This window comes from Acidovorax sp. SRI_002 (assembly GCF_057586455.1).
In genome coordinates, this window is record NZ_JBYCZW010000006.1 from 280760 (window position 1) to 336869 (window position 56110).

Annotated in this window: 53 protein-coding genes (2 of these 53 cut by a window edge); 36 read left to right on the forward strand and 17 right to left on the reverse strand. The window is 63.5% G+C overall.

Annotation, left to right across the window (positions count from 1 at the left end):
* From rbsK to AC2YJX_RS18220, 7 genes are all read right to left on the reverse strand, one after another.
* Window positions 1-733, reverse strand: the 5' portion of a protein-coding gene (gene rbsK, locus AC2YJX_RS18190; protein WP_487256874.1) for a ribokinase. The gene continues 212 nt to the left of window position 1, outside the view; only the first 733 of its 945 coding nucleotides appear in the window; it begins with the start codon at window positions 731-733; its stop codon lies off the left edge, out of view.
* The gene (locus AC2YJX_RS18195; RefSeq protein ID WP_121507632.1) at window positions 730-1752 is read right to left on the reverse strand and encodes a LacI family DNA-binding transcriptional regulator; all 1023 of its coding nucleotides are present in this window, start codon (window positions 1750-1752) and stop codon (window positions 730-732) included. Before AC2YJX_RS18195 ends, rbsK begins: the two co-directional genes overlap by 4 nt.
* A gap of 56 nt (window positions 1753-1808) precedes the next feature.
* Complete coding sequence (locus AC2YJX_RS18200) at window positions 1809-2801, reverse strand: ABC transporter permease (RefSeq protein ID WP_121507631.1); 993 nt, start codon at window positions 2799-2801, stop codon at window positions 1809-1811.
* Window positions 2798-4462 (reverse strand): sugar ABC transporter ATP-binding protein, encoded by a 1665-nt coding sequence (locus AC2YJX_RS18205; RefSeq protein ID WP_487256875.1) that lies wholly within the window; start codon window positions 4460-4462, stop codon window positions 2798-2800. The genes AC2YJX_RS18200 and AC2YJX_RS18205 overlap by 4 nt, the downstream gene beginning before the upstream one ends.
* A gap of 87 nt (window positions 4463-4549) precedes the next feature.
* Complete coding sequence (locus AC2YJX_RS18210) at window positions 4550-5503, reverse strand: substrate-binding domain-containing protein (protein ID WP_487256876.1); 954 nt, start codon at window positions 5501-5503, stop codon at window positions 4550-4552.
* 467 nt (window positions 5504-5970) lie between these two features.
* Window positions 5971-7653 carry an AMP-binding protein gene (locus tag AC2YJX_RS18215; protein WP_487256877.1) on the reverse strand — a complete coding sequence of 561 codons (1683 nt, stop codon included), beginning with the start codon at window positions 7651-7653 and terminating at the stop codon, window positions 5971-5973.
* Between the two features lie 72 nt (window positions 7654-7725).
* Complete coding sequence (locus AC2YJX_RS18220) at window positions 7726-8469, reverse strand: FFLEELY motif protein (RefSeq protein ID WP_487256878.1); 744 nt, start codon at window positions 8467-8469, stop codon at window positions 7726-7728.
* 104 nt (window positions 8470-8573) lie between these two features.
* On the opposite strand from AC2YJX_RS18220, the gene AC2YJX_RS18225 reads away from it, so the two are divergent.
* Window positions 8574-9467 (forward strand): esterase/lipase family protein, encoded by an 894-nt coding sequence (locus AC2YJX_RS18225; protein ID WP_487256985.1) that lies wholly within the window; start codon window positions 8574-8576, stop codon window positions 9465-9467.
* A 979-nt stretch (window positions 9468-10446) separates the two neighbouring features.
* Here the strand turns inward: AC2YJX_RS18225 and phhA are convergent.
* From phhA to AC2YJX_RS18250, 5 genes are all read right to left on the reverse strand, one after another.
* On the reverse strand, window positions 10447-11286 hold the full coding sequence (gene phhA, locus AC2YJX_RS18230) for a phenylalanine 4-monooxygenase (protein WP_121507627.1): 840 nt from the start codon (window positions 11284-11286) through the stop codon (window positions 10447-10449).
* Between the two features lie 64 nt (window positions 11287-11350).
* Window positions 11351-12319, reverse strand: coding sequence for a Bug family tripartite tricarboxylate transporter substrate binding protein (locus tag AC2YJX_RS18235; RefSeq protein ID WP_218298896.1), 969 nt, complete (start codon window positions 12317-12319; stop codon window positions 11351-11353).
* Window positions 12320-12392: 73 nt separating this feature from the next.
* On the reverse strand, window positions 12393-13505 hold the full coding sequence (gene hppD, locus AC2YJX_RS18240) for a 4-hydroxyphenylpyruvate dioxygenase (RefSeq protein WP_056059508.1): 1113 nt from the start codon (window positions 13503-13505) through the stop codon (window positions 12393-12395).
* 186 nt (window positions 13506-13691) lie between these two features.
* Window positions 13692-14681, reverse strand: a complete 990-nt coding sequence (locus AC2YJX_RS18245; RefSeq protein ID WP_487256879.1) for a lipase secretion chaperone — start codon at window positions 14679-14681, stop codon at window positions 13692-13694.
* A gap of 3 nt (window positions 14682-14684) precedes the next feature.
* Window positions 14685-15626, reverse strand: a complete 942-nt coding sequence (locus AC2YJX_RS18250) for an esterase/lipase family protein (RefSeq protein WP_487256880.1) — start codon at window positions 15624-15626, stop codon at window positions 14685-14687.
* Between the two features lie 163 nt (window positions 15627-15789).
* Between AC2YJX_RS18250 and AC2YJX_RS18255 the strand changes: the two genes are divergently transcribed.
* The 6 genes from AC2YJX_RS18255 to fabB all read left to right on the forward strand — a co-directional run bounded on the left by AC2YJX_RS18255 (window position 15790) and on the right by fabB (window position 21738).
* The gene (locus AC2YJX_RS18255) at window positions 15790-16272 is read left to right on the forward strand and encodes an Lrp/AsnC family transcriptional regulator (protein ID WP_055396873.1); all 483 of its coding nucleotides are present in this window, start codon (window positions 15790-15792) and stop codon (window positions 16270-16272) included.
* 221 nt (window positions 16273-16493) lie between these two features.
* On the forward strand, window positions 16494-17231 hold the full coding sequence (locus AC2YJX_RS18260; protein ID WP_055396871.1) for a GNAT family N-acetyltransferase: 738 nt from the start codon (window positions 16494-16496) through the stop codon (window positions 17229-17231).
* A 114-nt stretch (window positions 17232-17345) separates the two neighbouring features.
* A complete protein-coding gene (locus AC2YJX_RS18265; protein ID WP_055396869.1) occupies window positions 17346-18230 on the forward strand; it encodes a CorC family transporter in 885 nt (294 codons plus the stop codon).
* Window positions 18230-19837, forward strand: a complete 1608-nt coding sequence (gene lnt, locus AC2YJX_RS18270; protein ID WP_487256881.1) for an apolipoprotein N-acyltransferase — start codon at window positions 18230-18232, stop codon at window positions 19835-19837. The genes AC2YJX_RS18265 and lnt overlap by 1 nt, the downstream gene beginning before the upstream one ends.
* Window positions 19838-19996: 159 nt before the next feature.
* The gene (gene fabA / locus AC2YJX_RS18275) at window positions 19997-20518 is read left to right on the forward strand and encodes a 3-hydroxyacyl-[acyl-carrier-protein] dehydratase FabA (RefSeq protein ID WP_008907199.1); all 522 of its coding nucleotides are present in this window, start codon (window positions 19997-19999) and stop codon (window positions 20516-20518) included.
* Window positions 20515-21738, forward strand: a complete 1224-nt coding sequence (gene fabB / locus AC2YJX_RS18280; protein ID WP_487256882.1) for a beta-ketoacyl-ACP synthase I — start codon at window positions 20515-20517, stop codon at window positions 21736-21738. Before fabA ends, fabB begins: the two co-directional genes overlap by 4 nt.
* A 226-nt stretch (window positions 21739-21964) precedes the next feature.
* Here fabB and AC2YJX_RS18285 read toward each other — a convergent pair whose 3' ends face one another.
* Window positions 21965-22882 carry a LysR family transcriptional regulator gene (locus tag AC2YJX_RS18285; protein WP_487256883.1) on the reverse strand — a complete coding sequence of 306 codons (918 nt, stop codon included), beginning with the start codon at window positions 22880-22882 and terminating at the stop codon, window positions 21965-21967.
* A 214-nt stretch (window positions 22883-23096) separates the two neighbouring features.
* Here AC2YJX_RS18285 and AC2YJX_RS18290 point away from each other — a divergent pair, with 214 nt between their 5' ends.
* The 7 genes from AC2YJX_RS18290 (at window position 23097) to AC2YJX_RS18320 (ending at window position 30736) form a co-directional block, all read left to right on the forward strand.
* Window positions 23097-24173 carry an asparaginase gene (locus tag AC2YJX_RS18290; RefSeq protein WP_487256884.1) on the forward strand — a complete coding sequence of 359 codons (1077 nt, stop codon included), beginning with the start codon at window positions 23097-23099 and terminating at the stop codon, window positions 24171-24173.
* Between the two features lie 458 nt (window positions 24174-24631).
* The gene (gene glyQ, locus AC2YJX_RS18295; protein WP_008907201.1) at window positions 24632-25537 is read left to right on the forward strand and encodes a glycine--tRNA ligase subunit alpha; all 906 of its coding nucleotides are present in this window, start codon (window positions 24632-24634) and stop codon (window positions 25535-25537) included.
* Window positions 25538-25557: 20 nt separating this feature from the next.
* Entirely contained in the window at window positions 25558-27699 is a 2142-nt protein-coding gene (glyS, locus tag AC2YJX_RS18300) for a glycine--tRNA ligase subunit beta (RefSeq protein ID WP_487256885.1), read from the forward strand.
* A 52-nt stretch (window positions 27700-27751) separates the two neighbouring features.
* Window positions 27752-28363 carry a D-glycero-beta-D-manno-heptose 1,7-bisphosphate 7-phosphatase gene (gene gmhB, locus AC2YJX_RS18305; RefSeq protein WP_431151795.1) on the forward strand — a complete coding sequence of 204 codons (612 nt, stop codon included), beginning with the start codon at window positions 27752-27754 and terminating at the stop codon, window positions 28361-28363.
* Between the two features lie 65 nt (window positions 28364-28428).
* A complete protein-coding gene (locus AC2YJX_RS18310) occupies window positions 28429-29205 on the forward strand; it encodes a lysophospholipid acyltransferase family protein (RefSeq protein WP_228897696.1) in 777 nt (258 codons plus the stop codon).
* Window positions 29206-29216: 11 nt separating this feature from the next.
* Window positions 29217-30176 (forward strand): M48 family metallopeptidase, encoded by a 960-nt coding sequence (locus AC2YJX_RS18315; RefSeq protein WP_487256986.1) that lies wholly within the window; start codon window positions 29217-29219, stop codon window positions 30174-30176.
* Window positions 30177-30313: 137 nt separating this feature from the next.
* Complete coding sequence (locus tag AC2YJX_RS18320) at window positions 30314-30736, forward strand: rhodanese-like domain-containing protein (RefSeq protein ID WP_487256886.1); 423 nt, start codon at window positions 30314-30316, stop codon at window positions 30734-30736.
* Window positions 30737-30933: 197 nt separating this feature from the next.
* On the opposite strand, the gene lysM is transcribed toward AC2YJX_RS18320, so the two are convergent.
* On the reverse strand, window positions 30934-31419 hold the full coding sequence (lysM, locus tag AC2YJX_RS18325; RefSeq protein ID WP_055396847.1) for a peptidoglycan-binding protein LysM: 486 nt from the start codon (window positions 31417-31419) through the stop codon (window positions 30934-30936).
* Window positions 31420-31599: 180 nt separating this feature from the next.
* Between lysM and AC2YJX_RS18330 the strand changes: the two genes are divergently transcribed.
* The gene (locus AC2YJX_RS18330; protein WP_055396845.1) at window positions 31600-32367 is read left to right on the forward strand and encodes a type III pantothenate kinase; all 768 of its coding nucleotides are present in this window, start codon (window positions 31600-31602) and stop codon (window positions 32365-32367) included.
* 192 nt (window positions 32368-32559) lie between these two features.
* On the opposite strand, the gene AC2YJX_RS18335 is transcribed toward AC2YJX_RS18330, so the two are convergent.
* The 3 genes from AC2YJX_RS18335 to AC2YJX_RS18345 all read right to left on the reverse strand — a co-directional run bounded on the left by AC2YJX_RS18335 (window position 32560) and on the right by AC2YJX_RS18345 (window position 34890).
* Entirely contained in the window at window positions 32560-33336 is a 777-nt protein-coding gene (locus AC2YJX_RS18335) for a tetratricopeptide repeat protein (RefSeq protein WP_218298890.1), read from the reverse strand.
* Between the two features lie 56 nt (window positions 33337-33392).
* Entirely contained in the window at window positions 33393-34055 is a 663-nt protein-coding gene (locus tag AC2YJX_RS18340) for a TetR/AcrR family transcriptional regulator (RefSeq protein ID WP_121422226.1), read from the reverse strand.
* Window positions 34056-34284: 229 nt separating this feature from the next.
* The gene (locus tag AC2YJX_RS18345) at window positions 34285-34890 is read right to left on the reverse strand and encodes a phasin family protein (RefSeq protein ID WP_121507617.1); all 606 of its coding nucleotides are present in this window, start codon (window positions 34888-34890) and stop codon (window positions 34285-34287) included.
* A 227-nt stretch (window positions 34891-35117) separates the two neighbouring features.
* Between AC2YJX_RS18345 and AC2YJX_RS18350 the strand changes: the two genes are divergently transcribed.
* From AC2YJX_RS18350 to AC2YJX_RS18450, 21 genes are all read left to right on the forward strand, one after another.
* The gene (locus tag AC2YJX_RS18350; protein ID WP_487256887.1) at window positions 35118-37103 is read left to right on the forward strand and encodes an SDR family oxidoreductase; all 1986 of its coding nucleotides are present in this window, start codon (window positions 35118-35120) and stop codon (window positions 37101-37103) included.
* 111 nt (window positions 37104-37214) lie between these two features.
* Entirely contained in the window at window positions 37215-38309 is a 1095-nt protein-coding gene (rfbB, locus tag AC2YJX_RS18355) for a dTDP-glucose 4,6-dehydratase (RefSeq protein WP_487256888.1), read from the forward strand.
* A complete protein-coding gene (rfbD, locus tag AC2YJX_RS18360; RefSeq protein WP_487256889.1) occupies window positions 38306-39196 on the forward strand; it encodes a dTDP-4-dehydrorhamnose reductase in 891 nt (296 codons plus the stop codon). Before rfbB ends, rfbD begins: the two co-directional genes overlap by 4 nt.
* Window positions 39197-39210: 14 nt before the next feature.
* Window positions 39211-40095 carry a glucose-1-phosphate thymidylyltransferase RfbA gene (gene rfbA / locus AC2YJX_RS18365; protein WP_055396830.1) on the forward strand — a complete coding sequence of 295 codons (885 nt, stop codon included), beginning with the start codon at window positions 39211-39213 and terminating at the stop codon, window positions 40093-40095.
* A gap of 6 nt (window positions 40096-40101) precedes the next feature.
* On the forward strand, window positions 40102-40647 hold the full coding sequence (gene rfbC / locus AC2YJX_RS18370) for a dTDP-4-dehydrorhamnose 3,5-epimerase (RefSeq protein ID WP_431151801.1): 546 nt from the start codon (window positions 40102-40104) through the stop codon (window positions 40645-40647).
* Window positions 40644-41837, forward strand: coding sequence for a DUF1972 domain-containing protein (locus AC2YJX_RS18375; RefSeq protein WP_487256890.1), 1194 nt, complete (start codon window positions 40644-40646; stop codon window positions 41835-41837). Before rfbC ends, AC2YJX_RS18375 begins: the two co-directional genes overlap by 4 nt.
* Window positions 41838-41905: 68 nt before the next feature.
* Entirely contained in the window at window positions 41906-42844 is a 939-nt protein-coding gene (locus AC2YJX_RS18380) for a glycosyltransferase family 2 protein (RefSeq protein WP_487256891.1), read from the forward strand.
* A gap of 72 nt (window positions 42845-42916) precedes the next feature.
* The gene (locus AC2YJX_RS18385; protein ID WP_487256892.1) at window positions 42917-44635 is read left to right on the forward strand and encodes a GspE/PulE family protein; all 1719 of its coding nucleotides are present in this window, start codon (window positions 42917-42919) and stop codon (window positions 44633-44635) included.
* Window positions 44628-45836, forward strand: a complete 1209-nt coding sequence (locus tag AC2YJX_RS18390) for a type II secretion system F family protein (protein ID WP_121422233.1) — start codon at window positions 44628-44630, stop codon at window positions 45834-45836. The genes AC2YJX_RS18385 and AC2YJX_RS18390 overlap by 8 nt, the downstream gene beginning before the upstream one ends.
* Before the next feature lie 26 nt (window positions 45837-45862).
* Window positions 45863-46306, forward strand: a complete 444-nt coding sequence (gene gspG, locus AC2YJX_RS18395; RefSeq protein ID WP_055396821.1) for a type II secretion system major pseudopilin GspG — start codon at window positions 45863-45865, stop codon at window positions 46304-46306.
* Between the two features lie 50 nt (window positions 46307-46356).
* The gene (locus tag AC2YJX_RS18400; protein WP_121422234.1) at window positions 46357-46851 is read left to right on the forward strand and encodes a GspH/FimT family pseudopilin; all 495 of its coding nucleotides are present in this window, start codon (window positions 46357-46359) and stop codon (window positions 46849-46851) included.
* Entirely contained in the window at window positions 46848-47300 is a 453-nt protein-coding gene (locus tag AC2YJX_RS18405; protein WP_055396819.1) for a type IV pilus modification PilV family protein, read from the forward strand. The genes AC2YJX_RS18400 and AC2YJX_RS18405 overlap by 4 nt, the downstream gene beginning before the upstream one ends.
* The gene (locus AC2YJX_RS18410; RefSeq protein ID WP_487256893.1) at window positions 47264-47908 is read left to right on the forward strand and encodes a prepilin-type N-terminal cleavage/methylation domain-containing protein; all 645 of its coding nucleotides are present in this window, start codon (window positions 47264-47266) and stop codon (window positions 47906-47908) included. The genes AC2YJX_RS18405 and AC2YJX_RS18410 overlap by 37 nt, the downstream gene beginning before the upstream one ends.
* Window positions 47908-48822: a type II secretion system minor pseudopilin gene (locus tag AC2YJX_RS18415; RefSeq protein WP_121422236.1), complete on the forward strand. Its 915-nt coding sequence runs from the start codon at window positions 47908-47910 to the stop codon at window positions 48820-48822. The genes AC2YJX_RS18410 and AC2YJX_RS18415 overlap by 1 nt, the downstream gene beginning before the upstream one ends.
* A complete protein-coding gene (locus tag AC2YJX_RS18420; protein ID WP_121422237.1) occupies window positions 48819-49820 on the forward strand; it encodes a PilN domain-containing protein in 1002 nt (333 codons plus the stop codon). The genes AC2YJX_RS18415 and AC2YJX_RS18420 overlap by 4 nt, the downstream gene beginning before the upstream one ends.
* Window positions 49817-50371, forward strand: a complete 555-nt coding sequence (gene gspM, locus AC2YJX_RS18425) for a type II secretion system protein GspM (protein ID WP_199727039.1) — start codon at window positions 49817-49819, stop codon at window positions 50369-50371. The genes AC2YJX_RS18420 and gspM overlap by 4 nt, the downstream gene beginning before the upstream one ends.
* Window positions 50368-50871, forward strand: coding sequence for a hypothetical protein (locus AC2YJX_RS18430; RefSeq protein WP_228897412.1), 504 nt, complete (start codon window positions 50368-50370; stop codon window positions 50869-50871). Before gspM ends, AC2YJX_RS18430 begins: the two co-directional genes overlap by 4 nt.
* Before the next feature lie 36 nt (window positions 50872-50907).
* A complete protein-coding gene (gene gspD / locus AC2YJX_RS18435) occupies window positions 50908-53304 on the forward strand; it encodes a type II secretion system secretin GspD (protein WP_487256894.1) in 2397 nt (798 codons plus the stop codon).
* A gap of 74 nt (window positions 53305-53378) precedes the next feature.
* Window positions 53379-53831 carry a hypothetical protein gene (locus tag AC2YJX_RS18440; RefSeq protein ID WP_487256895.1) on the forward strand — a complete coding sequence of 151 codons (453 nt, stop codon included), beginning with the start codon at window positions 53379-53381 and terminating at the stop codon, window positions 53829-53831.
* A 172-nt stretch (window positions 53832-54003) separates the two neighbouring features.
* Window positions 54004-54951: a hypothetical protein gene (locus AC2YJX_RS18445; RefSeq protein WP_487256896.1), complete on the forward strand. Its 948-nt coding sequence runs from the start codon at window positions 54004-54006 to the stop codon at window positions 54949-54951.
* Window positions 54952-55081: 130 nt separating this feature from the next.
* A protein-coding gene (locus tag AC2YJX_RS18450) for an FG-GAP repeat domain-containing protein (RefSeq protein ID WP_487256897.1) crosses the window boundary here: on the forward strand, window positions 55082-56110 show its 5' portion. The gene runs 84 nt beyond the window's last position; only the first 1029 of its 1113 coding nucleotides appear in the window; it begins with the start codon at window positions 55082-55084; its stop codon lies beyond the right edge, outside the window.

Here is a 56110-nt window from a genome sequence, read left to right on the forward strand (position 1 = left end):
CGAGGCCGGGGTGGTAGCGGCAGCCTGCGGCATCGGCCGCCACGGCACCGGCAGCGCCCAGGGTCACCACCACCTGCGCAGGGCCCTTGGCACGCAGGGCTTGTGCGGCCTGCGCGGCGTCTGCGGGGGTGGCGACACGCTGGCCTGCCAGCGCGGCGGCTTCCACCTCGTTGACCACCAAGACATCGACCAGCGGCCACAGCGCGTCGGGCAGGGGCTGGATGGGCGAGGGGTTGAGCAGCACGGGGCAGCCTGCGGCATGGGCCGCGTGGGCTGCGGCCAGCACCTGAGGCATCGGGATTTCGAACTGCAACACCAAGCCGCCTGCGCCTTGCACGACTGCGCTCAGGGCGCCGGCATCCAGCACAAACCGGCCATTGGCGCCGGGCACCACCACGATGCGGTTCTGCCCTGTGGCTTCGACCGTGATGGCGGCGACGCCGGTGGTGGTTTGCACATCGCTCTGCACGCCGCTGTGGTCAATGCCGTCGGCATCGAGCCCGGCGCGCAGCGTGTGGCCGTAGCCGTCATCGCCCACGCGGCCAAACAACGCCACCTGCGCACCCTGGCGCGCGCAGGCCACGGCCTGGTTGCCACCCTTGCCGCCGGGCACCAGGTGCAGGGCGTCGGCCAGCACGGTCTCGCCAGGGCCCGGCGCGTGTTGCACCTGCAGCACCAGATCCATGTTCAGGCTGCCAACCACGGCGATGCGCGGCGTGTGGGCGCTGCTCATGCCGCACCTCCGGACGCATGGGCCGTGGAGGCGCGCACGCGCAGCTCGGGCTGCAGCATCACCTTGCGCGCGTCCTGGCGCTTGCCGTCGATGCGTTCCAGCAGCATGTCCACCGCCAGCGCGCCGATGCGCTGCTTGGGCTGGGCCACGGTGGTGAGCGGTGGGCTGGTGAAGGCGGTGAGTTCGATGTCGTCAAAGCCGACGATGGACAGTGCCTCTGGCACGCGCAGGTCGCGTTCGTGCGCGGCACACAGTGCGCCCATGGCCATGAGGTCGTTACACACGAAGACGGCAGTGGGCGGCTCGGGAGCGCGCAGCACGGCGTGCATGGCTTCGTAGCCGCCCTGGCTGGTGAAGTTGCCGTGCCACAGCAGGCCTTCGCCGGTGCCGCAGCCCGCGTCGGCCAGGGCCGTGCGCCAGCCGGCAATGCGCTGCTCGCTGGGGGCAATGCCTTCGGGGCCGCCAATGCAGGCAATGCGGCGGTGGCCCAGCGACAACAGGTGGCGCGTGGCCAGCAGGCCGCCCTGCATGTGCGCGGTTTCCACCAGGTCGCAGGGCTGCTGCCCGGCGATGTCGATTTCGCGGTCCACCAGCACGGTGGGGATGGACAGGCCCGCCAGCTGCGTGGCCAGCGTGGCGTCATGCCCGGTGGAGACCACGATGAGCCCGTCGATGCGCCGCTCGGCCAGCACCTGCAGGTAGGTGCCCTGGCGGTGCGCCTCGTCGTTGGTGTTGCACAGGATGACGTTGTAGCCCGCGCCAAAGCAGCGGTCTTCCACGCTGTGCACGATCTCGGCAAAGTAGGGGTTGGAGCTGTTGGGGATCAGCATGCCCAGCGTGCGCGTGTTGTTGCTCTTGAGGCTGCGCGCAATGGCGCTGGGCACATAGCCCAGGGCGCGGATGGCGGCCTCGACCCGCTCGCGCCCCTCGGGGCTCACGCGGCGCGTGCCGTTGACCACGTGCGATACCGTGGTGACCGACACCTCGGCGTGGCGCGCAACGTCCTTGATAGTAGCCATGCAAAAAGAAGAATGAGGTCGTGGGTAGTGGGGCGGCTGGATGCGGGGTCAGTCTCTCAGACCTTGGCGCGGCGCTGGCGCAGCGTGTCCACGATCACAGCCGCCACGATCACAAAACCCGTGATGATGCGCTTGCTGGGCTCGCTGGCGCCCACCTGGGCCAGACCCGCCTCCAGCACCGCGATGATGAGCACGCCAAACGCGGTGTTGATCACCGAGCCGCGCCCGCCCATGAGGCTGGTGCCGCCAATCACCACGGCCGCAATCACCTGCAGCTCCATGCCGGTTCCAGCGTTGGGGTCGGCGGCTTCCAGCCGGGCCGACTGCATCAGGCCCGCCAGACCCGCCAGCAGGCCCGTCATGGCAAACACGATGACACGGATGGGGCGCGGGTCCACACCGGCCAGGCGCATGGCTTCTTCATTGGTGCCAATGCCCACCACGCAGCGGCCGAACACGGTGCGCGATAGCACCAGCTGCGCCACCACCACCAGCACCACGGCCAGCAAGAAGGCGAACGAGATGCCGCCAAAGAAGGGTGCCGACAGCCACGAGATCGCATCGCCCACGTACTGCGTGCGTGAATCGGTGACCACATAGGCGCTGCCGCGCACGGCTTCGAGCATGCCCAGCGACACGATGAACGAGGGCAGCCGCCATGCGACGGAAATCATGCCGGTGATGGTGCCGCACACCAGGCCCGTGGCCAGTGCCAGCGCGGCGGCGGCGGGCACCGTCCAGCCCCATTGCAGGATGGCGGCGGCCGAGGTGGCGGCGGCCAGCGCCATCACCGAGCCCACCGACAAATCGATGCCCGCGATGATGAGTACAAAGGTCATGCCCACGGCCATCACGGCCAGGGCCGGGATTTCGTTGGCGATGGTGATGAAGGTCTCGGCGCTCCAGAAGTATTCGGACAGCGACGAGAACAGTGCCACCATGCCCGCCAAAACGGCCAGCAGGCCCAGGTAGGTGCCCAGCTGGCTGCGCCAGACCGAGGCGGAGGAGGGCGCCGCAGCGGGCGCGGCAGATGTGGTGGGGGCGTTCATGCGGTCACAGGAGAAGAGGTTGAAGGGGTGGTGCTGGTGCGCCCGCCGGGCTCGGAGAACGCGGCCGCCAGCAGCGATTGCTCGGACCACTCGCCGCGCTCGAACACGGCCACCAGGCGGCCTGCGCTCATCACGCCGATGCGGTCGGCCATGGCCATGAGTTCGCGCAGGTCGGACGACACCATGAGCAGCGCGCGGCCTTCTGCGGCCATGCGGTCCAGCTCGCCATACAGCTCGGCGCGCGCGCCCACGTCCACGCCGCGCGTGGGTTCGTCGAGCAGCAGCACGCGGCCTTCGCGGTGCAGCCAGCGGGCAAACACCACCTTTTGCTGGTTGCCGCCGGACAGTTGCCCCACGGGCTGTTCGGCGCTGCGGCAGCGGATGCCCAGCGTGCGCACAAAGCCCTGCACCAGGCGGCTTTCGAGCCCGCGCTGCAACCAGCCGCCGCGCGACACGGCCGACAGGTCGGACAGTGTGGCGTTGATCCGGATGGGTTGCGACAGCAGCAGGCCCTGGGATTTGCGGTCTTCGGTGACCAGGCCCACACCGGCGGCGATGGCCTGAAGAGGCGAGGCGAAACCACGGGGAATCGTGCGGGGTGCGACCTGGAAAACCGCAGGTTTCTGGTTTGCTATGTTTTGTATAGCTGGTTGCGCTTGCGCATCAAGCGCTAGAGGCTGTTTTTGTTCATACTCTGGGTGCAGCGTCACGCTGCCGCGGTCTGCCCGGTCCGCGCCGAACAGCAGGCGGACCAGCTCGGTGCGGCCCGATCCAACCAGCCCGGCAATGCCGAAGATCTCGCCCGCACGCAACTCCAGGCTCACGTCCTGCACGGCGGTGCCCCGGCCCAGGTTGTCAGCGCTCATCACCACCGGGCCCACAGGGCGGCGCGGGCGGTGGTCCAGGTCGCTCACCACGCGGCCCACCATGCGCTGCACCAGGTCGTCCTCGCTCATGCCAGTCATGGGGCGCACGTCCACCAGGCGGCCATCGCGCAGCACCGCCACGCGGTCGGCAATGCGGCGCAGTTCTTCGAGCCGGTGCGACACGTAGATGATGGCCACGCCGCGTGCGGTGAGGTGCGCGATCTGCTCGAACAGGTAATTGGTCTCGCGCGGCGTGAGCATGGCCGTGGGCTCATCGAGCACCAGAATGCGCGTGTCGTCCTGCAGGTTGCGCGCAATCTCCACCATCTGCTGCTGGCCGATGCCCAGCTGCGAGACCGGGGTGGCGGGGTCGATGTTGTCGAGCCCGATCTTGGCCAGCTGCGCACGGGCGGCGGCGTGCAGCACATCGCGCTGCAGCCAGCCCAGCCGGTTCGGCAGGCGGCCCATCAACAAGTTCTCGGCCACGGTGAGCGTGGGCACCAGGCCCAGCTCCTGCATCACCATGCGCACGCCGTGGCGCTCGGCATCGCGGCGCGAGGTGGGGGCGTAGGCCTGCCCCGCCAGCTGCATGCCGCCGCGCGTGGGCTGCTCCAGCCCGCAGAGGATCTTGGACAGCGTGCTCTTGCCCGCGCCGTTCTCCCCGGTCAACGCCAGCACCTCGCCCGCAAACAGCTCCACGTTCACGCCGTCGAGCACGGTGGCGGTGTAGTCCTTGCCCACGGCCTGGATGGCGAGCAAGGGCGGGGACTGAGGAGCGGGCGAGCGACTGGGCATGGGGGCTTGAAGTGGGCGGCTGCAGGGCGGGGTTTATCGGTTGAGCGGCGAACAACGCCAGAAGGGCCTTGTTCGCCGCTCTCGGATTTACTTGCTGTCTTTCGTCACCAGCACCACATCCGTCTTCACCGCGGCGGGCAGCTGGTTCTGCGGCGTCTTGGCGGCCAGGGCCTTCTGCGCCAGTTCGATACCGAACACGGCCTGCTTGGCGGCGTACTGGTCGGCGGTGGCCAGCACGCGGCCGTCGGCCAACATGGGCTTGATGGCGCCGATGTTGTCGTAGCCCACCACCTGCACCTTGCCGGTCTTGCCAGCGGCCTTCACGGCGGCCACGGCGCCCAGGGCCATGCTGTCGTTGCCAGCCAGCAGGGCCACGAGGTCAGGGTGCTCGCGCATCATGCCGGCGGCCACGGTGTTGCCCTTTTCAATCTCCCAGTTGCCGGACTGCACACCCACCACGGTGATGTTGGCGGCCTTCATGGCGTCCTGGTAGCCCAGGGTGCGCTGCTGCGCATTGAAGGTGGTGGACACGCCTTCGATGATGCCGACCTTGTCGCCGGCCTTCAGCGTCTTGGCCAGGTGGTCGCCCACCAGCTTGGCGCCTGCGCGGTTGTCGGGGCCCACAAACGGCACGGTGATGTTCTTTTCCTTCAGCGCATCGGCATCGAGCTGGTTGTCGATGTTGACCACGAGGATGCCCTTGTCGATGGCCGTCTTGACCACGGGCACCAGCGCCTTGGAGTCGGCGGGTGCCAGCACGATGGCGCTGACCTTCTGGGCTACGGCCTGCTCGATCATCTTGATCTGGGCTGCCGTGTCGGTCTCGTTCTTGATGCCATTGGCCACCAGCGTGTATTCCTTGGCATGGGCCTTCTGGTGCGCCTTGGCGCCGTCTTCCATGGTGCGGAAGAACTCGTTGGCCAGCGACTTCATGATGAGCGCGATCTTGGGCTTGTCCTGCGCAAACGCAGGGCTGGCCAGCAGGCTGCCCACAACGGCGAGGGCGGCGGCGGTCTGAACGGAACGGCGGGTGAACTGCATGGGTGTTGTCTCCAGGTTGGAATGTGGACAAAGGCAACGCTGAACAAGCCTCTCGCGCCCGGCGCATCCCTGGCTCAGGACGGTCTGCAGCGTTGCAAATCCTCGCGATAGCTACGGCTATCACTGTGGTTTGCGCCTTGCAGCCCATCCCGATCCAGGGCCCGCCGCATCGCGGAGGCTTATTCAGCGTCGCCCTAAGGCGACCGACAGCGTGGAGGGAAATCCCCGGCAGCGCCCCAAAAAAGGAGCGGCTACGGATGCCCGGTGCCTTGTCGCGATTGGGATGATAACGAAAGCAAACGTTTGCGCAAACGTTTGCTAGTCAGTAAAAACCCGGAGATACAGACATTGGAGCACCTAGTGCAGGCGGCCGACCTGCGTGGTCGGAACCCAAGAAAAAGGGCGCCGAAGCGCCCTTGGGGAGGTGGCAGGGGGCGGCGCTTGGCGCGCTGCCCTTGTGAACAGCGTCAAGCCTTGCGCAATTCCCTGCGCAAGATCTTGCCCACATTGCTCTTGGGCAGCTCGTCGCGGAACTCGATGTACTTGGGGCGCTTGTAGCCCGTAAGGTTCTGGTGGCAGTAGTTCGCCACTTCGTCCTCGGTCAGGGCGGGGTCGTTCTTGATGATGAACACCTTGATGGCCTCGCCCTGTTTCTCGTCGGGAACGCCAATGGCCGCGCATTCGACCACGCCGGGGCACAGGCTGATGACCTGCTCCAGCTCGTTGGGGAACACGTTGAAGCCGCTCACCAGGATCATGTCCTTCTTGCGGTCGATGATGCGGGTGTAGCCCTGCGGGTCCATGATGCCGATGTCGCCCGTGCGCATGAAGCCGTCGGGCGTGAAGGCCTTGGCGTTTTCTTCGGGCTGGTTGTAGTAGCCCACCATCACGTTGGGGCCGCGGATGCAGATCTCGCCCGACTCGCCCTGGGGCAGGCTGTTGCCTTCGTCGTCCTTGATGGCGATGTCGATGCCCGGCAAGGGCAGGCCGATGTTGCCGCTGAAGGTGGTGCTGATCACCGGGTTGTTGGTGCCGATGGCGCAGGTCTCGCTCATGCCCCAGCCTTCGATCATGGTGCTGCCGGTCACTTTCTGCCACTGCTTGGCCGTGCCCTCGCTGGCTGCCATGCCTCCGGCCTGCGACACGCACAGGTGCGAAAAATCCAGGGTCTTGAACTGCGGGTTTTGCAGCAGCGCGTTGAACAGCGTGTTCACCGCAGGCAGCATGTGGAAGGGGCGCTTCTTGAGTTCGGCCACGAACTTCGGAATGTCGCGCGGGTTCGGGATCAGCGTGAGGCTGGAGCCTTGGCGGATGGCCAGCAGGCACAGCGTGAGCGCGAAGATGTGGTACAGCGGCAGCGCGGCAATGGAGTTGGCCTTGGAGAGGTCGCCCACCTTGGACAGTGCGGGCGTGAACCACGCCTCGGCCTGCAGCGTGGCGGCCACGATGTTGCGGTGGGTGAGCACCGCGCCCTTCGACAGGCCTGTGGTGCCGCCCGTGTACTGCAGGAAGGCGATGGAATCGAGCGTGGCCTGGCTGGGCGCGAGCGACTTGTGCTCGCCCAGCGACAGCGCCTTCTTGAACGTGACGACCTTGCGGCCGTTGGACAGCGGCAGGTCATACGCAGGCACCATCTTGGCCAGGTGGCGCACGGCAAAGGTGATCCATTTGCCAAACCAGAAGCCCAGCAGGTCGCCCATGGACGCCATCACCACATGTTTGACGGCCGTGTGGTCGATCACATCGGCCAGTGTGTGGGCAAAGTTCTCCAGGATCACGATGGCCGTGGCGCCCGAGTCCTTGAGCTGGTGCTCCAGCTCCCGCGCGGTGTACAGCGGGTTCACGTTCACGCAGGTGTAGCCCGCGCGCAGCACGGCGGCCATGGTCACGCCAAACTGCGGGATGTTGGGCAGCATGATGGCCACGCGCGCACCGGGCTCCAGGCCCAGGCTTTGCAGATAGGCACCCAAAGCGGCCGAGCGGCGCTCCAGCTCGCCATAGGTCATCCACTGGTCCATGCAGACCGAAAACGGGCTCGATGCGTGTTTGCGGAACGATTCTTCCAGCAGGTGGGCCACAGAGCGGTATTGCTCGGGCTGCACGTCGTGCGGTACGCCCGGGGGGTAGCTCTTGAGCCAGATCTTTTCCATGCGCTTGATTCCTTCGGTGCCAAATGCCAGTGATAGGTGGGCACAGATTGTGGAAGGCGGGCGCGTTGCGGGCTATCGGGCTTGTCCTAGTGTGTGGGCGAGCTGGGTCCCGCAGGTGACAGCGTCGGCATCGAACAATTGGTCCATCAGCGCCCGCTCACGTTGCTCGATGGTGGCCAGAAACTGCTCCACCCCGCCGCGCTGGCGCGCGAGCTGGCCGAAGGTGTCAAACCCCGCCTCCAGAAACTTCTGCAACGCGCCCATGCCCGCAGCGTTGGCCGGGCCGCGCATCATGCGCAGCATCATCCGCAGGCCGGGCGTGCGGGTGAGGCGTGCCAGGTCATTGCCCATGGCCAGCACGCGCTGCAGCTGCTGCTGGCGGGCGTGGCGCTGGCCTACGGTGCGCCAGGCGGCGGTGTAGCGGGCGGCAACGTTGGCCGCCTCGGCTTCGTGCAGCAACCACGCACGACCCATGTCCTGGTCCAGTCCCTCGGTCTGTGCATGCAGCACCGCCAGGGCCACAGCGGTGTTCACGACCGGTTGGGGGAACATGGTCTGCAGCGTGCCGGCGATGCGGCCGAACTGCAGATCGCGGTCGGTGTAGTCGGTGTCGCTGTACAGCTCTTCCAGAAAGAACTGCGCTGGGGGTCCGAACGAGGGCGAGCCCATCAGGTCCGCATAGGTGCCCCGAAAGCGCCGCGCCTGCAGGCTTTTGACGCTGCCCACCGCCGCCCCCAACGCCGGGTCGCCCGTGCGGTGCAGGCGCAGGGCGGTCACATCGGCAATGGCATCGCGGATGGTCTGGGCGGCATCCATGGGGAGGGGTCCTTTCAGCGTTCTGCGGGGTGCGGTGTCGGGCTGTGGTCAGACCGCACAATGCGGCTGGTCGATTACAACATTTGCCCATCACCACCATCATGATGATCGCGCGCTGGCAACGAATCCTTCTTCTGTGCATCCTGCTGGCCATGGCAGCCTGGCTGGTGTGGCAATGGCCCCATTCACCCTGGCGCGCCGTGCTGGGGGCCTTGGTACCGCTGTGTCTGTACTTGGTGGTGATGGCGGTGGAGTTTGTGCTGATGCATTTCACCAACCGCACCGACGCCGCGCCGCGTGCCCGCCTGTCGCAGGTCGTGGGTGCCTGGTGGGCCGAGGTGTGGGTGGCGTTGATGGTGTTTTGCTGGCGCCAGCCGTTTCGCCACCAGTCATTGCCCGATTGGCTGCCTGCGCAGCCCACCGGAAAGCGCGGCGTTGTGCTGGTGCATGGCTTCATGTGCAACCGGGGCCTGTGGCTGTCGTGGTTTGCGCATTTGCAGGCGCGGGGGCATGCCTATGTGGCGGTCAATCTGGAGCCGGTGATGGGCTCGATTGACGAGTACGCGGACATCATTGAAGACGCTGTGCGCCAAGTGACGGCGGCCACGGGCCAGGCGCCGGTGCTGTTGTGCCACAGCATGGGTGGCTTGGCGGTGCGGGCTTGGCTGCGGGCGCACCAGGCCGATGGCCGAGTGCACCGTGTGTTGACGCTGGGCACGCCGCATGGGGGGACGTGGTTGGGGCGTTTCAGCCGGGCGGTGAATGGGCGGCAGATGAGCTTGGCGGGGGACTGGGTGGTGGCCTTGCAGCGGGCGGAGCCTGCGGGGCGGGCTGCGTTGTTTACCTGCTGGTATTCGAACTGCGACAACATCGTGTTTCCGGCGACTACTGCGGCGTTGGTGGGGGCGGAACACCGGTTGGTGGAAGGGGTTGCGCATGTGGAGATGGCGTTTGACCCTGGGGTTATGCGGGCCTGTCTGGAGGAGATTGGGCGATAGTTTTTTTGGATGATTTTGGCTGCTAGTGCTTTTCTATCAAGTGCTAGCAGCTATTGTTTTTGTAGCTATTGAGTCTTGCCGGGAGCGTTTGGTCTTCGCTTGCTGAAGCCTGGGCTTTCGGTGGCTACTGCATGCCAGTGTTCCGGGCGGGAGCCGGGACTCGCCCCGGCGGGCGAGGTACTTGTTCTTTGCTTCGCCAATGAAAAGTACCCAAACGAAAGGCGACCCCCAGTCTGCGACCCCTTCGCGTTGCGAAGGGGCAAACCTGCGGCGGGGCGGTTGCGGGGTGCGCCGTGGAACTCGCTTTGCTGCTGCGCAGCGCCGCTCGGACAACCACGGCGATTCAGTTCACGAAGCACGCGCGCTCCGACGTGCGTGCCACCCCACAACCGCCCCGCCGCAGGCGCAGCCAGCAGGGGGTTGGGCAGTCGAACATCCAACAGCCGAACAGCCAAGCAGCCGCACGGGCCTTTGCTGCGCTCGGCCCCATCTCGTGGGCGCAAGCGCCTCGCGCTGCGCAGGCTGGGCCGAGTGCAGCGATGGCCCGTGTGGATGTCCGATTCGCGGGTTCCCTTCTGGAAGCGCCTGGGGCGCGCAGGGCGCGGGGTGGCGCGTGTGCCGAAGGACACACGCGCTTCGTGAACTGACTCGCCGCAGTTGTTTGAACGGAGCGCGTCAGCGCGCACTGAGTTCTGCGGCGCACCCCGTGACCGAGCACCCCAGGTTGCCCCGTAGCGCAGCGAAGGGGTCGCAGACAGCAGGGTCTGCCCTTTCTTTGGTGACTTTCTTTCGGCGACGCGAAAGAAAGTTACTCGCATGCCGGGCGACTCCCGGCCTCCGCCCTGAAACACAGGCAAGCCTTCCAAATTAGCACGCCAAAGCTTCAACAGGTTCAGCCCGTACGGCCGCTGAATGCTATGAAAATAGTAGCTATTGGTGCTTTATAGAAAAGCGGTAGCAGCCAATTTCATTCGAAAAGTCAAGCCGCAACAGCTTCCCGCTCATCCGCCGCAAACTCCGGCAACCCCCGCAGCCGCTCATAGATCGGCGCAAAGTCCGCCGCCGTCATCTCAAACAACTGCTCAAAACTGTCGATCACAAAATACGTCTGCTGGTACGTATCGATCTTGTACTTCGTGCGCATCGTCCTCTCCAGCGCCAGCGGAATCCGCTGCGGCTCCGGGCTCTGGACCGAATACGCCAGTTCGCCCGACGAACTCAGGATGCCAGCGCCATAGGCTCGCAACTCCCCCGCCTCGCGGATCAGCCCGAACTCGATCGTGTACCAGTACAAGCGGCTCAGCATCTCGCACGACCCCAACCCTTGAGCCTTCAGACCGCCCTGGCCGTAGCGCTGCACATAGTCCGCAAACACCGGGTTGAACAGCAGCGGCACGTGGCCGAATAGGTCGTGAAAAATGTCGGGCTCGACGATGTATTCGAACTCCTCGGGCTTGCGGATCCAGTCCGTCACCGGGAACTTGCGGTTGGCCAGCAAGGTGAAAAAGGGCACCTCGGGGATCAGACCCGGCACTCCCACCAGCTCCCAGCCGGTCGCTTTGTAGAGGCGCTCGTTCACCTCTTCAAAACGCGGAATGCGGTCGCTCGCGCCCAGTGAGGGCAGGGCGTCGATGAACGCCTGGCTGGCCAGGCCCGGCAGCAGGGCGCGCTGGCGCTCGTACAGACGGCGGTAGGTGTCGTGGTCGGCGGCGGTGTAGCTCGCGTAGTCCTGCGGGCAGGTGTAGTCCGCGTTGGCACGCGAGTAGTCGCCACGCGGGGGGCGGGTGGATTGGCCATAGACGACAGGGGCTTGTCCCATTTTTTCTCCTTTGCCGCCATGGTCGGCGCACCGCGACGGAGGTGCGCACCAGCCCATGCGGCTGCTAATCGATCTTGATCTTTGCGGCCCGGATCAGGAACTCGTACTTGCTGTTTTCCGAGCGCACAAACTGCGCAAACCCGTCGAGCGTCAGCTCTTCGGGCGTGATGCCCATCTTCTTGAACTTCTCCTTGCCAGCGGGCGAATGCATCGCTGCCGAGAACGCATTGGCATACCGGCGCGCGTCGGCATCGGGCAGCGAGGCGGGCGCGAACAGGCCGAACCAGGTCGACACGTTGAAGCCCTGCACGCTGTCGTTGATGCTGGGCACGTTCGGCAGCGCCTCGTTGCGGCTCAACGTGGTTACACCCAGCGCCAGCAGCTTGCCCGACTGGATCTGCGGCAACGCCGAGGCCAGGTTGTCAAACACCATCAGCACCTGGCCGGATTCCAGTGCCGCCAGCGCGGGCTTGGAGCCCTGGAACGGCGTGTGGCCCATCTTGGTGTTGGTGAGCGACTTGAACATCTCGGCCGAGATGTGGCCGATGCTGCCGTTGCCGCCCGATCCGTACTTGGCCTGGTCCGGGTTCTTCTTGAGGTACTGCACGAGGTCGGGCGTGGTCTTGATGCCCAGCTTGACCGCCTGCTCCGCATTCACCACCAGCACGTTGGGCGTGCGGGCTACCAGCGCGATGGGTTTGAAATCCTTGAGCGCGTTGTAAGGGAAGTTCTTGTACAGCCAGGGATTGACGGCGTGGGTGGCCACGGCGCCCATCAGCACCTGGTTGCTGGTCTTGGGTGATTTGGCGACCTGGTCGGCACCGGTACTACCACCCGCCCCCGGTTTGTTCTCCACGGTAATGGAGCCAAGCTGGGCTGCAGCACCCTCGGCCACGATGCGGGCCGAGGTGTCCAGCGGACCACCAGCGGGGTAGGGAACCACGATGGTGAGCGGGGCAGAGGGGCTTTGGGCCATGGCAAAGGTGGCCACACAGGTCAGGCCAACACTGAACAGGGTGCTACGGAGCGACATCGGGATCCTTATGAGTTCCGGGGAGCGCGCAGTATAGGCACCTGTTCAGGGTTAACCCTGGATGTCTGATGTCTTAGGTGTTCAGCACGCCACGGCGGATCTGGTCGCGCTCCAGCGACTCGAACAGCGCCTTGAAGTTACCTTCGCCAAAACCATCGCGGTAGTCGCCTTCGCGCTGGATGAATTCGAAGAACACCGGGCCCAGCATGGGGGTGGAGAAAATCTGCAGCAGCAGGCGGGGCGTGCCGTCGGCCGTGGTGCCGTCCAGCAAGATGCCGCGCGACTGCAGTTCGGGCACAGGCTGGCCGTGGCCGGGCAGGCGGGTGTCCAGCATTTCGTAATAGACCTCGTTGGGCGCGGTGGCCAGCTGCACGCCGGCCATGCCCAGCTTGTCCACCACGTCCAGCAGGTTGTCGCAGATCAGCGCGATGTGCTGGATGCCTTCACCGTTGAATTGCATCAAGAATTCTTCGATCTGGCCGCCGCCCTGCTTGGATTCTTCGTTCAGCGGGATGCGGATCTTGCCGTCGGGCGCCGTCATGGCCTTGCTGGTCAGGCCCGTGTATTCGCCCTGGATGTCGAAGTAGCGGATCTCACGGAAGTTGAATAGCTTCTCGTAGAAATTGGCCCAGAAGCCCATGCGGCCGCGGTACACGTTGTGCGTAAGGTGGTCGATGAGGTTCAGGCCATGGCCCACGGGGCGGCGGTCCACGCCTTCGATGAACTCGAAGTCGATGTCGTAGATGGACTTGCCGTCTTCAAACCGGTCGATCAAATACAGCGGTGCGCCGCCAATGCCCTTGATGGCGGGCAGGCGCAGTTCCATGGGGCCGGTGGGGATCTCGATGGGCTGGGCGCCCAGCTCCAGTGCGCGGTTGTAAGCCTTGTGCGCATCCTTCACACGGAAGGCCAGGCCACAGGCGGAGGGGCCATGCTCGGCACCAAAGTAGGCGGCCTGGCTGTGGGGCTCGCGGTTCAGGATGAAGTTGATGCCGTTCTGGCGGTACAGCACCACATCCTTGGAGCGGTGCTTGGCGACCAGGGTGAAACCCAGCTTTTCGAACACGGCCTCCAGCACGCCGGGCTGGGGCGAGGTGAATTCGACGAACTCGAACCCCATCAGGCCCATGGGGTTGTCCCAGGCTTCGAGCTGGGCGGCGGTTTCTTGCGGCAAGGCGGCGTTCATGGGGTGTCTCCGGCATTCGTTGAGGAATGTCATGGACTGTAGGCGCGCCCTGCCTCATGTTTCTGGCGAAATCAAGAGGTGTGGGCCTCCGATTTGCAGGAATGTTGTGAATGATCAAATTTCAGCGCAAGACGAGGGCGCTACCCCGGTATGTGGCGGCTGTCTCTTGCGTGGGGCCAGGGGAGCTCAGGAGCCTGACGCAGTAGGTGGCAGGCGCCGCAGCGCCAGGGCGGCGTCGATGCGTTGTTGCTCCTCGGCGGAGAAAAGCTGCTGGCGCAGTTGCTGCAATGCGGGGCCTTCGCCTTGTTGGCCGCGCGTCTGGTTGTACTGGTCAAGCCGCTGCTGCCAGTGTTGTTCTTCCCGGTCGAGCTGGGCCATGGCGTGGGCGGCGGCCTCGCCGTATTGCGCACTGCGGGCCGCGTGGCGGGTGCGTTCGTCGGTGTTTTGCGCGTTGAACGCGGCGGTTTGGGCGGCGGCGTTCAGGTGTTCGGTGGTGGCGGCGCGCTCGGCGCGGCGCACTGCAGGCAATTCGTTCTCTGCATCGCGCAGGGCCTGGGCGCGTTGTTCGGCGGTGAGCTGGGTGTTGCGGGCAATCTCCAGGCGTGCCAGGGTGTAGCGGTCCAGCTCCGCCTCTCGGGCGAACAGGGCGTCGTGTTCGGGGCCGTCAAAAAACTGCTGGCGCACTTTGTGGCGGGCTTCCAGCGCCTCCCGCAGGGCACCGGGGTCGTTGGGGTCCTGGGGCGGGCGCAGCTGGCCGAGCGCCACGCGGTAGTCCACGTAGCGCTCGGCCAGTGCCAATGCGCGTGTGGCCAGGGCTGCGGGGAAGTGTTTGCCCACCAGCGCGGCCAGGCGTTGTTTGAGTGCGGCGGGGTCTGTCGCGCCGTCCTCCAGGGCTTCTGTGAGCAGTGCCTCCAGCGTGTCGCGCAGGCCGTGCACCAGCAGGGGGTCTTCACCGCGGTCGGGGTCGGTGGCGCGGCGGATGGCAAAGAAGCTGCTCTCCATGGGCCGCGCCGACAGGCTCTGGCCTGCACCGCCGGTTGGCGCTGCCGCCGCGCCGGGCACCGAACGCGGGTCCACCGCGCCCGGCAGGCCTTGCTGCGAACCCGGCCACCACACCACGGTGGCCGTGGCGGCGACCAGTGCCACTCCTGCGGCGAAGGCGCGGGCGCGGTTCACGGCTTACAGGCCCTGTGCCTTGAGGCGGTTGGCGTGCTGGCGGTACAGCGTCACTGGGTCTGTGGAGAACCAGTCGCGCAGGCCCAGCAGCTGGTTCACTTCGTCGAGGTGGTTCTGCCGGTAGTCGCCCAGGTGTTTGCCCAGACGCGAGGAGCAGGCCGACACCAGGCCGTCGTTGGCTTCGCCGAAGACCAGGCCCAGCACGCCCAGCAGGGCATCGCTGGCATCCAGCACGTTGGTCAGGGTCTTGGTGCCCGTCCAGGAGTAGTAGCGCACGCCGTTGACGAGTTCCGCGCCGCTACCGCAGCCAGAGGTGGGGACGCCTTGCGGAAAGCGTCGGTTGAAGGCGGCGGAACCGGCGGTGGTGAGCGAGTCCAGCGCGGCGGTAGGCATCTGCGGCAGGCCCGAGCCGCCCGAAGTCAGGTTGATCAGCGCGACCAGCGCCGACGTCGCCCCGTTGGCGATGGTTTCGGAGACCGAACCCGCGGGTGCCACGCCACGCATGATGTCCGCCACCCGCGATCCCCGGTTGACCCCACCGACCGAGGTCACCGAGGCAACCTTGCCCGGCGCCACCCCGGCCACGTAGCGTGCCGTAGGCCCGCCGTGCGAATGCCCCACCAGGTTCACCTTGGCCGCGCCGGTGATGGCCAGGATGGTGTTCACCTGTGCGAGCAGCTGCTCACCCCGGACCTCGGTGCTGTTGGCGGCCGACACCTGGGCCACGTAGACCTTGGCGCCGCCCTGGCGCAGGGCGTCAGGGATGCCGTAGAAGTAGTCGACACCCAGGGCCGAATCAAACCCGAAAAGTCCGTGCACAAGCACGATGGGGTAGCGGGTCTGGGTGGTGCCCGTCTGGGCTTGCGCGCTGGCGCCGACGAGCAGCAATGCGGCGGTCGCGGCCAGAACAAATCGCCGCAAAAAGCGGCTGAGGAATCCGGTCATGCAGTTGTCTCCATAGGTATGTTTTTTGTATCCGCAAAAAAGAACGACCGTTCGTTTTTGCGAGGTTTATTCTTCTTTTCTTCGTGTGGAGTCACTATCGGGACATACCCGAGCCTGCAATTCAGAAGGCGCGAAAAGTCAAAACTTCGTAAAATCTTGCGCCATGCAAGCTTTAAACGCACTCGACAAGCTGGACAGGGCCATCCTGCGCCGTCTGCAAGAAAATGGCCGTGAGACGTACGACGTCATCGGTGAGCAGGTGGGCCTGTCGCCCAGTGCAGTGTTGCGCCGCGTCAAGCGCCTGGAGGAAAGCCGCGTCATCGACCGGTACGTTGCATTGGTGCCTCCCGAGGCCGTGGGCCTGGGACTGACGGCCTACCTCAATGTGCGCCTCGAAAAACACACCGAAAGCCACAAGCGCAACCCCATGGACCTGTTCCGCGCCAGCGTGCAGACCTGGCCCGAAGTGGTGGAGTGCGCGTCGCTCACGGGCGAGATGGACTACCTGCTGCGCGTGGTGGTGGCCGACATGGCGCACTACAGCCGGTTCATCATGGACACGCTGCTCAAACACCCCAGCGTGCAGGACTGCAAGACCAGTTTTGTGCTGGACCGCGTGAAGGCGACCACGGCCGTGCCGGTGTAAATAGGCTTTTGAACGGGTGCTGAAGGTGCCGCGAGCGTGACACCCCATGTTGCCCCGCGCCCCATGCCGCTATACCCTTGCGGGAAGCCGTTGGCGGAGGCGCCCAGCTTGCCAAGTGGGGCAGGAGTGCTGTTTGGAACAGGTTTGAGCTACCTCACTAATTTGTTGCAGCGCAGCATTTTTGCTGGAAATAATGAGGGAAAACCCTTATATTTGCAGCCATGATCGCAACCAAAGACTGGCTCAAGGCATCCTGGTATGCAGGCAGGGATATGCTGCGCCCGGTGATGGGCGAATCGCCTGCCCATGAAACTCGCGTCAAGCAGGAGGTCCCCGTGATGGTTCCCATTCGTGCCCTGGGTCCCTCCTACCGGGAGCGGATCACCCAACATTTGCTCCAGCTGGAGCCCGCAGACCGCTACCTGCGTTTTGGCTACGCCGCCAACGACGAGCAGATCCGGCGCTATGCCGAGCAGCTCGACTTCAACCGCGACGAGATCTTCGGCATCTACAACCGCCGCCTCGAACTGATCGCCATGGCGCATCTGGCCTTCTCGGAGCACCCAGAGTACAAACATTGCGCCGAATTTGGCGTGTCGGTGCTCAAGCAGGCGCGTGGCCGGGGCTTCGGCGCACGCCTGTTCGAGCGGGCCGTGATGCATGCGCGCAATGAAGGTGTGAACATGGTTTTTATCCATGCGCTCTCCGAAAACACCGCCATGCTGAAAATTGCCCGCAAGGCCGGTGCCACCGTGCGCCGCGATGGTTCGGAGTCCGAAGCCTACCTCCAGATCGAACCGGCCAGCCTGGACACGCGCATGACCGAGATGGTCGAGCAGCAGTTCGCCGAGGTGGATTACCAGATCAAGAAGCAGGCCAAGCAGTTCTGGGACTTTTTGGCCAGCGTGCAGGAAGTGCGCAGTGGCGTGCAGCACGCGCGCCACCAATCTGCTGAATAGTCCGTCCATCCATCCCAAGGTCGCGCTGCGCGGCCTGCGGGGTTTGCGTAGCGGGCCGTCACAACTATCCGCTATCCTAGGGGCCTGATTCACTACCGCACGTCGTGCACTCCAGTGTCTGACCCGCATCCCGCGCACCCCGGGCGACCACCCGAGAGGGAAGACAAGCGCACCTTCCTGCAGAAAGTGGCCGAGTTCATCCATCCGGGGCCAGACTCCACGGAAGAACTCATTGAGACCTTGGCCGAAGCCGAAGACAACCAGGTCATTGGGGCCGATTCGCGCGTGATGCTGGAGCGCGTCATCCGCATGGCCGACATGACGGCGGGCGACGTGATGGTGGCCGCCCCCCGCATGGACCTCGTCAACATCGACGCACCGTTTGACGAGATGCTGCACCTTGTCATCAACACCGCGCACTCGCGGTTTCCGGTGTACCAGGGCGAGCGCGAGAACATCATCGGTATCCTCATGGCCAAGGACCTGCTCAAGTTGCAGCGGGCGCCGGAGCTGAATATCCGAGCGCTGCTGCGCCCGGCCGCCTTTGTGCCTGAAAGCAAGGGCCTGAATGACCTGCTGCGCGAGTTTCGCGGCAACCGCAACCACCTGGCCATCGTGATCGACGAGTTTGGCCGCATGGCCGGGCTCATCACCATTGAAGACGTGCTCGAACAGATCGTGGGCGAGATCGAGGACGAGTTCGACATCCCCGAAGACGACGGCGACATCTTTGGCCTGGCCGACCGCACCTACCGGGTGAGTGGCGACACCTCGGTGGAGCGGGTGTGCGAGGCGTTTGATGTGCTGGTTCAGGGCAGCGACCCCCATGAAACCTTCGAAACCATCGGCGGCCTGATTGCCCATGAAATGGGCCATGTGCCCAAGCGCGGCGAGCACCTGCAGCTGAGCGGCCTGCACTTCGTCGTGCTGCACACCAAGGGCGGCGCCGTGCGCTGGTTCAAGGTGTCGCGGGTCGAAGAAGCCAGCGCCAGCGACTGATGGCCCGAGCTACCTCCACGCCGGGGCTGCCGCTGGCCCTGCAGGCGCTGCTGGCCGTGGCTGCCGGCGTGGCGCAGGCGGCCTCGCTGGCCTGGCCCTGGAGCGGTGAGCCACAGTGGTGGCTGCAGATCGCCTCCATGGCGGTGCTGGCCTGGCTGGTGCGACCACATGCCACCGTGTCTGTCTCCTGGCAGCGGGGCGCGGTCATCGGTGGCCTGTTTGCCACGGCCTGGCTGACCGGGACCTTCTGGTGGCTTTTCATCTCCATGCACACCTACGGCGGGCTGGCAGCGCCGCTGGCCGTGGCGGCGGTGCTGGGGCTGGCGGCGTTCCTCGCCAGCTACTACGCGGCGATGTTGGGGATTTTTTGCCGCCTGGCGCTTACCAGTAAATCGCTAACAGCTATCATTTTTGGAGCATTCTGGCTGGTGGCTGAGCTGGCGCGCGGAACCCTGTGGACGGGGTTCCCCTGGGGCGCTGGCGGTTATGCCCATGTGGATGGGCCGCTGGCGGCGCTGGCGCGCTACGTCGGCGTTTATGGCATCGGGGCCATGGCTGCTGTACTCGCAATGTATGGGGTGCAGTTGCGTGGCGCGGATCTTAGTCGCTGGCGCACCTGGGTATTGGTATTGCTGGTGGTCTCCGCTGGGTTAAGTCCGCAGCTACTTTGTGCATGCAGCTCAACTGTCCGCAGCAAGGTGCCCGCGATGACCCTGGAACTCCTCCAAGGCAATATCCCGCAGGACGAGAAATTCCAGTCGGGCAGCGGCGTGCCGCTGGCACTGAAGTGGTATGCCGAAGCGCTGCGCGACGCCAAGGCCGACTTGGTGGTGGCGCCGGAAACCGCCATCCCGCTGCTGCCCCAGCAGCTCATACCGGGCTATCTGGAAGGCATCCAGCAGCGCTACGCGCAGGGTCCGCAGGCCGCGCTGCTGGGCATTCCGCTGGGCGATGAGGCGCAGGGCTACACCAATTCGGTGCTTGGCATGAGCCCCGCCACCGGGGCCACGCCCTACCGCTACGACAAACACCACCTGGTGCCGTTTGGCGAATTCATCCCGCCCTTCTTTAAATGGTTCACGGCCATGATGAACATTCCGTTGGGGGACTTCAACCGGGGTGTGGTGGGGCAGCCCTCCTTTGCCTGGGCGGGCCAGCGCATTGCGCCCAACATCTGTTACGAAGACCTTTTTGGCGAAGAGCTGGGGGCTCGTTTCATCGACCCGGCTCAGGCGCCCACGGTGTTCGTCAACTTCAGCAATATCGGCTGGTTTGGCGACACCGTGGCCATTGACCAGCACCTGCAGATCAGCCGCATGCGTGCCCTGGAGTTCGAGCGCCCCATGGTGCGCGCCACCAACACCGGCGCCACCGCCATCATCGACCACCGGGGTGTGGTGACGCACCAGCTGGCGCGCACTACACGCGGCGTGCTCAAGGGCGAGGTGCAAGGCCGGGGGCTGGATGCGCAAAGTGGCTGGGCCATCACGCCCTACGCCTGGTGGGTGTCGCGCTGGGGCCTGTGGCCGCTCTGGATGTTCGGGGCGCTGATGCTGGCGCTTGGCGTGTGGGCCAGAAACAAGGACATGGGGGCGCGCCGCCATTGATCCAGGTCAGGCGCCGACAGGGCGGGGCGGGTGGCTTGGCAGGCCATTGTTTAGAGGCAGCTCCCTATGCCTTGATAATAGAGCCCCGCAAGACGGGGCTGTATTGCATACAACGATGATTTGAGGCGGGCCAACCGCTGTTCTGGAGCACGACTGAAAATGGCAGATTCCTTTTCCTACGAACAACTGATCGCCTCGGGCGAGGGCCGGCTGTTCGGCGCCGACAGCGGGCGCCTGCCGCTGCCGCCCATGCTGATGTTTGACCGCATCACGCACATCGACAGCGATGGTGGCGCGCACGGGCTGGGAAAGATCCGCGCCGAGCTCGATGTCAAACCCGACCTGTGGTTCTTTGCCTGCCACTTTCAGGGCGACCCGGTCATGCCCGGCTGCCTGGGTCTCGATGCCATGTGGCAGCTCATCGGTTTTTACCTGACCTGGCTGCAGCTGCCCGGCCGGGGCCGTGCGCTGGGTGCGGGCGAGGTCAAGTTCACCGGCGAAGTGGGCCCGGACGTGAAGCTCGTCACCTACGAAATCGACATCAAGCGCGTCATCAAGCGCAAGCTGGTCATGGCCATTGGCGATGCCCGCCTGCTGGCTGATGGCAAGGAAATCTATGTAGCCAATGACCTGCGCGTGGGCTTGTTCAAGCGCGAGGAAGACGGCAAGGACGCAGCATGACCACCAAGAAGCGCGTAGTCATCACCGGCGCGGGCATCGTCTCGTGCATTGGCAACGACCTGGCCACCGTGGAAGCCTCCCTGCGTGAAGGCAAAAGCGGCATCAAGGCCGTCGAAAAATTCACCGAGCTGGGCCTGCGCAGCCAGGTGGGTGGTGCGCCCGAGATCGACATCGAGGCGCGTATCGACCGCAAGCAGCTGCGCTTCATGGGTGATGCGGCCGCGTATGCGCAGATCGCGCTCGAAGATGCCATTGCCCAGGCGGGTCTCACGCCTGAGCAGGTTAGCCACCCGCGCACCGGCCTCATCATGGGCTCGGGCGGCGGATCGCCTGCCAACCAGATCGAGGCGGCCGACACGCTGCGCGAAAAGGGTATCCGCCGCGTCGGGCCCTACCAGGTCACGCGCTGCATGAGCTCCACCGTCTCTGCCTGCCTGGCCACCAACTTCAAGGTCAAGGGCATCAACTACTCCATCACCTCGGCCTGCTCCACCTCGGCCCACTGCATCGGTGTAGCCGCGCAGCAGATTGCCTGGGGCATGCAGGACGTGATGTTTGCGGGTGGTGGCGAGGAATTGAGCTGGGGCATGTCGCTGCTGTTTGATGGCATGGGAGCCATGTCCAGCAAGTACAACGCCACGCCCGAGAAGGCCTCGCGCGCCTACGACGCGAACCGCGACGGCTTCGTGATCGCCGGCGGCGGCGGAGCCGTGGTGCTGGAAAGCCTCGAACACGCCCAGGCGCGCGGCGCCACCATCCTGGCCGAAGTGGTGGGCTTTGGCGCCACCAGCGATGGCGAAGACATGGTGGCCCCCTCGGGCGATGGCGCCATTGCCTGCATGCAGCAGTCCATGGAAGGGCTCGACGCCCCCATCGACTACATCAACACCCACGGCACCTCCACGCCGGTGGGCGACATGCAGGAAGTGCGCGCCATGCGCGCCCTGTTTGGCGACAAGGTGCCGCCGTTTTCGTCCACCAAGTCGCTCACGGGCCACTCGCTGGGCGCCACGGGTGTGCAAGAGGCCATCTACTGCGTGATCATGCTCAACAAGGGCTTCATCGCCGGTTCTGCCAACGTGGAAACGCCCGACCCGGCACTGGGTGACATGCCCCTGGTTACGCAAACGCGCGATGCGCAGCTGACCACGGTGTTGTCCAACAGCTTCGGCTTTGGGGGCACCAACGCCAGCCTGGTGCTGCGCCGCTGGAACCACTGACCGCAGCCTGCCCACTGCAACGGCCTGCCTGTCTTTGGACATGCAGGCCGTTTTTCATGGGCTAGGAGGCTGCGCGGCGGAAGGCATCGAAGCGAAACGCGCGAAAACCGAGGATCGCGTGGAGCTACCGACAAGCCCAGGGTGGGTCCCTGGGCGCAGGAGGTAGTACCGCGCGAGACCGGTTTATCGCGCGTTGCAGCCGATGCTCCTTCTGCCGCGCAGCCTCCTAGCGCTTGGCAGGCTTGGGGTTGGGCTGCAGGGCCTCGTGCAGCAGGGTGGGCAGCATGGCCAGCATGCGCGTGGCCTGCAGTCCTGGTGGCCACGCCCTTGCATGGTAGCTGTACAGCGACATGGGGGGCAGTTCGTGCAGCTCCTGCGCCACTATCTGCATGGGGTCGAGCCCCTTGGCGGTGAGAAAGTCCACCACCGTCCAGCCCATGCCCCGGCGCACCAGTTCCAGCGCCAGGCGCGATGTCTGCACCTGGATGCCAGGCCCGGCGGGAGAGCCCAGCCGTTGCGCGAGTTCGTCAATCGCCTGGCGCATGGGGTCGTCGCCCACCAGGCGGATCACCGGCACCTGCGCCAGCCGCGCGCCGGGGCTGGCGGCACGGGGTGCACGTGCCCACACACTGGTCGCCACCGCCAGGTACAGGCGACCACTGACCAGCAGGTCGCTCGCAATTTGCGGGTGCGGGTGTTTGTAGAAACCCAGGCAAAAGTCCACGCTGCGCGTGAGCAGCGCCTGCGTCATCTGGTCCTGGTGGATGGTGCGCACCTCTACGCCCACCTGCGGATGCTGCTCGGCATGGTGTTGCAACAGGCGCGGCAGAAACTCGTGGGTGATCGACGGGATCGCCCCCAGGCGTACATCGCCCGAATCGCTGGTGGCCAGGTTGCGCGCGGTGCGCTTGAGTGCGTCGAGCTGCCGGTAGATGCCAGTGGATTCGGCCGCCAGCACCTGGGCCTCGGGGGTGGGGGTCAAGCCCGAAGGTGTGCGGTTGAACAGCCGGTAGCCCAGCTGCAGCTCGGTGTGCGCAATGGCCTTGCTGACCGCCGAGGGCGTGATGCACAGCAGGCGCGCCGCTGCGCTCATGTTGCCGGTCTGCAGCACGGCCTGAAAAACTTCCAGTTGCCGCAGGTTCATTCCAGCGCTGCTCCGGTGTGTGTGCCTGTGCGACCCGAATACTGGGATCGGGTGGAGGTGTTGGGGGTGTGAGTGAAATTCATAAGGGTGGGTCAATTATTCCGCATGACTGTGTTCTGCTTTCTCATAGGATGCGGCACCGCTTCACGGGCGGGTTTTGCAAAGAGCGGCGCAACGCGCGTCGCCAACCCCAAAAAAACCAGGAGACACCCTCATGCGCATTTCTTCCTCCCCCACTGCCAGCCGCTGGCTTGCTGGCCTGCTGCTGTCGGCCGCGTCCGCTGTGGCCATGGCCCAGGCTGCCAAGCCCAATGTGGTGGTGCTGGCCACCGGCGGCACCATTGCAGGTGCTGGCGCCTCGGCCGCCAACAGCGCCACCTACGCTGCTGCCAAGGTGCCGGTCGATAAACTGCTGGCAGGCCTGCCCGAGCTGGCCAATGTGGCCAAGGTGTCCGGTGAGCAGGTGTTCCAGATCGCGTCTGAAAGCTTCACCAACGAGCACCTGCTGCGCCTCGGCCAGCGCGTCTCTGCCCTGTCCAAGCAGGCCGATGTGGACGGTATCGTCATCACCCACGGCACCGACACGCTGGAAGAAACCGCGTACTTCCTGAACCTCACCGTGCGCACCAACAAGCCCATCGTGGTGGTGGGCTCCATGCGCCCCGGCACGGCCCTGTCGGCCGACGGCGCGCTGAACCTGTACGACGCCGTGACCGTGGCCGCCAGCAAGGACGCTGCCGGCAAGGGCGTGCTGGTCACGATGAACGACGAGATCCAGAGCGGTCGCGACGTGAGCAAGACCATCAACATCAAGACCGAGGCCTTCAAGAGCCAGTGGGGCCCGCTGGGCATGGTGGTGGAAGGCAAGAACTACTGGTTCCGCGCGCCGGTCAAGCGCCACACCATGCAGTCGGAGTTCAATATCGACGACATCAAGGCCCTGCCCGCCGTGGACATCGTCTATGGCTACAGCAACATGAACACCACGGGCATTGAAGCCTACGGCAAGGCGGGCGTGAAGGCGCTGATCCACGCCGGCACGGGCAACGGCTCGGTAGCCGCACAGGCGGTGGATTCGCTCAAGGCACTGCGTGCTGCGGGCGTGCAGATTGTTCGCTCGGCCCGCGTGCCCGACGGTTTTGTGCTGCGCAATGCCGAGCAGCCCGACGACAAGTACGACTGGGTGGTGGCCCACGACCTGCGCCCCCAAAAGGCCCGCATCCTGGCCATGGTGGCCCTCACCAAGACCAATGACAGCAAGGAACTGCAGCGCATCTTCTGGGAGTATTGAAGCACCCCCTGAGGCGCTGCGCGCCTCCCCCCTGAAGGGGGACGCCCCCAGCGCGGCGGGGCGGCCCTTGCGCGGGGGCACTCGCCCAGGCAGCGCCCTGTGGTGGCGCTCCGGCCAGTGCGATGGATAGTTGATTTGACTTGGCGCACAACACGTGCGCCGACGGGCTACCCGCAAAGGTGGTCACTGGTACGCAACGGGCTATAGCCTGCGTGACTGGTTGGGAAGGCTGGTGCTCCAAAAGGGCTCCGGCCTTTTTTCATGGGCGCGGGCCGATGTTGCTGGCGCTGCCGCAGCACGTGCGGCTGCGCGCCGTAAAATCACTGGTTTGCGCGCGCGAGGCCCGTCCTTGCTACCTTTGGGGTGGCAGGCGCCGGGGCTGGCATCCGCACCGCCTTTTCTTCTTTTTCCCCTTACTTGCTCGGCCCTGGCTTGCCAGTGCCTCAGCCAAAGACGCCATGTTGACATTCCAGCAAATCATTTTGAAGCTGCAGTCCTACTGGGACGCGCAGGGTTGCGCCCTTTTGCAACCCTATGACATGGAAGTGGGCGCCGGCACATCGCACACCGCCACCTTCCTGCGAGCCATCGGCCCCGAGCCCTGGAAGGCCGCCTACGTGCAGCCCAGCCGCCGCCCCAAGGACGGCCGCTACGGCGAGAACCCCAACCGCCTGCAGCACTACTACCAGTACCAGGTGGTGCTCAAGCCCGCACCGGCCAACATCCTGGAGCTGTACCTGGGCAGCCTCGAAGCCCTGGGCTTCGACCTGAAAAAGAACGACATCCGCTTTGTCGAAGACGACTGGGAGAACCCCACGCTCGGCGCCTGGGGCCTGGGCTGGGAGGTCTGGCTCAACGGCATGGAAGTCACGCAGTTCACCTACTTCCAGCAGGTGGGCGGCATCGACTGCAAGCCTGCCACGGGTGAGATCACCTATGGCCTGGAGCGCCTGGCCATGTACCTTCAGGGCGTGGACAACGTCTACAACCTCAAGTGGACCGACACCCTGAGCTACGGCGACGTGTACAAGCAAAACGAGGTGGAGCAGTCCACCTACAACTTCGAGCACAGCGACGCGGACTTTTTGTTCACCGCCTTCAACGCGCACGAAAAGCAGGCCAAGTACCTGATGGAGCAGCAGCTGGCGTTGCCCGCGTATGAGCAGGTGCTCAAGGCCGCACACAGCTTCAACCTGCTGGATGCCCGTGGCGCCATCAGCGTGACGGAACGCGCTGCCTACATCGGCCGCATCCGCAACCTGGCCCGCGCCGTGGCGCAGAGCTACTACGAAAGCCGCGAGCGCCTGGGCTTCCCCATGGCGCCGCGCGAGTGGGTGGAACAGATGGTCAAAAAGGCAGCGTGAACGAGCGAAAGAACAAGAACATGACGACCCAAAACCTCCTCGTTGAACTGTTTGTCGAAGAACTGCCCCCCAAGGCGCTGCAGAAGCTGGGCGATGCCTTTGCATCGGTACTGGGCGATCAGCTCAAGGCCCTGGGCCTGGCGTCCGCCGCGTCGGTGGTCACTCCGTTCGCCTCGCCCCGCCGCCTGGCCGCGCATGTGACCGCCGTGGCCGACAAGGCCGCCGACAAGGCCGTACAGCAAAAGCTGATGCCCGTGACTGTGGGCCTTCAGGCTGACGGCAACGCCACGCCCGCACTGCTGAAAAAGCTGCAGGCGCTGGGCGCCGATGTGTCCAACCCCGCAGCCGCTGTGGCTGCCTTGAAGCGCGCGCAGGACGGCAAGGCCGAAGCCCTGTTTTACGACAGCGTGGTGGCCGGTGCCACGTTGGCGGCGGGCCTGCAAAAGGCGCTGGATGAAGCCATCGCCAAGCTCCCCATCCCCAAGGTGATGAGCTACCAGCTTGAAACCGACTGCGAGCTGCCCGGCTGGACCAGCGTGAACTTTGTGCGCCCCGCACACGGCCTGGTCGCGCTGCATGGCAGCACGGTGGTGCCCGTGAAGGCGCTGGGTCTGACCGCTGGCAACAGCACCACCGGCCACCGTTTTGAAGCCGCCGTGTCGCCCGTGGTGCTGGCCGATGCCGACAGCTACGCCGCCACGCTGAAGAAGGATGGCGCCGTGATCGCCAGCTTTGCCGAGCGCAAGGCCGAGATCGCGCGCCAGCTGGCCGCTGCTGCTGCGAAGGTGGGCAATGGCGCCCGCCCCATTGAAGACGAGGCGCTGCTGGACGAAGTGACCGCACTGGTCGAGCGGCCCAACGTGGTCATCTGCCAGTTTGAAGAGCAGTTCCTGGGCGTGCCACAAGAGTGCCTCATCCTCACGATGAAGGCCAACCAGAAGTACTTCCCGCTGCTGGACGCCGCAGGCAAGCTCACCAACAAGTTCCTGGTGGTCAGCAACATCAGCCCCGAAGACACGAGCTTTGTGACCGGCGGCAACGAGCGTGTGGTGCGCCCCCGTTTGGCCGATGCCAAGTTTTTCTTTGATCAGGACCGCAAGAAGACTCTGGCCTCGCGCGTCGAGGGTCTGGGTAAGGTCGTGTACCACAACAAGCTAGGCACGCAGGGTGAACGCGTGGAGCGCGTGCGGGCCATTGCCAAGGCCATTGCCACGCCACTGGGCGACGCTGCTCTGGTGGCCGATGCCGACCTGGCCGCGCAACTGGCCAAGACCGACCTTGTGACCGACATGGTGGGCGAGTTCCCCGAGCTGCAGGGCATCATGGGCGGCTACTACGCCCTGAACGACGGCCTGGGCGAGACCGTGGCGCACGCGATCGAAGACCACTACAAGCCGCGTTTTGCGGGCGACGCGCTGCCGCGCAACACCGCAGGCGTCGTGGTGGCCCTGGCCGACAAGCTCGAAACCCTGGTCGGTATGTTCGGCATCGGCAACCTGCCCACGGGCGACCGCGATCCGTTTGCGCTGCGCCGCCACGCGCTTGGCGTGATCCGCATGCTGGTCGAGAAGGATCTGCCGCTGGAGATGAATGCGCTTCTGGCTGGTGCAGTGCCCGCCTTTGGCGACAAGATCACCGATGCTTCAGCGGCCCTGGCCGACTTCATCTACGACCGCCTCGCCGGCAGCCTGCGTGAGCAAGGCTACAGCGCCCAGGAAGTCGACGCGGTGCTAGCCCTGCGCCCGCAGCGTCTGGCCTTGGTCGAAAAACAACTCGCCGCAGTGCGCGCCTTCGCCGCCTTGCCCGAAAGCCCCGCCCTTGCCGCCGCCAACAAGCGCGTGGGCAACATCCTCAAGAAGGCCGAGGTCGAAGGCCCGGTGGACGCGCACGTGAACCCCGAGCTGCTGCAGGAAAAAGCCGAGCAGGACCTCTACGCTGCGCTGCAGCGCTTCGTGCCCGAGGCCAATGCGCAGTTCGACGCTGGCGACTACACCGCCAGCCTGCAGACCCTGGCCGTGCTGCGTGCGCCGGTGGACGCGTTCTTTGACGATGTGATGGTCAACGCCGAGCAACTGGATGTGCGGATGAATCGCCTGGGCCTGCTCAAGATGCTGCACAACGCGATGAACCGCGTGGCCGACCTGTCCCGCCTGGCGGTTTGACCGGTTTGCACAAGCTGCTAGGCTGGCGGTTCTCACAAGGTAAACCCCTCCTATGAAACTCGCCATCCTCGACCGCGACGGCACCCTCAATCCGCTGGCGGACGACTACGTCACCGCTGCCGACGAGTGGACCGCCGTGCCGGGCGCACTCGAAGCCATTGCGCGCCTCAACCATGCGGGCTGGCATGTGGTGGTGGCCACCAACCAGCCGGGCCTGGGCCGGGGCTTGTTTGATGTGGTGGCGCTCAACGCCATCCACGCCAAGATGCACCGTCAGGTGGCGGCGGTGGGCGGGCGCATTGATGCCGTTTTCTACTGCCCCCACGCGGCCGATGAGGAGTGTGCGTGCCGCAAGCCCGCCCCCGGCCTGCTGGAGCAGATCAGTGACCGCTATGGGGTGGAGCGTGAGGATGTGCAGGTGGTGGGCAGCTGCACCGCGCACCTGCAGGCAGGCGCCGCACTGGGCGCACAGCTGCACCTGGTGTGCACGGGGCAGTCGGCGCAGGTACACCCGGGTGGCCCCTTGCCAGCGGGGGTTCCGCCGGGCACGCGCGTGCATGCCAGCCTGGGTGATTTTGTGGACCAGCTTTTGCCTGCTGTGCAGCCCGCTGCGGCACCCCTGGCGGCGACACCCCTGCCAGCGCCTGGTGGTGCCGCTGTCTGATGCTATTACTTTAATAGCTGTTAGCGCTTGATAGATAAGCGCTGGCGGCCAAAATGACCATCAAAATGGCCTTTATCCGTTCCGTCATTCACCTTCTCTGGATGGGCATCACTGTGGTGCCCTATGCGCTGACCATCATGCTGGGCACGCTGCTGGGCGTGCGCGGCAAGCCGCTGTACCGCATCGCCCGCGCGTGGCTGTCACTGTGCATCAGCGGTGCCCGCGTGATCCTGGGCATCCGCGCCAACGTGATCGGCATGGAGAACCTGCCGCAGGGCGAGAACGCGGGGGCGGTGCTGCTGGTCAAGCACCAGTCCACGTACGAGACCTTTCTGATGCCCGCGATCATGCCGCGCCCCCTGGCCTATGTGTTCAAGAAGGAGCTGCTGCGTGTGCCGTTCTTCGGCTGGGCCATCGGCCGCCTCGACATGATCCACATCGACCGCGATCAGCGCACCCAGGCCTTCCACAAGGTGGTGCAGCAGGGCAAAGACCTGTTGGCCCAGGGCATCTGGATCATCATGTTCCCCGAAGGCACGCGCATTGAGCGTGGGCAAAAGGGCAACTACAAGACCGGCGGCACCCGCCTGGCCATCGACACCGGCGCGCCAGTGGTGCCAATTGCTGTGACGTCCGCCAAGGTCTGGCCGCGCAAGGCGTTCATCAAGCGCCCGGGCGTGGTGGATGTGTCCATCGGCAAGCCCATTTCCAGCGTAGGCCGCAAGCCCGACGAGCTGATGCGCGAAGTGGAGGCATGGATCGAGGCCGAGATGCGCCGCCTGGATCCTGATGCGTACCCAGCCGTGGTCATCCCCCCGCACGCCAAGGCGGGTGAGAAGTAGGCCACAGCGTGATGCAGCGGCTTGTGCAGTTGGCGCTCGACTTTTTCGACCCGCCGGTCGCACCGGCAGGACCGGCTGCGGCGCCGGGGGTGAAGGCTGCAGATTCCAAGTCAAAACTGCCCCCAGCGCTGGATGGGAAAGCGCCAGTAGCTCCTAAAACAGTAGTGAATCGGCCTGCTGCACCTGCTGTACCGCTGCCATCTCTGCTGTCTCCGGCCGAATTCCGCCACCCGCAGGCCAGCCGCGAAGTGCTGCTGGGCGATGCCGTCGTGGCCTATGCGTTGCAGCGCGCGCGGCGCCGCACCATCGGCTTTACCGTGGGGGCCGATGGACTGTCGGTACGTGCGCCCAGCTGGGTCACCCTGTCGGGCGTGGATTCTGCGCTGCGCGAGAAGTCCGAATGGATCCTGCGCAAGCTGTCTGAGGCGCGCGAGCGCCACCAGCGCATGGAAGGCGGTCGTATTGTCTGGGCCGATGGCGCCGTGTTGCCCTATCTGGGCGAGCCTTTGACCGTGGTGCTGGACCCGAGCCACGGTTTTGCGGGCAAAGGCGGTGCGCTGGTGGCGGGCACGGATGTGGTGCCACACAGCCTGCACATCGGCCTGCCTCACAGCGCCAGCCCCGCGCAGATCCGCGACGCCGTGCAGGCCTGGCTCATGCGCGACGCGCGCCGCCACTTCACCGAGCGGCTGGATCACTTTGCTCCGCTCTTGGGCGTGCGCTGGGCCAGCCTGCGCCTGTCGAGCGCCAACACCCGCTGGGGCAGTGCCAAGGCCGACGGCTCCATCCGCCTGAACTGGCGCCTGCTGCACTATCGCCCAGCTATCATCGACTACGTGGTGGCGCACGAACTGGCCCACCTGCGCGTGATGGACCACAGTCCGCGCTTCTGGGACACCGTGGCCACCGTGGTGCCCGACTATGCGCAGCTGCGCAACCGCTTGCGGGATGAGCCCGCGCCTTTGTGGTGAATCCCCCTGAGTCGCCTGCGGCGCCTTCCCCCTAGGGGGACGACGCCCTCGCTGCGGGGCGGCCCTTGGCTTGCGTCCCTCGCACTGGTCGCGCCCAGTTCAAACGTTTTGCCTAGTGCCCAGAAAGGATCCAAACCATGACAAATACGCTCTCCTCCGTTTCTCCCGCCGACGGCTATGCCGGTGACGTGACGCCCCAGCAGGCCTGGCAGTGGGTACAGGCCGGCCAGGCGGTGCTGGTGGATGTGCGCAGCGACGCCGAGCGGGAATGGGTGGGGCAGGTGCCCGGCGCCATCGCCGTGGCGTGGAAGCAGTGGCCGGGCATGGCCATGAACGCGGATTTTGATGCGCAGATGCGCACGGCCGTGCCTGAGGGCGCCCGGGCTGTGCTGCTTTGCCGCAGCGGCGTGCGCTCCATCGCCGCCGCGCGCCGCGCTACTGAGCTGGGCATCACGGCCTACAACATCCTGGAAGGTTTTGAGGGCGACGCCGATGCGCAGGGCCAGCGTGGCAAAAAGGGCGGCTGGCGTTTTCACGGTCTGCCGTGGAAGCAGGGTTGATGCTCCCAAAAAAATAGCTGCCAGCGCTTTATAGATAAGCGCTGGCAGCTGGCTCTAAAGCTTGACTTGCCCCGGCGTTCCGTTTGTCTCGGGCGTCGGTACACCCCCGACTCAGGCCAGTGCACCCGTGGAACCGGCTTTGCCGGGCCGCCGGGTGTGTTTCCCTTGGGGGAAGGCGCCGCAGGCGACTCAGGGGGTTACTTCGCCTGCGGGATTCGGAGTTTCTGGCCGGGATAGATCTTGTCGGGGTGGCTCAGCATCGGCTTGTTGGCCTCGAAGATCACGGGGTACTTGTTGGCGTCGCCATAGAACTTCTTGGCAATGGCGCTCAGAGTGTCGCCGCGCACCACGTCGTGGTACTGGGCTTCGGGCTCGGGGTTGGTCACATCCATCAGGTTCTCGACGCTGGTCACGCTGGCCACATTGCCGCAGCACAGGGTGACTTTTTCCTTGGCCGCCTGCGTAGGGGCTGTGCCCTTCACGGTGACTTTGCCTTCCGGTCCTTCAAAGGCCACCTGCACATTGCTGGCGCCCAGGTTCTGGGACGCGATGTAGGTCTCGATGGCCTTGGATGCCTTGGCGTTGAGTTCATCTTGCGTGGGGGCTGCTGCCGTGGCGGCCTGTGCTTCTTTGCCGCCGAACAGCTTTTCGCCGGCTTCCTTGATGAAACTGAAAAGACCCATGTCGTACCTCCTAATGTTGCAGAAACAGGAAGGACCACTGTAGCGGCAATGGGCGGCTGCGTCGTGTCGGACACGGGCGCGACACGATTTTTCACAATTTGTGGGCGGGCAGGGGTGGTGCAGCCCGGGGCTGTCGCCCTCAGGCAGGGGGGCATCGCAAAACTCGGGATAATCCGCCGCATGACTTTTCTGGCCATCGACGTCGGTAACACCCGTCTCAAATGGGCGTTGTACGACGCTCCCCGCCCCGGGGCTGCGCTCATTGCGCATGGCGCCGAGTTTCTCGACCACATCGACCGCCTGGCTGAAGGTAGCTGGGAGTCGCTGCCCCACCCGGAGCGCATGCTGGGCTGCGTGGTGGCGGGCGATGCCGTCAAACGCCGCGTGCAAGAGCAGATGGAAATCTGGGACGTCACCCCCTCGTGGGTGGTGTCCTCGGCGCAGGAGGCGGGGCTCACCAACGGCTACGACCATCCCTCGCGCCTGGGCTCGGACCGCTGGGTGGCCATGATCGGCGCGCGCCACCATGTGTTGGCACGTGGCCCGGCGCGGCCGCTGGTGGTGGTGATGGTGGGCACGGCGGTGACGGTGGAGTGCATCGACACCGAGGGCCGCTTCATGGGCGGCCTGATCCTGCCCGGCCACGGCATCATGCTGCGCGCGCTCGAATCGGGCACCGCCGGCCTGCATGTGCCCACGGGTGAGGTGCGCCCGTTTCCCACCAACACCAGCGATGCACTGACCAGCGGCGGCACCTACGCCATCGCTGGAGCTGTGGAGCGGATGTACCAGCACCTGCTGCAGCACTGTGGCCAGGAGCCCGCCTGCATCATGACCGGCGGCGCAGGCTGGAAGATGGCGCCCAGCATGACACGGCCGTTCGAGCTGGTGGACAACCTGATTTTTGACGGCCTGCTGGAGATTGCCGCGCAGCGGTTTGGGGGCTGAGGGCTTTTGAGCTCCGCATCCATAGCAGCGCGACACGGCAATCTACTGCAAACCTCTGTGCAAAACTGGCGCTGCGCAAGCCAGAGACACCGAGCAAGGGCCGTCCCGCAGCGAGGGTGTCGTCCCCCTTCCCGAATGGCGTAGCCAGTCGAGAGAAGGGGGAAGCGGCAAAGCCGCTCAGGGGGATGCCTCTTACTCTTCTTCCAGTTCAGCCCGCGCCATCTCTACATCCAGCCGCTCCATGGCATCCATGGGTTCAGCGGCGGCGGCCTTTTCGTAGAGCGCGGTAGCTTCCTGCATTTTCTTGTCGCCCTCCAGCATGACGAGCGCATTGGCGTACTCGATCATCGCGATGGCCGATCCCGGGTTGAGCTTGAGGGCTTCCTGAAACAGCTTGAGGCCCGTGTCCTTCTTGGCGCCATAGGTCATGCCGCCAATCAGCGAGCCCACCTTGTCGATCACCTCGGCATGGAAGGCGCCCAGCGCAATGCGCGCATCGGCGTGTTTGGGCGACAGGGCAATGGCCTTCTCCAGCGAGTCCTTCACCTTGCCACCCAAGCCCTGCGCCAGCGCCTTGGCCACGCTGATGCCCTGGCTGTAGCGGCCCAGTGCGTAGGCATGCCAGTACCAGGCGTTGGCGTTGTCGGGCTCCTTGGCGGCCTGGGCCTCCGCCCGTTCGGCCACCTGCATGAACAGGTCCAGGCGCGCCTTCTCCTTCGGCTCCAGGTAGTTGGCATAGATGGAGGTGGCCTTGTTGGCGGCAGTGAGACCCGCGCCACCGGCAGCCAGGCCCGCTGCCGCAGCTTTCTCAAAATCACCGTTGTGGAACAGCGCCCAGGCTTCCAGCGCGGCAGCGTCCTTGGGGCAGGGTTCGGCATCACCGCCATGCAGTCGTGCCCAATGCTTCTTGACGCTCGCAGCGTCAAATTGGTAGTCGCCGGCGTGGGGGAAGGGGGTCCATTTGGCCATGGTGTGTGTCTCCGGAAGTTCTTGCTGGTGGGTGTCTGTGGCGGGTGGGCCGTGTATCAGCCTGGCGCTGGTGCGTAGGCGCCGACCAGCTGCAGCAGGTGGGCGCGCTGGCCGCTTTCGAGGTAGGGCATGAGCAGGTTCAGCACATGGTGGGCTCCGCGCAGCAGCGCGGCCTGGGCGCTTTCGGGCTCCAGTGCACGGCGTGGGTCGCGCACGTATTCGAAGCTCAGCCAGTAAGTGAGCACCACGACCATGCTGGTGGCGGTGGCCTCCAGTTCGCGCGAGTCGATGTGCAGTGCATCTGCGCGGCCCATACCGTCGAGCATGGCGCGCACTGCGCGGGTCTTGTTCTTGAGGATGGCCTGGAAGTGGGTTTCCAGGCGCCGGTTCTTGGACAGCAGGTCGTTGAGATCGCGGTACAGGAAACGGTACTGCCAGATCAGCTCGAACAGCGAGTGCATGAAGAACCAGGCGTCCTCCACATTGCGCACACCATCTGCTGCGGCCAGCAGTTCGGTCAGCGAGGTTTCGTAGCGATCAAACAGCGCGTTGATCAGCTCGTCCTTGGCCGGGTAGTGGTAGTACAGGTTGCCGGGGCTGATGCGCAGCTCGGCCGAGATCAGGGTGGTGGAGACGTTGGGCTCACCGAACCGGTTGAACAGGTCCAGCGTCACTTCCAGAATGCGTTCTGCGGTGCGGCGTGGCGCTTTCTTCACCATGTGTGCGGGCCCCTTCGCGTCGTTTGGCGTCGTTGTTGCGTTGTCTCTGATGGCTACTCTAACCCACGCGGTCATGCTGCAGTGCGACATGAACTTGGGGTGCGTATGCAGTACCTAGGCTGCTTGTAGCGCACTTCATGGGTTTCACCAAAAAAAGAAAAGCGGTCCAAACGCCTTGGCGCGTGGACCGCTTGGAGCGGGCTGGGTGCTTGCCGGTAGCAAGCCGTGATCAGCTGGCCGATGGCGTGCTGGTGGCTGCGTCGGCAGCAGCACGTGTCGCGGTCTTTTTGGCCGCAGCCTTCTTGGCGGGGGCCTTGGTAGCGGGCTTGGCGGCTGCCTTTGCAGGAGCCGCCTTCTTTGCCGCTGCCTTCTTGGCGGGAGCCTTGGCTGCGGGTTTGGCGGCTGCCTTGGCAGCAGCTTTGGCGGGTGCAGCCTTGCTGCCCTTGGCCAGGGCGTCCACACGGGCGCTCAGGGCTTCCAGGTCGCGGGCCGAGGGCACTCCCAGCTTGGCGAGGGCCTTGGCCACGCGGTCTTCAAAGATGTTTTCGAGCTTGTCCCACTGGCCCTGGGCCTTGGAGCCGATGTCGCTGGCCATGGTGGTCACGCGGCTGGTGGCTTCGGTGATCTTTTCTTCGGCCACCGCCTGGGTCTTGCGCTGGATGGTCAGGCCTTCCTTGACCAGGGCTTCAAACACCTTGCCGCCTTCTTCCTGCGCCTTGGAGAAGGCACCCAGGCCTGCCAGCCAGATCTGCTGGGCGGAGTCCTTGACGGTGCTGGACAGTTGGGCGTTGCTCTTTTTCTTGTCAGCGCTGAGTTTCTGCAGTTTCTTGACCATAAGGCCTCCGTGGTGCGGTTGGTTGGGTTTGCCGGGGCGGGTTGCCTTCGACGCATGGCCGCACTGTACGCCGCACGGCGCGACAGGTGTAGGCGCGCGCTCCTAAAAATGTAGAGCGTGCCATCTAGCGGGGGCGTTCGCTGGCCGCCTAGCATCGGCGCGGGTTTCTGCTGAATCGGTGCGCGCAGGCCTTGGGCAAGAATGAAGCTATCTCAGAGGAGTTATCCATGCAGTATTTCGTGACGGGGGCAACGGGGTTCATTGGCAAGCGGCTGGTCAAGAAGCTGCTGGAGCGCAAGGGGGCGGTGGTGCATTTCCTGATCCGCAAGGAAAGTGCGGACAAGGTGGCCGACCTGCGCAGCTTCTGGGGCGTAGGGCCCACGCGTGCGATTCCCGTGTTTGGCGACCTTACCGCCAAGAAGCTGGGCGTGGCGGCGGAAGACGTCAAGAAGCTCAAGGGCCAGATCGACCACTTCTACCACCTCGCTGCCGTCTACGACCTGGGTGCGGACGAGGAAACCCAGGTGGCCGTGAACATCGAGGGAACGCGCAACACGGTGGACCTGGCCAAGGCGATTGATGCCGGGCACTTCCACCATGTCTCCTCCATCGCGGCCGCAGGTCTGTACGAAGGCGTGTTCCGCGAAGACATGTTCGAGGAAGCCGAGGGCCTGGACCACCCGTACTTCCAGACCAAACACGAGAGCGAAAAGATCGTGCGCCAAGACTGCAAGGTGCCCTGGACGGTGTACCGCCCGGCCATGGTGGTGGGTGACAGCCAGACCGGCGAGATGGACAAGATCGACGGCCCCTACTACTTCTTCAAGCTCATCCAGCGCCTGCGCCAGCTGCTGCCGCCCTGGATGCCCACGGTGGGCCTGGAGGGCGGGCGCGTGAACATCGTGCCCGTGGACTTTGTGGTGAACGCGCTCAACGTCATCAGCCACCAGAAGGACATCGGCAAGAAGTGCTACCACCTGGTGGACCCGGTGGGCTACCGCGTGGGCGATGTGCTCGACATCTTCAGCCGCGCCGCCCATGCACCGCGCATGAACCTGTTCGTCAACGCTGCGCTGCTGGGCTTCATTCCCAAGAGCGTGAAGAAAAGCCTGATGGCGCTGGCGCCCGTGCGCCGGGTGCGCAACGCGGTGATGAAGGACCTGGGCCTGCCCGAGGACATGCTCACCTTCGTGAACTACCCCACGCGCTTTGATTGCCGCGAAACGTTGGCCGCGCTCAAGGGCTCCGGCGTCACATGCCCCAATCTCAAGGACTACGCCTGGCGGCTGTGGGACTACTGGGAGCGCAATTTGGACCCCGAGCTGTTCATCGATCGCACGCTCAAGGGCACGGTGGCTGGCAAGGTGGTGCTGATCACCGGCGGATCGTCCGGCATTGGGCTGGCGGCAGCGCACAAGTTTGCTGAGGCGGGTGCGACCACCATCATCTGCGGGCGTGACCAGGACAAGCTCGACGAGGCGTGCTCGGAGGCCAAGGCCAAGGGCTACCAATTCATCGCTTACTCGGCGGACATTGCCGACATGACCGACTGCGACCGTTTTGTGCAGTTGCTCATCGACAACCACGGCGGTGTGGACTTCCTCATCAACAACGCGGGCCGCTCCATCCGCCGCGCCATCGAGTCGAGCTACGACCGCTTCCACGACTACGAGCGCACCATGCAGCTCAACTATTTCGGCTGCCTGCGCGTGACCATGGGCTTTCTGCCCGGCATGGTGGCTAAGCGCAAGGGCCATGTGGTCAACATCAGCTCCATCGGCGTGCTGACCAATGCGCCCCGCTTTTCGGCCTATGTGGCCAGCAAGGCGGCACTGGACGCGTGGACGCGCTGTGCCTCCAGCGAGTTTGCCGACCAGGGCATCACCTTCACCACCATCAACATGCCCCTGGTGCGCACGCCCATGATTGCGCCCACCAAGATCTACAACAACGTGCCCACGCTGAGCCCCGAGGAGGCGGCGGACATGATCGCCCAGGCCTGCATCTTCAAGCCGGTGCGCATCGCCACGCGGCTGGGCATCACCGGCCAGCTGCTGCACGCGCTGGTGCCACGCGTGGCGCAGATCACCATGAACACGAGCTTTCGCATGTTCCCGGACTCCACCGCCGCCAAGGGCAGCAAGGACGCCAAGCCGCAGCTGTCGGCCGAGGCCGTGGCGCTGCAGCAGATGATGCGAGGCATCCACTTCTGATGACCCGCCGGCCCGGGCAGAAATACCCGCGTTGAACTCTGTTACCCGGGGGCCGGGCGGGGTGGGATAATCGTGGGTTCTGCCGAGCAGGCATTTCACACGGCCCTCCCTATGATTCTGGTTACTGGCGGCGCGGGTTTCATCGGCGCCAACTTCGTTCTTGACTGGCTTGCTGCCTCCAGCGAGCCCGTGGTCAACCTCGACAAGCTCACCTACGCGGGCAACCTGCACAACCTGGACAGCGTGCAGGGCGACGCGCGCCACATCTTTGTGCAGGGCGACATCGGCGACACCGCCCTGGTGGCCCGCCTATTGGCTGAGCACAAGCCGCGCGCCGTGGTTAATTTCGCGGCCGAATCGCATGTGGACCGCTCCATCCATGGTCCCGAGGATTTCATCCAGACCAACATCGTGGGCTCGTTCCGCCTGCTGGAGGCCGTGCGTGCTTACTGGAGCGCGCTGCCCGAGGGCGAACGTGCCGCCTTCCGCTTCCTGCATGTGTCCACCGACGAGGTCTACGGATCGCTGGCCCCCACCGACCCGGCCTTCGCCGAGACGCGTGGCTTTGAGCCCAACAGCCCTTACAGCGCCAGCAAGGCCGCCAGCGACCACCTGGTGCGCGCCTGGCACCACACCTACTGCCTGCCGGTGCTCACCACCAACTGCAGCAACAACTACGGGCCCTACCACTTCCCCGAAAAGCTGATCCCGCTGATGATCGTCAACGCGTTGGCTGGCAAGAGCCTGCCCGTGTATGGCGATGGCATGCAGGTGCGCGACTGGCTGTACGTCAAGGACCACTGCAGCGCCATCCGCCGCGTGCTGGAGGCCGGCGCGCCCGGTGAGACCTACAACGTGGGGGGCTGGAACGAGAAGCCCAACATCGAGATCGTGAACATGGTCTGCAACCTGCTCGACGAGCTGCGCCCCCGTGCTGACGGCCAAAGCTACCGCACCCAGATCACCTATGTGAAAGACCGTCCGGGCCACGACCGCCGCTACGCCATCGACGCCCGCAAGATCGAGCGCGAGCTGGGCTGGAAGCCCGCCGAGACCTTCGACACCGGCATCCGCAAGACCGTGCAGTGGTACCTGGACCATGCGGACTGGGTGGCCAGCGTGCAGACCGGCGCCTACCGCGACTGGGTGCAGACCCAGTATGCGCAGGAGGCCTCCGCTGCGGCTGTGACGGGCGTCACTGCATGAACATCCTGCTGTTTGGCAAGGGTGGCCAGGTCGGCTGGGAGCTGCAGCGCAGCCTGTCGGTGCTGGGCTCCGTCACGGCGTTGGACTTCGATAGCACCGAGCACTGCGGTGACTTTTCCAACCCCGCCGGCGTGGCTGATACGGTGCGCGCCCTGCGCCCCGATGTCATCGTCAATGCCGCCGCCCACACGGCCGTGGACAAAGCTGAGAGCGAAGCCGAGTTTGCCCGCACCCTCAATGCCACCACGCCCGGAGCCCTTGCGCAGGAGGCCGCGAAGCTGGGTGCTTGGCTTGTGCACTACAGCACGGACTATGTTTTCGATGGCAGCGGCAGCCGCCCCTGGGTGGAGACCGATACACCCGCCCCGCTGAGCGTTTACGGCCGCACCAAACTCGAAGGCGAGCAGCTCATTGCAGAGGCGGGCGCCAAACACCTGATCCTGCGCACCAGCTGGGTCTACGCAGCACGCGGCGGCAACTTCGCCAAGACCATGCTGCGGCTGGCGCAAGAGCGTGAGCGGCTGACGGTGATTGATGACCAATGGGGTGCGCCCACCGGTGCCGACCTGCTGGCCGATGTGACCGCCCACGCGCTGCGCCACCTGCAGCAGCGCCCGCAGGATGCAGGCCTGTACCACTGCGTGGCTGCGGGTGAGACCAACTGGAATCAGTATGCAATATACGTGCTGGCGCAAGCCCAGAAAGCGCAGATAGCTACAAAAATAATAGCAAAAGAGGTCGCGCCTGTGCCCACAAGCGCATTTCCCACACCGGCCGTGCGCCCCCACAACTCGCGCCTGAGTACCCACAAGCTGCAGTCCACCTTCGGTTTGCAGATGCCCCATTGGCAACAGGGCGTGGCGCGCATGCTCACGGAAATTCTCTGAACGGACCCCAGACCATGACGCAACGCAAAGGCATCATCCTCGCAGGAGGCTCCGGCACCCGGCTGCACCCGGCCACGCTGGCCATCAGCAAACAACTGCTGCCCGTTTACGACAAGCCCATGATCTATTACCCGCTCAGCACGCTGATGCTGGCGGGCATCCGGGACATCCTGGTTATCAGCACCCCGCAGGACACGCCGCGTTTTGCCCAGCTGCTGGGGGATGGAAGCCAATGGGGCTTGAACCTGCAATACGCGGTGCAGCCCAGCCCGGACGGCCTGGCGCAGGCGTTTGTGATCGGGGAGTCTTTTCTGGATGGGGCTCCGAGCGCCCTGGTGCTGGGAGACAACATCTTCTACGGGCACGATTTCCATGAACTGCTGGGCAACGCTCAACAGCGCTCTGCGGGTGCCAGCGTGTTTGCCTACCATGTGCACGACCCGGAGCGCTACGGTGTGGCCGAGTTCGATGCCCAGGGCAAGGTGTTGTCGTTGGAGGAAAAACCTGCTCAGCCCAAGAGCAGCTATGCCGTCACAGGCCTCTACTTCTACGACAACCAGGTTGCGCAGATGGCCAGGAGCTTGAAGCCATCGCCACGCGGCGAACTGGAAATCACCGACCTGAACCGGCTGTACCTGGAGCAGGGGCAGCTCAATGTCGAGATCATGGGCCGCGGCTATGCCTGGCTGGATACTGGCACCCATGAAAGCCTGCTGGAGGCCAGCCAGTTCATTGCGACGCTGGAGCATCGCCAGGGCCTCAAGATTGCCTGCCCCGAGGAAATTGCCTGGCGCGCCGGCTGGATCGACAGTGCCCAGTTGCAGCGCCTGGCACAACCTCTTGCCAAGAACGGCTACGGCCAGTACCTCCAGCGTTTGCTGAACGACAAAGTCTATTGATCCCCCATGCACTCCATCCGGCAATCCATCCCAGACGTTGTCCTCCTTGAGCCCAAGGTGTTCGGCGATAGCCGTGGTTTTTTCTACGAAAGCTTCAACCAGCAGGCCTTCCGGGAGGCCACGGGTGTCCAGTGCGATTTTGTGCAGGACAACCACAGCCGCAGCAGCCAGGGTGTGTTGCGGGGCCTGCACTACCAGTTGCCCCCCAGGGCGCAGGGCAAGCTCGTGCGCGTGGTGCGTGGCGCTGTGTTTGATGTGGCGGTGGATATTCGCAAGGGGTCACCCACCTTTGGCCAGTGGGTGGGGGCCCTGTTGACCGAAGACAACCACCGGCAGCTTTGGGTGCCGCCGGGGCTTGCTCACGGTTTTCTGGTGTTGTCCGAATCGGCTGACTTCCTTTACAAGACCACCGACTACTACAGCCCGGAGCATGAGCGCTGCATTCGCTGGGACGATCCACAGCTTGCCATCGCCTGGCCAGCCGTGGAGGCCGCCATTCAGCTTTCGGCGAAGGATCAGGCGGGGCGCTGGTTCGCTGAGGCAGACCTTTGACGACGGCGCAGGGGCGTGCAACGGGCGGATCTCTGGACCGCCCTGCCAAGCTGCGGATCGCTCTGTTGGGAGCCAGGGGCATCCCCGCGAGCTATGGGGGGTTCGAAACCTTTGCCGAACAACTCTCGATACGCCTGGTGGAGCGTGGCCACGAGGTCACTGTGTATGCAGAGACCAGCGAGTCGTCCGTCGAAGACACCTTCTACCAAGGTGTTCGCGTGCGCCACAAACGTCGGCCCCGGTGGGGAGCTGCATCGGTCCTGGCCTACGACTGTGCCTGCCTGTGGGACGCCCGGCGGGGGTACGACCTGGTCTACATGCTGGGGTATGGCGCTGCCTGGGCCTGCTGGTGGCCCCGGGTTTTTGGGGTTCCGGTCTGGATCAATGTGGACGGACTGGAGTGGGCCCGCAGCAAATGGGGGAGGGTTGCACGCATCTACCTGCGCTGTATGGAGTGGGTGGCCAGCCGGGTGGCCACGCGCCTCATCGCCGATGCCGAGGCCATTGCACAGCGGTTCCGCGAGACTTATCCCAAGGGGGCTCCGTCGAGCTTCATAGCCTACGGCGCCGAACTGGTGCAGGACCGGGACGTGGACCCTTCCGTGCTTTCTGCCTGGGGGCTGAAGCCCCGCCGCTACATGCTGGTCGTGGCGCGCCCGGAGCCGGAAAACCATATCCTTGAAATCGTTCAAGGCTATGAGATGCACGGCGGTGACTGGCCGTTGGTCATCGTAGGGGATGTGTCCGGTGCCACGGCCTACCAGCAACTGCTGAGGCAACATGCCAGCGACCGCGTGCGTTTCGTGGGGGGCATCTACGACACCGGGCAGCTTGCAAGCTTGCGTGTACATGCGGCCTGTTACCTGCACGGGCACTCGGTGGGGGGGACGAACCCTTCGCTGCTCGAGGCACTGGCCTGCGGAAACTGGGTCATTGCGCATGACAACCCGTTCAACCGCGAAGTGGCACGCGATGCGGCCGACTACTTTGCCACCCCCGAGCAACTCGCTCGCAGCCTGGACCTGGTGGTTGGCCAGTCGGACGCCATGCTGCCGCAGCGAAGCCAGCGCGCCCGCGATATCGTGGCGGAGCACTACACCTGGGAGGGCATCGCAGATGCCTACGAGGCGCTGATGCTTTCAGAATGCCGGCCCCACAGCGCTGCAACAACCAGCACGGGGACCGTGTGACTGAGCCGACTCATCGATTGGCCTCACGCGGAGGGGCGGGCGGGGCTGCCCCGTCGCAGTCACCGCTGGTGGATGTGCTGCTGGCTACGTACAACGGTGCGAAGTATCTCCGTGCCCAGCTCGATTCGCTGTTGGCCCAGACCCACCAGAATTTCCGCCTCCTCGTCAGCGATGACGGGTCTTCGGATGACACGCTTGCAATCCTGGAGAGCTACCGGGTACGCTTTGGAGAGCGTTTGGTACTTGTGCCCAACCCCCACCATGGGCAAGGGCTGGTCCGAAACTTTGAGAATCTCATGGTGGCCAGCCTGCATGATGGTGTGGCTGCTTGGGTTGCTTTCTCGGACCAGGACGATGTCTGGCTCCCTCCGAAAATCGAGCTGTGTCTCCAAGAAATGGTGCGAATGGAGCAAGAGGGTGGTGCGGAATTGCCTTGTCTGGTGCACTCCGACCTGACGGTGGTGGATGAGCACTTGGGCGTGATTTCGGAGTCCTTCGCCACATACCAACGTATGGACCCTCTGCAGTGCTCGCCACTTTCGCTGCTCAGCGTGAACCAGGTGACGGGATGCACGATGATGGTGAACCGCACCCTGTTGCGAATGGCCTTGCCCCTCCCGCAGGACACCATCATGCACGACTGGTGGTGTGGCCTGGTGAGTGGAAGCGGCCATAGGCGTTTTGTGCCAACCCCGCTGATCCTGTATCGCCAGCATGGCGCCAACCAGGTAGGCGCCAAGGATCGTAGCCTGAAGACGCGTTTGCTCCGGCTGTTGACGAATGGCCAGGGGATCGTCCGGCGTGTCCGGGTGCTGGGTGGGGCTACCTATCTGCAGGCGCAGGCGCTGCAGCTGCGATTGCGCGCCTTGGGGCTGGATGAAGGCTACGTGTCAGAATACCTTGCGTGGAGGGATGGGCCTCTGAGGGCGAGAATTTTTGGGTATCGCGAATATTATGTGGGCCCCGAATTGGATCGATTAAGCCGCTGTTTGCTGTGGTTCAAGTGATTCACTCCGCCCGAGTGAGACAAGTCGGGCCCGGGTATTGGGTGGTTGGAAGAATGTTCAAAGGCGTTGGTAATGAAGCTCTCGGCTGAAATTGGTGAAGTGGAAAGCGTCGATATCGCTGCGCCCAGGCTCGGTGAGATGCTCCTTGCGGACCAGAAGTTGTCGCGCAATGACCTGGAGAGGGCGCTAGAGGTCCAGCGTTCCATGGGCGGTCGCCTGGGGCGCCTGCTGATCAGTCTGGGGCTGGTGTCTGAGGTGGATGTCTACTCCGCACTGTCCCGGCAGGCCGGATTGCCTTTGGTGCGCCAGGATGCTTTCCCGAAGGAAAAGCCGGAAACTTCGCGGCTGAACACCAGCTTTTTGCTGGCCAACAACCTGCTTCCTTTGGGAAATGCAGAGGACGCTGAGTTAACGCCGGATTTCGCATCGGTGGATCCGAAGAGCGCGGCATTGCGCGATGCATTGCGCCTGGTCTTTGGGGATGTGCCCAGGGTCTTTTTTGGCCTGGAGTCTGAAATATCCAGTCAGCTCAATGCCTGGTACGTCCAGGAGTCGGAGCCGGAAGGAGAAGCCGTTGCGGACCAGTTTGAGGCTTCGGAATTCATCGAGCACCTGAGGGACATGGCCTCGGAGGCCCCCATCATCCAGCGCGTGAGCCATATCCTCTCCCAGGCCGTGGCGGCCCAGGCCTCCGACATTCACATCGAAACCTACGAAGAAAAATCGGTGGTCCGGATACGGGTGGACGGCGAGCTGTACCCCATTGACGAGATTGATAACAAGGATGCCCCCGCTGTGGTGTCCCGCATCAAGATCCTTTCGCAGCTGGACATTGCGGAACGCCGGATGCCGCAGGACGGGCGCACCAAGCTGCGCGTGCATGGCAAGGAAATGGACTCTCGCGTGTCCACCATTCCCACCATGTTTGGCGAATCGGTCGTCATGCGCTTGCTGGAAAAGAACTTCGACCTGCTCTCGTTGGAGAGCCTGCACTTCACGCCACCCACTTTGAAAACCATGCGTCAGCTGCTCAGCGTGCCACATGGGATCTTTCTGGTGACAGGTCCCACAGGCTCCGGGAAGTCCACCACGCTGTATGCCTCCATGCAGGAACTGGAGGGCGAGAACCTCAAGATTCTGACGGTGGAAGATCCGGTGGAGTACCGGCTGCAATGGCTCAACCAGGTGCAGGTCCAGCCCCAGATCGGGCTGACCTTTGCGAAGGTGTTGCGATCCTTTCTCCGTCAGGATCCTGATGTGATCATGATCGGGGAAATGCGCGATGGCGAAACCGCAGAAATTGCGGTGCAGGCGGCATTGACGGGCCACTTGGTCATGTCCACCCTGCACACCAACAGCGCGCTCGGGGCCATCGTGCGGCTCATCAACATGGGTGTGGAGCCCTATCTGATCACGGCGTCCGTCATTGGCGTGCTGGCGCAGCGCCTGGTGCGCAAGCTGTGTGAGGAATGCAAAGCGCCGTTGCTGCCGGACCAGGCGCAGGCGGCCGCAGCCTCCCTGGGCATGGCCATGGAGGAGGGCCAGGTCATCTATCGGTCCGTCGGTTGTTCTGCATGCCGGGGGACCGGCTACCGAGGGCGGTTGGCTGTTCATGAATTGCTGGTAATGTCAGAAGACGTAAAAAAAGTGGTGCTCGAAAGAGGTTCTTCGTTGGGGGGCGGAGATGGCGCCTATGCCGGGGGGAACTTGTTGCAGGATGGCGCCACCAAGGTCTTCAAAGGTCTGACGACTGCGGAAGAAGTCCTGCGCGTTGCGCGTCAAAATGATTGAATTTCAATACGATGGAATCACGTCCGATGGCAAGGCCTGCCAGGGGACGATCCGCGCGCTGAACGTGGAGACCGCGCGACTGCGACTCATTGGGCAGGGCGTGACGCCGGTTCGTATTGCAGACGAGTCGGCAGCAGTTGCCCAAGATGAGCCGCAAAGCCGGGGGGGCAAGCTCAAACGTGGCGAGATCCTCTTGTTCAGCCGCGAGATGGCCCACCTCAAGCAGGCCAACATGCCGCTGGACAAGGCGCTGGTAATGCTCAAGGAGACGGCCAACACGGAGCGGCTGAAAGCCTTCATTGCCAAGGTCGAGGAAGGGGTGCGTGGCGGTAAGTCTCTGTACCAGTCGCTGCTGCCGTTTGAGCGGGATCTTGGGCGCCAATATCTGGTTCTGATTCGGGCGGGGGAAACTTCTGGTTCGCTGCATGTGGTTCTGAAAGAACTCACAGTGCAACTGGAGGCAGAAGACAAGCTTCGCAACTACGTCATTTCCTCCATGACGTACCCCGTCATCTTGCTGATTGTTGCGGTGCTGTCCGTCGTGATGCTCCTGGCATTTGTGGTTCCCCAGTTTCGGGAAATTTTTGATTCCATGGGCGACAAACTGCCTTACTCCACGCGCTTGGTGGTCGATCTCAGTGATCTGATCCGCTCGCACTGGATGGCAATCCTGTTAGGCTTGACGGTGGTCTTGTTCCTGGGCTCCCGCTGGGGCGCGACGCCTGCGGGGCGGTTGCGCGTTGACAGTGTGCTGTTGGACCTCCCCCTGTTCGGCAAGGTGTTGCGGAATCTGCAGTTTGCTATTTATTTCCGCACCTTCGGCATCTTGCTGCAGCGGGGTGTACCCATGGTGGATGCGTTGCGCATTGCTGTGGACACACTGACCAATACCGCATTGCGCAAGGATATTGAACCTCTGGTGGGCATTGTAAAAACAGGCAAACGACTTTCCACAGGGTTTGTCTCTCCTTACTTCGGGAAATCCAGCACCCCGCAGCTTATTCGGGTTGCTGAGGAAACAGGGCAGCTTGATATTACTCTGCTGGGTTTGGCAGATCGTTACGAGGATGAAGGTCGGCGTACCATGGGGCGTGTTTTGGCAGCCATGGAGCCCTTGATTATTATTGTTTTGGGGGCCTTGGTTGCCTTCATTATTATTGCGATTCTGGGTGGCGTTTTGTCGATCAACGACACAATTTGATTCTGGATTATTTGAGAGATTTTGAAATGAATGTAGTGAATTTTGAACACAAAGCAATGGCGCGAGCGCAGCGTTCCTCCGGGTTCACGCTGATTGAGTTGCTGGTGGTTCTGGTGATTCTGACGTTGCTTGCCGGGCTGGTGGGCCCGAAGGTGCTTGATCAACTCGGCGGTGCCAAGTCCAAGACGGCCCGCATTCAGATCTCGGAAATTGAGCAGAGTCTGGACCTTTTCAAGCTGGATGTCGGCCGTTATCCCAATGATGCGGAAGGGCTGCGTGCCCTGGCAGAGCGGCCTGCAACGGCCCAGGGATGGAATGGTCCCTACCTGAAGAAGGGCCTGCCTTCTGATCCTTGGGGTGCCGCCTATTTGTACAAAAACCCGGGACGCAATGGCGGGCCCGACGTGTTCTCTCTGGGGTCCGACGCCAAGCCGGGCGGTGACGGTGAGAACGCGGACGTTTTTAACTGACGCTCTGTTGCGCTTTCCACTCCCCAGTGCCGTCTGGTGACTTGTTTCGCATGAGCCGCCCTTTGTTGGCGTCAGACCTCCGCATCCGTGGCTTCACGTTGTTGGAGATGCTGGTCGTGCTGGTGCTGGCTGCCATTACTGTCTCCGTGGTAGGGGCGGGCGGGCAGGCGTACATGGAGCGGTCACGCTACAACCAGACGGTACGGGATGTTTCCAGCCAATTGAACAAAGCGCGTGCGCTCAGCGTCCAGGAAGGCCGTTCGGTGACCGTGACCTACCAGTCAGACATTCGCAGGCTGGTGGTTGACGGGCGCCTGGCCCTGGAGGTGCCTGCATCACTGGTGGTCCAGTGGGAAGCGATTGAACGCAATTCGCGGACTGGCAAAACTGCAACTGCCGTGGGAGAACCTATTTTTGTGTTCAATTCCGACGGCGGCGCACGTGGCGGACGGCTTGCAGTGCTAAGAGGTGGGCAGGGCGTCAGCTTTCGCGTGAACTGGCTCCTTGGGACGGTGGAGCAATCCATGGTCGCGGCCCAGTCATGACCGTGACGTGCTGTCTGTTGCCCCTGATTGATCCTATTTTCAAGTCATTCAGGCGAGCGCCACGGAATCAACGGGGGTTCAGTTTGCTGGAGGCCTTGGTCGCCATGGCAATTGCTTCCATTGCGCTGGCAAGTCTTTACCGCAGCGTGGGGCAAGGCTCCAAAAATGTGGTGGATGTGGAGGCTCGGGTGGAGGCCTCTCTCGTGGCCAGGTCGGCAGTGGCTGCTGGAACCTTTGCAGAGGATTTGATGCGACAGGATTCCGGGCGGGCAGGCGATTGGAATTGGCGGATTCAGGTGGCGCCCGAACCGGTCCAAATGATGGACGAGAGTGGTCGCCCGGTGGCCGGGCCACCTGTGCGTGCGGCAAGGGTGACCGTAGAGGTCAGTAAAGATGGAGTGACGGCTGTCACATGGACCACATGGAAGCCCTACAGGTCTGCACCATGACCCACTCTTTTCGAAAAACTTCCCATGGTTTTACCTTGTTGGAGTTGCTGGTCGCATTGGCCGTGACGTCCGCAGTGGTCGCTCTGATGTTTGCGGGCGTGGGAGTCATCGGGCGTTCGGAAGAGCGCAACCAGCGCGTCATTGAGCGCTCTGAACGCATGTTGGTGGTCAGCCAATGGCTTGGGCGCAAGTTTGACACCCTGCGCTTGTTGAGTCGGCGCGACGAAAACATCTTTGTGAATTTTTTTAGCGGAAATGCTGCGGGTGCGATCTGGGTGGCGCCATTGCCGGAGCGGGGGGATGCTGGGGGGCTCTATGTATTTCGCATGAGCCCCCTGCGCCATGCCGATGGGCGCGTCGATCTGTCGGTAGAAGCCGTTCCTTATGACGGAGCACTGATGGCGCTGGACTGGGGCAAGGCTTTGCGCGAAACACTTCTGTCGGATGTGCGAACGCTTCAGTGGCATTACCAGGACGGGCTGACGGGTCTGTGGACTCAGCAATGGGACTCTGCCAAAGCGCAGTACCCCGCACGTATCCGGGTGGAAATTGCCGATGCGCGCGGAGACTGGCCTCCTCTGGTGTTCCCTCTCGCGAGGGCAAGGTGATGAAGCGGTCGAAACACGGCAGCCGGGGCGCAGCGCTGATTCTGGTGCTGTGGCTGGTTGCGTCCTTGTCATTGGTGGTGATGGCGAGTTCACGGGGGATTCGCCAGCAAACGCAGCGCGCAGGGCTGGATTTGGAACGCTTGCGCGCTGAGTCCGTGCTGGACGCCGCGATCCAACTGACTGCGCAGCGAATGATGACCGAAAAGACCGCAGACAGTTGGTACCGCATTCAACGTTTGCCAATGGGGTCGAATGACATCTGGGTGGAGATCACGCCCTCTGGAGGGCTGGTAGACGTTAATGTCGCCAGCGAAGCTTTGCTGCAGGCGCTCTTTCAAAGAGCTGGAGGGCTCTCCTCGGGGGAGGCTGCCATCTTGACCTCACGTGTGCGGGACTTCATCGACCCTGACGACACGCCAGGTGGGGTGGGCGGGGCTGAGGCTGCCCAATACCGCGCTGCTGGCTGGCCCTCCCTGCCTCGAAATGGCGCGCTGGATGACCTTTCGGAACTGAGATCAGTCCTGGGAATGACGTCTGAGCTCTATGAGATAATCGCGCCCCACTTGGGTATCAATGGGCAGCAACGCATCGAAATCGATTCAGCCCCTCCCGCCCTGATCGACGTCCTCACGGGACAGCCAGGTTTGGGGGCGCGCATTCACAACTCCCCACCGGAAACGCGGGCTGGCGTGCTTTTGACAGGAGCTGCAGCCGAATTTTTCTCGCCTGCCCGCGCTGGAGGCGGTCTGACAGTGCGCCTCAATGCTTTTGTGCGGGCTGAAGGTGATCGCTGGTGGCAGCGTGAGGCATGGATCGATCTCAGCGAGCGTCCCGGTGGTCTGACGCCCTGGACAACGCTCTCTTTGGAGCCGACACGCCGCTTAAACAAGTCGGAACAGGAATTCAAGCCATGACAGGTTGGGGGCAGCTATCTCTTCGTGCGCAAAAAACACTGGACCGAATGGCATGGGGTTTCGGTGATCTCAAGCGCGTTCTCATGGAGCATGGCGCCTGGCCTGCAGTCGCGAGTGCAGCCATTGCGTCCGACGGAGGGCGTTGGACCATCACTGGAACCCGTGCCCGCAAGCGCGCCAACAACCGAAAGGCTTCCAGCCTGCTGGTACCGGAGTCCGGCTGTCTTTGGGGCACCGTGCAGTTGCCGGATATGCCGCGGCGCTCGTTGGCAGGCGGCGTCGAAGAAGCCCTGTGGCGGGTCTCTCCCATGCCGCCGGAACAGATTGTGGCGGCATGGTGGGCAGAACCTCAAGCCCAAGGTGGTTGGATGGTGGAGTGGGGCATGTGCCGACGCAACACCCTGGCCGAGCAATTGACGCAGCACGGGTTTGCCGAAAATGCCCCTGTGTATCTGATGCGCCAGGGACGCGCGCTTCCCGTCCGTACAGCGGCGTGGCAAAAGCAGTACAACCGCCAGCGTTGGATGGATTGGTTGGGGGTGGGGCTGGTGCTTGTCCTGCTCGCCGCACTGTCATTGCCGGCACTCATGCCTCTGGTCTTGAAGCGCCAGGCGGTGGTCCGCGCTGTGGAGCACGTCAACATGCTGGAGCCCAAGGCGGCTCCCTTGCGCCAGAAGATGGATGAACTGCGCCGCCAGGCAGACTTGGCGGAAGAGCTTCGCAAGAACATCAGTACGGACCTGCCTCTCGCCAGTGTCGTGGATGCGCTTTCCGCCGCTATTCCTGCCGACACCTGGCTGGATCGCATCGAAGTCAACGGTAGCGAAATCCGGATCACGGGCTTGACGGCTAACGCTACCGAACTTATTGGGCATCTAGGGCGCCAGCCTGGCTTGGTGGATGTGCGCGCCACCGGGGCAAGTGTGCGCGACGGCACGCTGAATAAAGAGCGCTTCACGTTTGAAATGCGCTGGCGGGGCGAGGGAGCAAAACCATGAAAATGAATGTATGGCGCCGTCATTCGGTGGTTTTGCTGCTGGTGCTGTTTGTTGGCGCCTTGGCTTGTGCCGCTCTGATTTACAGCACTCTCTGGGCGCGTTACAACAACGCCCTGCAACAACTGGAGCCCCGCAGCGAACGCCTGGAAGGGGTGGTGAACGCCGGCGCTGAAATCGAAACCCTGCTCAGCGCTGCAAGCAGTACAGTGGCCCCGCTGGTGCACCCTGCTGGCGAAACTTCTCAAAACGATATCCAGCAGAAGCTTCGCCAGATGATCATGGCTTCTGGCGGCACGCTGGTTTCGTCCCAAGTCGCACTGGAACCTGGGGTGGATGGCAAGCTGGCGCGCATACGCTTGACGGCAACCGTGAATGGTGAATGGGTCAAGTTGGTGAGTTTTATGGAAAGTCTTCAGACGCACCGCCCTCCTTTCTGGGTGCGCACCGCCAACATCACGCGTGAGGGGGCAAGTTCTGGCGCGGGTCCGCAAAATGCACGCCTGTCTTTGCAGCTGGAGGCCCCCTTGGCACCAGAAAAGGCCAAGCCATGATCAAACCTTGGTACGTCGGCCCCGTCCTGGGTGCCGTAGCTGTGGCTGCGAGCGCTTACTGGTGGCATACCGAAAAAGAGCGCTGGAACCCGCCGCAAGCGCGCCGGCCCGATCTTCCAAAGGTTGAGCCCATGCCCCCTGTGATCAAGGTCCGGGCAAAGCAGGCAGTGGAGCGCCCCTTGTTGTGGGCATCGCGGCGCCCGGTGGCGGTGGAAGAAAAAAAGACCAGTTTGGTCACGGAGTTGCTGCAGGCGCGCCTCACTGCAGTATTTGAGTCTGGCAAGGAGCGTGTGGCCATCTTGCAGCGCCCCGATGGCAGCACCCTCAAGATCACCGGGGAAACCAAACCCTGGCGAGTTGAGTCCTTTGATGGCCGCAAGGCTCTCTTTGTGTCAGCTGATGACCAACGTGTAGAGCGCCCGCTGGAAGCGGGAAGTGCGGCGGCCGTGAAAGCCGGACCGATCGGTGACCGCCTGCGCAGGCCTGCAACAAATCAATAAGCCCTAGCGGCGTACCCCAATATTGGAGCTATCTCTATGAATATTCGGCCATCCATCCTCTTGCTCGCATTGCTGGCGGCAGGCTGTGCCAGCACGCAGGGAGGTCCTGCGGCGTCCGGAGTTGCGGACTCCAAGGTCGCAGTTGGCGGAGCACCGGGGCCATCGCAGCCTGTTGCAGCTGCGGCTGCGCCAGTGGCGCCAGGCCCTGCACCGGCAGCGTCAGCGCCCAAGGAGCAGGCGCAAAAGAATGCTTCTTCCAGCACCAAGCTTTATCCTGGCAACGACCAGTTTTTCAAGCGCGACAAGGCGCCTGCGATCGATCCCGTGCTTGCCAAGGGCGACAAGGTGGCACTCAATTTCGAGAATGTCACTGTCAGCAACTTGGCTACAGCGTTGCTAGGAGACCTGCTCAAGCTCAACTACACCATCGACGCTGGTGGCGAAACGGTGGTGAGTCTGCATACGCGCCAGCCGCTGCTGCGCAGTCAGGTTCTGGATGTGCTGGATGCGGTGTTGTTGCCCCACGACTTGGCCATCGTCCGTGACAACGCGGGGGTCTACCATGTGACCAAGCGTACCGTTACCGTGGGCGCGCGCCCGGTGGTGGGGGCGTCCAAATTCAAGGATCTGTCGGGTGCCGGGACGGTTATCGTTCCCTTGAACCACATTGCAGCGGCCGAGATGGCCAAGATTCTGGCGCCTATCGCACCCCGTGAGGCCATCGTCTACGTGGACTCCCTGCGCAACCTGCTGGTGCTGCAGGGCAGCAAGGCCCAGTTGGGTGGTTGGCTGGAAATGGTGGAAGCGTTCGACGTGGACTTTCTCTCTGGCATGTCGCTGGGTGTGTTCGTGTTGGAAAACGCCAACGTCAACGTGGTACGGGATGCCCTGCAGGCGATGCTAGGCTCCGACAAATCCTCCGATCCCTATGGGGGGGCTGGTGCCGCACCTGCGGGGGGGGCGCCTAGCACGTCGGGTGCTGCTGCAGGTGGTGCGGCCGCAACTGGTGGTGCCAGCGGTGCCGGCGCCCAGATGGCGACCCCTTTGGGTGGCTTGATTCGCGTCTTTCCCGTTGAGCGCCTGAATGCCCTGGTGGTGGTCACGCCGCGCAGTCATTTATTGGCCCAAGTGGAAACCTGGATCCGTCGCCTGGACCGTCCCACCGATACGCTGGAGGCCAGCCTGTTTGTGTATCCGGTGCAAAACGGGTCGGCATTGCAGCTGGCGGAAATGCTCAATGGCCTTTTTGGCGGGCAGTCCGGGCAAACCGGCTCGGGTGGTGTCGCGGCGGGCTCGGCGCCCACGCAGTTCTCACGGGGGGCGGGGGGCTCCGGTCTGGGTACGGGCAGCACTGGCAATACGGGCAGTTCCAGCGGCCTCTATGGCAATAGCAGCAGTTCCGGCACTGGCACTGGCAGTAGTCCTATGAACGCAGCGCTGGGTGCTGGCGGAAACAGAACTTCTTCGAACAACACATCCCTTACGTCAACGAGTCAACTGGATGGCAACGTGCGTGTGGTTGCGGACGAGAAGCGCAATGCACTCCTGATTCGCGCGCCGCGCACCGAATACCGCCGCATCGAGCAGGCATTGCGCGAGCTGGATAGGGCTCCAATGCAGGTGTTGATTGAGGCCAGCATCGTGGAGGTGAGCCTCACGGGCAACCTGGAATATGGCGTTGAGTGGTACTTGCAAAACGGTCTTAGCAGGGGGCGTCAAGGTGGGGCGCTTTTGGACCTCGACACTAGCGGGATAGGCCCCAAAGTGCCTGGTTTTTCGTACACCATCAGCAAGGCGGATGTGGTTCGCGCCACGCTGAACGCCGTTTCCACAAAATCGCAGGTGCGGTTGTTGTCCAGTCCATCGATCTTGGTTTTGAACAATCACACCGCCAACATTCAGGTCGGACAGCAACAACCCATTCTGACTTCAACGGCGGCCGCTACGGGCAGTAATTTCATTACTCAGTCCATTACATATAAAGACACAGGGGTGCTGCTCTCCGTAACGCCATCTGTCAATGCCGGGGGGTTGATCTCTATGGATATCTCTCAGCAAGTCACAGATGTGGGTGAGAGGGACGTTGTGACAAGTCAGAGGTCCTTTCAGACCCGGCAAATACAAACGCGTGTCGCAGTGCGTTCCGGCGAGTCCATCGTTCTGGGTGGGTTGATCCGTGAAAATGATACCAACAGCCGTGCCGGTTTGCCGGGGCTTGCAGACGTCCCATTGTTGGGAGCCTTGTTTTCAAATACGAAAAATGACCGCAACCGCACGGAGCTGCTAGTCCTAATGACGCCCCGAGCCTTGGAGGACGATGACCAATTGCGTTCGGCCAGTGCGGAGATGCGCGAACGCATGCGCTCCTTGTCCTTGCAGGCCCAACCCATGAGTTTCCGCCCCCCAGATGCCCAGTTGCAACCTTCGCGGTGACTGCGCCTGGCTGCTATGGCCCTAGCCAGCGTAGCGTATCCCATATATAGATAGTCAATCAGGAGATTCTTTACATGGCAAAACCTGTTACCCGTCGTCATCTCGTCGCGACCTTGGCAGCGCCTGCGGTTTTGGCGGTGCTGGTGGGCTGTGCCGCCACTGGTGGTGCTGTGGTGTCGGCTGAAGATGACCAGGCAGCACTTCTAACGCGCGCAAAAGCGTATTGGGGGCTCATTCAGAAAAATGACCGTGTAGGCGCTTGGGCCTATGAGGAGCTGTCCAAAGACCCGAATGCAACGCTCGAGGCCTACCTCAAGCGTGGTGGCATTGCCTTTGACGCCGTAGAGGTCCGTGGCGTACGCAGCATTGAAGGCGACCGCGCACTGGTCAATGTGTGGATGCGCTACTCGTTGCCATTGCTGCGCGTGAAAAAGCAAGAGGCTGTCGCCGAAGACGAATGGCGCCGCATCGATGGCGTGTGGCACCATGTGCAGCGCCGTAGTGTCATGTTTCCAACAGCCCAGTGATACTTCGTTGTTTGAGTGCAACAAACGAGCATGCAGTGGGTTTCTCGTGGAAATAGGTTGAAAAAATCAAAGGTATCAGTATAAGATTGCATCAACCCAAACGGAGTACGGATGGGTTGCAGATCCCGCACAGGGTGGGAAAGCTTCCTTCAATTATCTAAGGACTGAGAAGATGAAAAAATTTGCAATGGCAGCCGTTGCAGCCGCTGCGCTGAGTGCTGGTGTGGCGCAGGCGTACACCGTGGGTACGTTCAGCAATGGTTTCGTGGTTCCTAACGTGATCCACAACGGCGACACCGATACCACCGCTGTGGGTATCATCAACCAAACCGGTAACGTTGTGCCTGTGTTCTGGACGTTCTTCGACGCGAACTCCAACCACGTGACCGACGGTTGCTTCCCTCTGACCAACAAGGACTACGAGCCCTTCATCTGGTCGCAACAATCCGGCACCGGCCTGGCTGGTACCCGTGGTTACCTGGTGTTCGCTGTGGGTGCTAACACTGCTTCCACGACCGCTGCTGGCGCTTGCGCTGTTAGCAATGCTGCTGCTGGCATGGGCACGGGCGCTATTGGTGCCAATGCTTTCCAAGTGAACACCACTGCTCAAGACGTGGCATTCGTTCCAGTCATCGACGGTCCTCTGACCCTGGCTACTGGCTCTGACCTGACGACCCTGGGTCCATTGAACCTGCTGTCTGTTGCTGGTGCACGTGCTGTGACGGCTGGTCCTTCGGCTACGCCTGCCTTCAGCATGCGCTATGCAGTTGACGCCGCTCTGAATGCTGGTCTGGAAACCCGCATCGTGGTGTGGTCGACTGGTGACCAGCGTGGTACCCACACGGTCAACATGTACGACGCGGCTCAAAACCGTAAGTCGGTGAACTTCGCTCTGGCTGAAGCCGAACTGTCGTTCTTCAACCCAGAAACCATCCCTGGCCGTCCTGCCAACTTCACCGATGGTTTCATCGAGTGGGCTCCCGTGGCTGCTGAGCCATCTGACTACCCAGGTACTTCTGGTCAGTCGCTGTTCTCCCTGGGCGGTTCCGTGTTCACGTACAGCCTGATCAGCGCACCTGCTTTCGGTGCTGTGCAATCGGTTCTCGGTTCGCACAACTAATATTTCTTGATGCATGTAGCGCCTTGGTGCTGCATGCAACAAAGGAAATAAAACTTGGCAATACCCTTTGGGGTGTTGCCAAAAAAAATGGCGCCAAACTGGCGCCATTTTTTTTGCTTGTGGAGTTTTCATGAAATTGTCTCGTTCTGTTCACTTTCGCTGGTTCGGTGTGGTGGCGTGCCTGGTGATGATTGCGGGTTGTCAGATGCAGCTAGTCGCAGGGGCTGGGGCTGCAGCATCCCCGGCCGTACAGGCGCCCCAAGGTGGGGGCGACCGTATCAAGATCGAAGCCCCCATGGTGTGGGGGGGGGAAGCGCGTTGTTCCACTGCCATGGGTTGCCGCCTCGTGCTGATTGAGCATGAGGAAGGGAAGGTGGCGTTGCACAAAATTGATGGCAGAGCCTCGAGGTTGTTGGATCGCCAAACGGTGGCGTATCACCCAGACTCTGCGATCTGGTTGTCAGACAGCTTGGTTGCAGCGGCGGTGGAGACCACGGGTAGTTTGGATATCTTCCGCATTGAGGGTGAGCGCATGGTGCGTGTCCACCAGGCGGTCGTGGGTTTTGCGCCGCGAGATGTGATTCTGGTCAACGCCTCGCAAGGGCAGTACAAATTCCTGGCGACGCCTTACAGTGGTAAGGAAGTGTCGTGGATCGACTGGCATGAGGACAATCGCCAGGCCGCTACGTCAAAAAAAACCCGCTGGTGCGAGGCTCCGTGGCATCCAGTGCGCGTGAGCAAACTTCCTGGCACACAAGGGGGGGGTATTGCGGTGGCGTGTTTGGATGATCGCAAGGTAGTGGTTGTGTCTGATGCGGATTTGCTGGCAACACCGCGTGTTCTCGCAAGCTTTGCTGCCATCGCACGCCAGGCCCGGCCGTCACCGTCAGGCCATTGGCTGTATGTGTCGTTAGAGACGGGTTCGCGCAACGCCCGCATCAACATGCAAAGCGGGGAACTCCAATGGATCCAGTCCCCTCTGACCGGCAGTGTTTCGGTAGCGCCGTTGTCCGACGATCTTGTGGTTTGGGGTGAAGATGCAAAGCTTTATCTGCAGCGTCTTGATGCCGACGCCAAGGTGCTTGAAACACGGTGGTTGAAGACCAGTGGGTTCTCTACCGGCTTGCAGCTGATTGACCTGGATGGTGATGGTGAACGT

What these genes read in the sequence shown, in the direction of transcription:
- rfbB (WP_487256888.1), top strand. Translation starts at nt 37,215, where the DNA reads ATGATTCTGGTTACTGGCGGCGCGGGTTTCATCGGCGCCAACTTCGTT.
- fabB (WP_487256882.1), top strand. Translation starts at nt 20,515, where the DNA reads ATGACCACCAAGAAGCGCGTAGTCATCACCGGCGCGGGCATCGTCTCG.
- AC2YJX_RS18345 (WP_121507617.1), bottom strand. Translation starts at nt 34,890, where the DNA reads ATGGTCAAGAAACTGCAGAAACTCAGCGCTGACAAGAAAAAGAGCAAC.
- AC2YJX_RS18320 (WP_487256886.1), top strand. Translation starts at nt 30,314, where the DNA reads ATGACAAATACGCTCTCCTCCGTTTCTCCCGCCGACGGCTATGCCGGT.
- AC2YJX_RS18210 (WP_487256876.1), bottom strand. Translation starts at nt 5,503, where the DNA reads ATGCAGTTCACCCGCCGTTCCGTTCAGACCGCCGCCGCCCTCGCCGTT.
- AC2YJX_RS18205 (WP_487256875.1), bottom strand. Translation starts at nt 4,462, where the DNA reads ATGCCCAGTCGCTCGCCCGCTCCTCAGTCCCCGCCCTTGCTCGCCATC.
- glyS (WP_487256885.1), top strand. Translation starts at nt 25,558, where the DNA reads ATGACGACCCAAAACCTCCTCGTTGAACTGTTTGTCGAAGAACTGCCC.
- AC2YJX_RS18415 (WP_121422236.1), top strand. Translation starts at nt 47,908, where the DNA reads ATGAAGCGGTCGAAACACGGCAGCCGGGGCGCAGCGCTGATTCTGGTG.
- AC2YJX_RS18440 (WP_487256895.1), top strand. Translation starts at nt 53,379, where the DNA reads ATGGCAAAACCTGTTACCCGTCGTCATCTCGTCGCGACCTTGGCAGCG.
- AC2YJX_RS18445 (WP_487256896.1), top strand. Translation starts at nt 54,004, where the DNA reads ATGAAAAAATTTGCAATGGCAGCCGTTGCAGCCGCTGCGCTGAGTGCT.
- AC2YJX_RS18235 (WP_218298896.1), bottom strand. Translation starts at nt 12,319, where the DNA reads ATGTCGCTCCGTAGCACCCTGTTCAGTGTTGGCCTGACCTGTGTGGCC.
- AC2YJX_RS18405 (WP_055396819.1), top strand. Translation starts at nt 46,848, where the DNA reads ATGACCGTGACGTGCTGTCTGTTGCCCCTGATTGATCCTATTTTCAAG.
- AC2YJX_RS18400 (WP_121422234.1), top strand. Translation starts at nt 46,357, where the DNA reads ATGAGCCGCCCTTTGTTGGCGTCAGACCTCCGCATCCGTGGCTTCACG.
- lnt (WP_487256881.1), top strand. Translation starts at nt 18,230, where the DNA reads ATGGCCCGAGCTACCTCCACGCCGGGGCTGCCGCTGGCCCTGCAGGCG.
- rfbA (WP_055396830.1), top strand. Translation starts at nt 39,211, where the DNA reads ATGACGCAACGCAAAGGCATCATCCTCGCAGGAGGCTCCGGCACCCGG.
- AC2YJX_RS18200 (WP_121507631.1), bottom strand. Translation starts at nt 2,801, where the DNA reads ATGAACGCCCCCACCACATCTGCCGCGCCCGCTGCGGCGCCCTCCTCC.
- AC2YJX_RS18335 (WP_218298890.1), bottom strand. Translation starts at nt 33,336, where the DNA reads ATGGCCAAATGGACCCCCTTCCCCCACGCCGGCGACTACCAATTTGAC.
- gspM (WP_199727039.1), top strand. Translation starts at nt 49,817, where the DNA reads ATGAAAATGAATGTATGGCGCCGTCATTCGGTGGTTTTGCTGCTGGTG.
- gspG (WP_055396821.1), top strand. Translation starts at nt 45,863, where the DNA reads ATGAATGTAGTGAATTTTGAACACAAAGCAATGGCGCGAGCGCAGCGT.
- AC2YJX_RS18250 (WP_487256880.1), bottom strand. Translation starts at nt 15,626, where the DNA reads ATGACCGGATTCCTCAGCCGCTTTTTGCGGCGATTTGTTCTGGCCGCG.
- AC2YJX_RS18330 (WP_055396845.1), top strand. Translation starts at nt 31,600, where the DNA reads ATGACTTTTCTGGCCATCGACGTCGGTAACACCCGTCTCAAATGGGCG.
- AC2YJX_RS18215 (WP_487256877.1), bottom strand. Translation starts at nt 7,653, where the DNA reads ATGGAAAAGATCTGGCTCAAGAGCTACCCCCCGGGCGTACCGCACGAC.
- AC2YJX_RS18350 (WP_487256887.1), top strand. Translation starts at nt 35,118, where the DNA reads ATGCAGTATTTCGTGACGGGGGCAACGGGGTTCATTGGCAAGCGGCTG.
- AC2YJX_RS18220 (WP_487256878.1), bottom strand. Translation starts at nt 8,469, where the DNA reads ATGGATGCCGCCCAGACCATCCGCGATGCCATTGCCGATGTGACCGCC.
- gspD (WP_487256894.1), top strand. Translation starts at nt 50,908, where the DNA reads ATGAATATTCGGCCATCCATCCTCTTGCTCGCATTGCTGGCGGCAGGC.
- lysM (WP_055396847.1), bottom strand. Translation starts at nt 31,419, where the DNA reads ATGGGTCTTTTCAGTTTCATCAAGGAAGCCGGCGAAAAGCTGTTCGGC.
- AC2YJX_RS18310 (WP_228897696.1), top strand. Translation starts at nt 28,429, where the DNA reads ATGGCCTTTATCCGTTCCGTCATTCACCTTCTCTGGATGGGCATCACT.
- AC2YJX_RS18410 (WP_487256893.1), top strand. Translation starts at nt 47,264, where the DNA reads ATGGACCACATGGAAGCCCTACAGGTCTGCACCATGACCCACTCTTTT.
- AC2YJX_RS18195 (WP_121507632.1), bottom strand. Translation starts at nt 1,752, where the DNA reads ATGGCTACTATCAAGGACGTTGCGCGCCACGCCGAGGTGTCGGTCACC.
- fabA (WP_008907199.1), top strand. Translation starts at nt 19,997, where the DNA reads ATGGCAGATTCCTTTTCCTACGAACAACTGATCGCCTCGGGCGAGGGC.
- phhA (WP_121507627.1), bottom strand. Translation starts at nt 11,286, where the DNA reads ATGGGACAAGCCCCTGTCGTCTATGGCCAATCCACCCGCCCCCCGCGT.
- AC2YJX_RS18260 (WP_055396871.1), top strand. Translation starts at nt 16,494, where the DNA reads ATGATCGCAACCAAAGACTGGCTCAAGGCATCCTGGTATGCAGGCAGG.
- AC2YJX_RS18290 (WP_487256884.1), top strand. Translation starts at nt 23,097, where the DNA reads ATGCGCATTTCTTCCTCCCCCACTGCCAGCCGCTGGCTTGCTGGCCTG.
- AC2YJX_RS18430 (WP_228897412.1), top strand. Translation starts at nt 50,368, where the DNA reads ATGATCAAACCTTGGTACGTCGGCCCCGTCCTGGGTGCCGTAGCTGTG.
- AC2YJX_RS18315 (WP_487256986.1), top strand. Translation starts at nt 29,217, where the DNA reads ATGCAGCGGCTTGTGCAGTTGGCGCTCGACTTTTTCGACCCGCCGGTC.
- AC2YJX_RS18390 (WP_121422233.1), top strand. Translation starts at nt 44,628, where the DNA reads ATGATTGAATTTCAATACGATGGAATCACGTCCGATGGCAAGGCCTGC.
- AC2YJX_RS18420 (WP_121422237.1), top strand. Translation starts at nt 48,819, where the DNA reads ATGACAGGTTGGGGGCAGCTATCTCTTCGTGCGCAAAAAACACTGGAC.
- glyQ (WP_008907201.1), top strand. Translation starts at nt 24,632, where the DNA reads ATGTTGACATTCCAGCAAATCATTTTGAAGCTGCAGTCCTACTGGGAC.
- rfbC (WP_431151801.1), top strand. Translation starts at nt 40,102, where the DNA reads ATGCACTCCATCCGGCAATCCATCCCAGACGTTGTCCTCCTTGAGCCC.
- rfbD (WP_487256889.1), top strand. Translation starts at nt 38,306, where the DNA reads ATGAACATCCTGCTGTTTGGCAAGGGTGGCCAGGTCGGCTGGGAGCTG.
- AC2YJX_RS18340 (WP_121422226.1), bottom strand. Translation starts at nt 34,055, where the DNA reads ATGGTGAAGAAAGCGCCACGCCGCACCGCAGAACGCATTCTGGAAGTG.
- gmhB (WP_431151795.1), top strand. Translation starts at nt 27,752, where the DNA reads ATGAAACTCGCCATCCTCGACCGCGACGGCACCCTCAATCCGCTGGCG.
- AC2YJX_RS18385 (WP_487256892.1), top strand. Translation starts at nt 42,917, where the DNA reads ATGAAGCTCTCGGCTGAAATTGGTGAAGTGGAAAGCGTCGATATCGCT.
- AC2YJX_RS18285 (WP_487256883.1), bottom strand. Translation starts at nt 22,882, where the DNA reads ATGAACCTGCGGCAACTGGAAGTTTTTCAGGCCGTGCTGCAGACCGGC.
- AC2YJX_RS18255 (WP_055396873.1), top strand. Translation starts at nt 15,790, where the DNA reads ATGCAAGCTTTAAACGCACTCGACAAGCTGGACAGGGCCATCCTGCGC.
- AC2YJX_RS18225 (WP_487256985.1), top strand. Translation starts at nt 8,574, where the DNA reads ATGATCGCGCGCTGGCAACGAATCCTTCTTCTGTGCATCCTGCTGGCC.
- hppD (WP_056059508.1), bottom strand. Translation starts at nt 13,505, where the DNA reads ATGAACGCCGCCTTGCCGCAAGAAACCGCCGCCCAGCTCGAAGCCTGG.